This is a genomic window from Neisseria iguanae, from assembly GCF_003013245.1.
GTDB classification, from domain to species: domain Bacteria; phylum Pseudomonadota; class Gammaproteobacteria; order Burkholderiales; family Neisseriaceae; genus Neisseria; species Neisseria iguanae.
Genome location: NZ_PXYY01000003.1, coordinates 1 through 56399, shown reverse-complemented (window position 1 = coordinate 56399; position 56399 = coordinate 1). Strand labels below are relative to the sequence as shown.

Sequence of the window (56399 nt, the reverse complement as noted above, 5' to 3'; positions counted from 1 at the left end):
ATTTTTGGGCAACCAACGCTGCTGCGGCCTGTTTGGCGGTATCGGTTATTTTTCGGGCGGTTGCTTTTGCCTTCTCTGCTTCGCTATGTTTCTGCACCTGCCGGCAGCAGTATGTTCCGTTGGCTGTCGATCCCGTGATATTTTCGCAGAACGCACTTTGCCTGATTCCAAAAGTTTTCAATACCGTTGGTATGATTTTTTCTGTCTGTAAAAAATTGCGGATGATTGATGCGGTCGTGGATAAGTTCACGCACATAAAACACATCACAGCACTTTTGGCCGTCCTTATAAACAATCAGACATTATTTTCCTTTTAATGGCAGGTAACAAAGTTTTTATTTGGTGTTTTCTACCACAACAGTATAACCCCTTCTTTGTCGTTTTAAGATACCAAACACAGTCACTTTTCCTGCGGCTCTGAGACCGCATTTGCCTTTATACTGATGGCCGGAATAACGCTCATCCAACCCGGCAGAACCGCTGAAAACCCCATCGGCTTGAAGTTCTAAATGGCAGGCTGTGACTTGGCGGATTTTGCGGCATAGTCGGATTGGCTTGGATGCCCGAAATACCGGCGGCGGAACGGGCAGTTCGTTCCAATACAGGAACTGAAGCCGTTTCTTTGGGATACGCTTTTTTAATTTGCAACGGCTTATCTTCATTTTTGCAGCCCATCATGACTGATAATCTACGTCAGCCCTAGTTTTATCGTAGACAACAGGCAGATAAAACAGCGCGGGTAATAAAGCTTACTACATCCGCTATAAACCACCTAAACCTCATTATGCATCAATAGAAGAATGCTCAAAAACTACCCATGAAACGGCTCATAATATAGTGGCCAGATGTTTAAAAGCTTCGTTTGCGGGATGAGGAAGACGTTTAACTTATTTTTATCTTTCAGAAGACCTTTTTGTAATTGGTTTGGCGTAAACTGTTGTGTCTCAATAGTGAGAATAAATCTTATGTATCAAGGTGAACGTTTTAATGCTTATAGCCATTTAGTGGGCGCGTTGCTGGCGTTGACCGGAATGGTATTATTGATTGTGAAGGCGGTTGGGAATTTTGATCCTTATAAACTTGCCAGCGCGATTACTTACGGTGTATGTTTGCTGCTCTTATATTTGGGTTCGACGCTGTACCACAGTATTCCGCAGCCGAAAGCGAAGGCAGTATTGCAGAAGGTGGATCATTGTATGATTTACCTGTTGATTGCGGGCAGCTATACACCGTTTACGCTGGTGACGCTTAAGGGCGGCTGGGGTTGGTCGCTGTTCGCTGTGTCATGGGGGTTGGCTTTATTCGGGATTACTCAGGAACTGACGATTGGGCGTAAGAGTGAGAAACGGTTGTTGTCGCTAGTGATTTATGTGGTGATGGGCTGGTTGATTTTGGTGGCAATGTATCCGCTGGCAATGAGTCTGTCTGCGGCCGGACTGTTTTGGCTGGCTTTGGGCGGCGTGTTGTACAGCGTCGGGATTTACTGGTTTGTCAACGACACTAAAATCAAATACGGCCACGGCATTTGGCATTTGTTTGTGATGGCCGGCAGTTTGGCGCAGTTTATCTGTATTTATTTTTATGTGTTATAGTTTTCAGACGGCCTGTATGAAAAACCTCTCCGCTTATCGGAGAGGTTTTTGTTTGGCGGCTATTGCTGATCGTGGAATTCGTATTGATAAGACAGCGCTTGGCCGGATTTTGTTTGTGCCAAATAATCATCGTACACCGCGCGGATTTCTTTACGCAGCAGGAACAAGGCGATTAAGTTGGGAATAACCATAAAGCCGTTGAACATATCCGACAAATCCCACACTAAATCGACTTTGCCCAAAGTACCCAACACAATCGCAATCAATACGAGTGTGCGGTAGAAGCCCAGATGTTTGCCGCGGAACAAAAAGCGGATGTTGGACTCACCAAAATAATACCAGCCGATGATGGTGGTAAACGCGAAGAAAGTTAGACACACGGCCAGCAGTTGGCCGCCGAAATCGCCGAAGGCGATAATAAATGCCTGCTGTGTCACGGCTGCGCCTTTTAAGCCTAAGGTATTGGCATCGGTGAGCAGGATAATCAGCGCAGTGGCGGTGCAGACCAATAAAGTATCGATAAACACGCCGACAAAAGCCGCCATGCCTTGCTGAACAGGATGTTTTACGTTGGCTGTGGCATGGGCATGCGGAGTCGAACCCATACCGGCTTCATTGGAAAACAGGCCACGGGCCACCCCGTAGCGGATGGCTTCGCGCATACCGATCCCGGCAGCACCACCCAAAACGGCACCGGGGTCGAAAGCCGCGACAAAAATATGCTGAATCATCGGGCTGATGTGTGCCGAGAATTGAAACAGAATCACCACCGCACACATAATGTAGATCACCGCCATAAAAGGTACGACAAACTGCGCGACATTGGCAATACGGTTCACCCCGCCAATGACAATCAAACCGGCCAATACCGCCAATGCAATACCGACGGCCAAAGCCGGAATGTCAAACGCCACGGTTACTGCCGAAGCAATCGAATTGGCCTGTGTGGCATTGCCGATAAAGCCTAAGGCAATGATGATGGCGATGGAGAAAAAGCCCGACAAAAAGTGCGCGGCAGGACGGCCGATTTTCGGCGTTAAGCCGTGGGTGATGTAAAACGCCGGGCCGCCTATGTATTTGCCGTGGTTGATAACACGGTATTTTTGAGCCAACACTGCTTCAGAGAAAACCGTCGACATGCCGAACAAGGCCGAGAGCCACATCCAGAAAATTGCGCCCGGCCCGCCGGCTGTAATCGCAGTAGCGACTCCGGCGACGTTACCGGTACCGATTTGGGCGGAAATCGCCACGGCCAAAGCCTGAAATTGAGAAAGGGATTTTTGGTCTTTGCCGGCACTATTCTTTTTGCTGAACAAACCGCCGAAAACCGATTTAAATCCCGCGCCGAGTTTGGTAATCTGTGGCACACCTAAATAAACCGTGAAAAACAAGCCGATGCCGATTAAAGCGTACATCAGCAGGTAATCCCACAGCACCTTATTGACCGCGCCCACCAACGCAGACAATGCTGCTTCCATAATAAACCTCGAAAAATAAAAAGTTAATCAACGTGCGGCACACAGCGGCAACTACTCCGCTTCAATCCCTGTGTATTACCGCAGGCGAGCAGGCCGTTGGCAGGACAGGGAGCCGAATGCTCTTTATACAATTTTTTAATAAAGAAACATTTTCGGCATCATACGCCAAGTTCGGATGTCAGAAAATACACATCCTGAATGGATATAACTAAATTTAACATTAAATTGATATATGCCAAGCATGGGGATAGGCCGTCTGAAAGTTTTTGGCAGTAAAAAACTTATGATAAAATGTACGTTTGCAGAATAAAATGAATCTTGTGTTTCCGTGGTTGATTAAAATAAGAATGAGTTGGGCCACCCTTATTTTAACCGGCTAGTATGTGGAATCAAATAAAGAATTGGTACAGGGCGGCCTGCTGCAGGCGGTACAGAAGATAAGAACGGCAAGGTAGGCTGCTGACCGTACCGGTTTTATTTTTATAGTGATTTCACGATAAACGCAAAAAATCGAAAGGAATTCCACATGGCAGGCCATAGTAAGTGGGCGAATATCCAGCACAAAAAAGCGCGTGTTGATGCGCAGCGCGGAAAAATTTTTACCAAACTGATTAAAGAAATCACCGTTGCGGCCAAATTAGGTGGCGGCGATCCGGCAGCCAATCCGCGTTTGCGTTTGGCGATGGACAAAGCATGGGATGCCAACATGCCGAAAGACAACGTGCAACGGGCGGTTGACAAAGGCACAGGCAATTTGGAAGGCGTGGAATACATCGAATTGCGCTACGAAGGCTACGGCATCGGCGGCGCGGCCTTGATGGTTGACTGCATGACTGACAATAAAACCCGCACGGTGGCTGATGTGCGCCATGCATTCACCAAAAACGGCGGCAACCTCGGCACCGACGGCTGCGTGGCATTTAACTTTGAGCACCAAGGTTATTTGGTATTTTCCGATACCGACGAAGATGCTTTGATGGAGGCGGCTTTGGAAGCAGGCGCGGAAGACGTGGTTGTCGATGAAGAAGGCATGATTGAAGTGATTACTGCACCAAACGACTGGGCGGGCGTGAAAGCCGCATTGGAAGAAGCCGGTTTCAAATCGGTTGACGGCGACGTGACCATGCGCGCGCAAAACGAAACCGTGCTAACCGGTGAAGATGCGGTCAAAATGCAAAAGCTGCTTGACGCGCTGGAAAGCCTGGACGATGTGCAAAACGTTTATACTTCGGCCGTGTTGGATTTGGAATAACCCCATTCTCCAATGATAAAAATGATAAAAGCAGACTGATTTCAGTCTGCTTTTTTGGTTGGCCATGAGAAGGCTGTCTGAAAATATTCAGACAGCCTCGTATAATTATTTAATCGCGGTCATGGCGGCTTTTAAACCACATGAACCACACCAATAATATGACAAACCCAAAATACAAAACACTCCACACCGGCAGGGTAACGCCGAATACGTAATCCGGTTCGGCGCAATTGCCGAAGCCGCGCACAATAGGTTCATACCATTCAAACAGCGGCCAGTCGCGTAAGCGGAATGTCCACGGTGCGCCACAGGCAGGTGCGGTGCCTGCGGGCAGGCTTTGAATCCAGATTTGATAGATGGCCACGCCCATGCCGTAAAGCGCCGGAATGCTGACCAATAATGCGCTGATGGTACGGGTGGTTACAGAAAGCTGGCGGTTGAATGCAGTCAGCAAAGCAACGATGCCGACGGCCAAAACCATCAAACGCTGTACGATACACAACACGCAGGGGTTCATGCCAACCATGTATTGCAAAATAAACGAGCCACAGGCAGAGGCGGCGGACATCGCAACGATGCCCCATAAAGTTGAGCGGAATAAGTTCATAATCTTAAAGCCGTTTCAGACGGCCTGTTTAAATAGTTAACCGTGTTTTTATTATAATGCTTCGTGTGTGATAATGAAATCGAATATCCAATCATCAAGCCGTCTGAAAGTAAAGCGGTGGGTTTGAAATACAGCTTTCCAGACAGTCTTTATTATTTTCGTTTAGGCATCAACCAGTTCCATTGCTCGCGCAAGGTGTTTTCCAAGGCTTGCTGTTTTTCTTGCGGTGTTTCCAAGCCGTCGGTTAATTGGGTGTAATCCAAGGTAATCGAAGGGTTGTGTACCGGGCCTTTGATTTTCAGCGGAACAGGGCGTGAGTCGGGATTGCGGGCATTGTAGATTAAGAGTTCTTCTGACAATTCCTGTTTTTCCAAATTGGTGAAACCGCTGCTGATGACGCGTACGCTGTCGGACAGTAATTCGGTGTTGATGTGGTGGCTTACGCCTTTTTCAATCACGCTGTTCAGCGAAAAGCGGTGAAACGGCGTTTGCAGCTTGTTTTCCATGTCTTTTTTAATGTTACCGTTTTGCAGGATATTGTTTATGTCGATGCCATGCCATGCGCCGTCTGAAACATTCAGGCTGAGCGTGCCGTCTAAAGACTGCAATATGCGGCGGCGGTCTTGGCCTTTGAAAGTCAGGTTAATCACCGTATCGCCTGTGCCGCTGAAACTGTGAAAGCCGAACAAATCCTGCAGCAAAGGGCGGATTTGCACGCTTTGTACGTTTTGCTGAAAATGATAGGAAATCGGCGTAGTGTTGGCCATGCTGATGCTGCCTTCAGTGTGGCCGCCATACAATCCGGCCTTGAAATTGGTGAAGACGATGTGTTGGCGGTTGGCCGAAATCAGCGTTTCGACATTATCCAACTGCAAACCGGGAAAGCTCATGTTACCGATTCTGACCTGCGCTTCGATGTTGGGCAGATTGTCGTCATTGAGAAATTCGGGGTAAATATTGCCCGATTGCGCTTCCAAATCTTCCCAGTAGGGCGAGAGGGAGAGTTTCTGTAAGGCGAGACCGGCTTCAAGCAGCGGCACTTGTCCGGCTTCATTGCTGTATTTAATGGTGAGTGCGGCCGGCTGGCGGTCTAAATAGCCGTTGAATTTTCCTTGCCAATGCCTCCAATCGGTCATGCTGAAGCTGCCGTCCAACAAGCTGATGTAGCGCGGACGTAGTGCATGGTTGACCATATCCTGCATGCTGGCGATGTGGATGGCATCGGATTTCAACCCATCGGCTTTTTGCCAAACCAAGGGACCGGAAACCGAAATATTCGTCTGCAACCGTCCAATCCTATGATTGGCATTGAGTTTGAAACCTGCCAAAGAAGCTTTGCCGTTAAGTAGTTTGGCTTTATCCAGCTTCAACGAGCCACTCCATTGGTCGGCTTCATTGCCTGCAGTAAATGCGCTGTGGAAAGTATCGACGTACACGTGATCGGTGTTGAACGTGAGCTGGGGCACTTGTGCGGTGAGGTGGAAACTGCGGTAGGAACTGTCGGCACGCAAAGTGAACTTGCTTGCTTGCAGCAGGCCTTGTTTTGTTTGCCAAGCCAGTGCGCTGTCGGCCACGACTTTGATGGTTTCATCGTTCAGACGGCTTTCTGCGGTTAGGCGGAATGCCGGAATTTTCCAGTCGTTGGCCGCCGCTTCCAATAAGCCCGTGCCTTTCCAAGAAATAGGCATTCTGCCGGAGTTGAAATTACCGGTCACGCTGAATTCGCGCTTTCCCGAGTCAGACTCTTTGGTATTGAGGCCGAGTTGCTCAATCAGGTATTCGCCGCTAATCAGGCGCAAACGCAGCGTGCTGTTTTCAATAATCAGGCGGTTGAAGTTGGTATGGCGCCTTTGCTGCCAAATATCCTGTAAGCTCCATTTGCCGTCACTTGTGCGCTGTAAAGTGGCATTGGCCCCGGAAACCACCCATTTTTCAATCACAGGGTCATCGGTCCACAGGCTTTGCCAGCCCAGTCCGATACGCATTTCTTTGATATGGATGGCGGCGGCGGTGCTGTGCGGTTGGCTGATGATGAGATTTTTTAAGGTGATGGTCGGGCGGGGAAACAGATTGCGCTTGATGCTTTCGTCGAAACGGATAGTGCGTTCGGTTTGCCCCAAATTTTCTTGGGTGAATTGGTGAATGCGTTCGGCGCTGAGAAAATGGTAAACTGATGCATACAGGCTGACAAACATCAAGAACGATACCAGCAGACCGAAAAATGCGATTTTCAGCCAAAATTTTCCTGAATTCAGCAAGCGGTTTATCATGATGATGAAAGCGTAGAGTCAAGCGTAAAGTATAACACACGGTGAATGCAGGATAATGAGAGACAGATAATTTATCGGTTTTTAACAATATATATGTTTTGTTTACCTAGGTATAAGAAATAACCGGGTTGTTTACAACCGTTTGAGAAATGATGCCTGCCAGATTTCAAACGGCGTATTACCTTTCAAGCGCTTATGCGGCTTAACCAGATGATAAAGATTGACAAAGCGGCACAACGCTTCCTGTGCTCCTTATTCCGGAACGTACATTTGTGCAGCGGTACGGTTGGGTAAAACAGCCGCATAAAGTTCCCGGGAACAATTATCAATGGTGGCAAGCAGATAATCTTCCGGGTCGGTTGCTTTTTGGTTTTGCCGCAAAGGCAGCCGTTTGGTATCGAAATGAACCATTTTGCCGAGATAAGATTTATTGTGGCGTTTGGCTGGTTTGAAACGTGGTACTTTTTTGAAGCGTAAGCAGCGGCAGGTAGGCGGCTTTAAGCATACGGTAGATGGGTACCTACTGACGTTGTATTGTCCGGCAAGGGAGGTAACGGGTATACGCCCTCCGGATGACTTGACGGCTATGCGGGGTAGGACGGGTGTTTTTATGGATGCCCATATCAGTATTGTCTTCATAAATACTTAAAATAACGCCAGCTTTGCTTACGACAATGTAATTTAAGAAATAGATTTAACTGCTTCTGGCACAGCCGGATTAACGGCAGCCAGTGTCCGAAGTGCCAACAACCCGTTCCCCAAACTGCGGCACCGTATTTGCTGACGAATGTGGGAAGCAAACCCCGTTTTCAGATATCACCGAACCGGATGGGCCTTATTCCGGTGCCAGACGCATCCGTGGCAAACGGGCTCGGGGAGCCGGTGGAAAAACCACCGTATTGGGCATATTGGAGCGTGATGACAAGGTCCGTACCGGAACCGTACCCGGTGCTTCAAAAGTCATGCTGCAAAAGGTTATCCGGGGCCATCTCCCTATCAAAGGCGTTACCAATACCGGTGGCCGGCGTGGTTCTGGTTGATATGGGCTGTGAAAAACACTTCCGTGTCCGTCACGCAGGTAACGGGCTTGCCGGAGGGGTTCGGCATATCAGCGGAATGGGGTCATTTTGGGCTTATGCAAAAAACAGGATGGTTGAATTTAACGGCGTATCCGGACGGACGTTTTATTGGCACCTGAAAGAAACGGAATTCCGCTTTAATCACAGACATGATAACCTGTATGCAATTTTGTTGGAAATGTCACGGAATATGCCTTTGGATTAGATTTTCTTCCTGAGCCCCTATGATTTTAAGCTTCAACAGAATTATTTTGAAAAACGTTTGCCACCCTTTAGCTGCTGTTCATATTGGCTGACATAATCAGCTTTAGGCAAACCGGCCAACACATGGATATGTGCTGCTGCCGATTTGGCCAACGGCTCGAGTGTGTAGCCGCCTTCCAATACTGAGACAATTTTTCCGTTGCAGCTTGAGGCCGTCTGAACGATTTTATCGGTCAGCCAGGCAAAATCTGCCTCATGCAGATTCAGACGGCTTGTTTCCTCGCGTTTGTGCGCATCGAATCCGGCGGAAATCAACACTAATTCTGGTTTAAATTCTGCCAGCTTGGGCAGCCATGCTTCTCTGATCACAGAGCGGAAGGCGCGGCTGCAGGTGCCTGTGGGGAAAGGTGTATGAATCATATGCGGATTGCGCCCTTGCCGGCTTTCAGGAAGCACAAACGGGAACAAATCTTTTCCAAACAAGTTGAGAAACATGACGCGTGGATCGTCTTTGAAAATTTCCGCCGTGCCGTCGCCGAAATGGATGTCGAAATCAATCACCGCTACCCGTTGCAGGCGGTATTCGGCAATCGCGTGCATTACGCCTACGGCGACATTGTTGATTAAGCAGAACCCGCCGGCTTTGTCGGAGTGCGCGTGATGGCCGGGCGGCCGCACCGCACAAAAAGCGTGACAGGCTTTTTTGTTCATGACCATATTGACTGCCTGCACTACTGCGCCCGCCGCAAAACGGATGGCCTGCAGGGAGCCGTGGCTCATTATGGTATCGTCGTCAATGCGGTAGATTTTGCCCTTTTGCGGCTGATGGTTTTCCAAAAAGCGCAGATATTTGCGCGGATGTACCAAGGCCAACTGTTTGTCGCTGATTTCCTGTGCTTGCGCGGTTTGCAGCTTCGGCCAAATATTTTGGTTTTTTAGTTCGGCTTCGATGGCAACGATGCGTGCAGGGGATTCAGGATGGTATAGGCCCGGCTCGTGTTTGGCAAAAATAGAATGCGATATCCACAGGGTGCGGGCGTTTTTTCCCATGAGTCTTCGGATAAACGTGCGTAAGCGGCTGATGAGTTTCTTCATATGCGGGCGGGTTTGCAATAAAGTGGGCTTCAGGCCGTCTGAAATTTCAGACGGCCTGTCTGATAAATATGGTTAATAAGTACGGAAATACTTGGAAAATTTGCAGACGGCCTTTAGAATAGAGCAATTTTGGGGCTGACCCAACTGAAATTTCAGTCCTGCTTTTCAATTGACAACGATTATAGAACGGAAAAACTATGGAACAAAGTATGTTGGTTCAATTTGCACCACTCGTCCTCATTATGGTGGTGTTTTATTTCCTGATTATGCGTCCGCAACAAAAGAAATTCAAAGCCCATCAACAAATGCTGTCTGAATTGAAAGTCGGTGATAAAGTGGTATTGGCTGCCGGTTTCAAAGGCCGCGTGACGCGTGTTGGCGAGCAGTTTTACAGTGTGGAAATCGGTCGTGGCGTGGACGTGGAAGTTGACCGCAGTGCCATTGCCAGTAAAGCCGAATAAGATTGATTGCTGCACATTGATTGCTGCACAAGCCGCCTCATTGTGAGCGCGGCTGTTTGTCTTTAAGAAAAACTGAAGGTTTCTCATGAACCGTTATCCTTTGTGGAAATACCTGCTGATTGCGTTCACGATTATCTTGGCGGTGGTTTACGCACTGCCCAATTTATTCGGCGAAACGCCTGCGGTGCAGGTATCAACCAACCGACAATCTATTGTCATCAACGAACAAACCCAAAACAGGGTCGAATCTGCTTTGAAGGCGGCCAATATTCCGACAGACGGCATGTTCATTGCCGATAATTCGCTGAAAGTGCGCTTTAAAGATGCCGAAACGCAGCTGAAAGCACGCGATGTCATCGAAAATACCTTGGGCGAGGGCTATATTACTGCGCTCAACCTGCTGGCTGACAGCCCGGAGTGGATGGCGAAAATGAACGCCAATCCTATGTTCTTAGGTTTGGACCTGCGCGGCGGTGTGCATTTTACGATGCAGGTGGACATGCAGGCGGCGCTGCAGAAGACATTTGAGCGTTACGCAGGCGACATCCGCCGTGATTTGCGCCGTCAGAAAATCCGCATCGGTACCATCCGACACACGGACAGCAGTCTGACCGTGCCTTTCCAAGATGCTGCGGATGTGCAAAAAGCTTTGCCGCAATTACAGAACCTGTTGCCTGAAACCACGCTCACGCCTGAAGGCAATCATGTGGTGTTGACGCTGTCTGAAGCGGCAGTAACCAAAATCCGTACCGATGCGGTAAAGCAAAACATCACCACACTGCACAACCGTGTGAACGAATTGGGCGTGGCTGAGCCGGTGATTCAGCAATCTGGTGCCGAGCGTATTGTGGTTCAGTTGCCGGGTGTGCAGGATACGGCGAAAGCAAAAGACATTATCGGCCGTACTGCGACTTTGGAGGTACGCATGGTGGAGGACGATCCGGTGATGGTCAATGCGGCTCTAAACGGCAATGTGCCGAGCGGCTACGAATTACTGTATAGCGCAGGCGAGCATCCGCAGGCAACTTTGGTGAGCAAGCAGGTTGAACTGACCGGCGATAATATTAACGACGCCCAACCAAGCTTCGACGAAATGGGCGCACCGGCCGTGAGCATTAACTTAGACGGTACAGGCGGCACAATTTTTGCCGAACTGACTTCGCAAAACGTCGGCAAACGCATGGCCATGGTATTGATTGACCAAGGTAAGGCTGAAGTGGTGACTGCGCCGGTTATCCGCTCTGCCATTACCGGCGGCCGCGTGCAGATTTCAGGCAGCATGAGCAGCGCAGAAGCCAACGATACTTCATTGCTGCTGCGCGCCGGTTCGTTAGCGGCGCCTATGCAAATTGTGGAAGAGCGCACCATCGGCCCGTCTTTGGGTAAGGAAAACATCGAAAAAGGCTTTAATTCGACGTTGTGGGGCTTTGCCGCTGTTGCCATATTTATGGTGATTTATTACCGCCTGATGGGTGTGTTCTCTACTATTGCTTTGAGTGCCAATATTCTGTTTTTGATTGCGATTCTGTCTGCCTTGCAAGCAACATTGACTTTGCCGGGCATTGCTGCCTTGGCCTTGACTTTGGGTATGGCGATCGACTCAAACGTATTGATTAACGAACGTATCCGCGAAGAATTACGCGCTGGTGTGCCGCCGCAGCAGGCGATTAATCTGGGTTACCAACACGCTTGGTCAACGATTGTCGATTCCAACCTGACCTCGCTGATTGCCGGTATTGCTTTGCTGGTGTTCGGTTCAGGTCCGGTACGCGGTTTTGCAGTGGTGCACTGTTTGGGTATTGTGACTTCGATGTATTCGTCTGTGGTGGTATCGCGTGCGCTGGTGAATTTGTGGTATGGCCGAAAACGGAAACTGCAAAGCATTTCCATTGGTTCGGTTTGGAAACCGGAGCCGGTTGCCTCGAATACCGTGGCAGATAAGGAGTAAAACATGGAATTATTCAGAATCAAACGCGATATTCCATTCATGAGTTACGGTAAACTGACTACGTTTGTTTCGTTGGTCACGTTTGTTGCAGCAGTATTTTTCTTGGTCACCAAAGGCTTGAATTTTTCGGTGGAATTTACCGGCGGTACCGTGATGGAAGTGCAGTATCAGCAAGGCGCCGATGTCAATCGGACGCGTGAAAAACTCAATACCCTGAATTTGGGTGAGGTGCAGGTACAAGCCTTGGGAACCACCAAACACATCATGATCCGCCTGCCGAACAAAGAAGGCGTGCCTTCGGCGCAGTTATCGAATCAAGTGATGGATTTGTTGAAGCAAAGTAGTCCCGATGTGACTTTGCGCCAAGTGGAGTTTATCGGTCCGCAAGTCGGTGAAGAGTTGGTGACCAACGGTTTGCTGGCTTTGGGTATGGTGGTGATCGGTATCATTATTTATCTGTCGATGCGCTTCGAATGGCGTTTTGCCGTGGCGGCGATTATCGCCAATCTGCACGATATTGTGATTATTCTCGGCTGTTTTGCGCTGTTTCAATGGGAATTTTCATTGACCGTATTGGCCGGTATTTTGGCGGTATTGGGTTATTCGGTGAACGAATCGGTGGTGGTGTTTGACCGTATCCGTGAAAACTTCCGCAAACCGGCTATGCGCAACCATACCGTGTCTCAGGTGATTGACAACGCGATTACCGCGACTATGAGCCGTACCATCATTACCCACGGCTCGACTGAAGCGATGGTGTTGTCGATGCTGATTTTCGGCGGTGCTGCGTTGTACGGTTTTGCCTTGGCTTTGACCATCGGCATTGTGTTCGGTATTTATTCGTCGGTTTTGGTGGCCAGCCCACTGTTGCTGATGTTCGGCCTCAACCGCGAAAATATTTCGAAAACACCGAAGAAAAAAGAAGAAGTGGTGGTGTAAACGCCGTCATGTTTTCAGACGGCCTTGTTTGATAATAAAGCCGTCTGAACGAAAACGCGCTGATTTTCAGCGTGTTTTTTTGTGTGTTCAGTCTGCATGATTATTTGGACACGGTTATACCGGGTTTTATAACTGATTATAATAATGGCTACATTGGGTAGGTCGGATTCTTGAATCCGGCATTTGCTTAAAAAAATAAGGAAATCGTTTAAATTCAGGGTAAAGTTTGCAGATGTCGGATACAGGGTATCCGACTTACCCCGAGTGTTCATCTTTAAGCTAATCAGCTATATTTGAATTTCATTTTTGAGGTTGGGAATATGGTATGCGGGTTTGGAAAGTGTGAAAGAAAAATAAAAAAACTGTGCAATTAAAATGTGTATTTGCATGGATTTTGCGGTGTATCAAATTTATATTACTGATTCATAAAGGATTGCTTGCCAGCGTAAGGGTTTTTAAACATAATACCTCGGATGTCAAGCTTATTGCAGTTTGTGCGTTACGAAAGATAACATGATTTTAAACGAACCAAACTCCCATTTCTAACACAGATTTCAACCCGAAAGTTTAACCGACAGGCCGTCTGAATACAGGTGGCATCGGCTGTAAATGTAAATAAAATAGCAAACATACTTTTTCAATTTTTATACTTATACTTAGAGTGAGGACTTTTTATGAATCAATCCAAGCTTCTTTATTGGTCTGTGACTGTCGCATTAGCAGGTTTTCTGTTTGGTTTCGACACGGTGGTGATTTCCGGTGCCGACCAATCATTGCAGAGTATGTGGGGCAGCCCGCCTTTATTTCACGGCCTGGTGGTGATGTCGTCTGCCTTGTGGGGTACGGTTATCGGTGCGCTTTTCGGCGGCATTCCAACCGATAAATTCGGCCGTAAGAAAACGCTGATTGTTATCGGTATTTTGTATGTGGCCAGCGCCTTGGGTTCGGCCTTGGTATCCGATCCTTATCTGTTTGCCTTCTTCCGCTTTATCGGTGGTTTGGGCGTGGGTGCTTCGACCATTGCAGCGCCGGCTTATGTGACCGAAATCGCACCGGCTGAAAAACGCGGCCGTTTGGTGGCGATGTATCAGTTCAACATCGTATTTGGTATTTTGATGGCGTATTTGTCCAACTTCATTATCAGCAACATGGATTTTGGTGAACAGACTTGGCGCTGGATGCTGGGTATCGAAGTGATTCCGGCCTTGATTTATACTTTGATGGTGTTCGGTGTACCGATGTCACCGCGTTGGTTGGCCATGCAAGGCCGTTTGAAAGAAGCGGAAGCAGTGTTGGAGCAAATCAATCCGAATGCCGATGTAAAAACCTTATTGGAAGCCAATCAGGAGGAAGGTCGCAAACACGAAAGTATATGGCTGAAAAAATACCGTTATCCAGTGATTTTGGCCTTTTTGATTGCCTTTTTTAATCAAATGTCAGGCATTAACGCCTTTCTGTATTACGCGCCGCGTATTTTTGAAATCGCCGGTTTGGAGCAAAATGCCGCCATGTTGAGCAGTGTGGGTATTGGTATTATCAATCTGCTGTTTACCTTTATCGGTTTGTCACTGATTGATAAATTTGGCCGCCGTCAATTGATGTATATCTGTTCATTCGGCTATATTGTATCGTTGGGCTTGGTATCGATGGCATTCTTTATGGGTTGGAAAGGTATGGCGGTACCACTGTTCTTCTTCCTGTTTATCGCCGCACATGCTATTGGCCAAGGTACCGTGATTTGGGTGTTTATTTCTGAAATTTTCCCGGGTCATCTGCGTGCGCAAGGCCAATCTTTGGGCAGTTCGACCCACTGGGTATTGGCTGCTGCGATTCCGGCTGCCATTCCGTTCTTATTCGGCAGCGTCGGTGCGGCATGGGTGTTCGTATGCTTCACGCTGATGATGGTATTGCAACTGCTGTTTGTGATGTTTATGATGCCGGAAAGCAAAGGCGTTCCGCTGGAAGAATTGGCTAAATCGTTAATTAAGGAAGATTGAGAATGAAAGTAACCAGTTTCGGTGAAGTACTGTGGGACGATTTCCCTGGCGGAAAAGTATTGGGTGGTGCGCCGTTGAATGTAGTGGTCCGTCTGAAAGCCTTGGGTGTGGATGCCAGCATCATCAGCTGCCGAGGCGACGATGAAGCTGGGGAAGAATTACTACATCAGATTCTGAGTAAACACGTCAATACCGACTTGGTGCAGATTTGTTCTGATCAGGCGACCAGTTTGGTGAAGGTATCGCTAGACAAAAGCGGCAGTGCTTCATACGAAATTGTTTACCCTTGTGCTTGGGACCGTATTCAAATGAAGCCCGAAGCTTTGCAGCGTGTGGCCGAATCCGATGCCTTTATTTTCGGCAGTCTCGCCGCGCGTGACGAAGTTTCCCGCACAACACTGGAACAGTTGCTGGAACAAGCAAAATTTAAGATTTTCGATGTCAATTTGCGCAAACCGCATTACGATACCGACCGTCTGTTGGCGACCATGAAGAAAGTAGACATGGTAAAATTGAATGATGACGAATTATATGAATTGGCCGGCGTGTACGGTTCGCCTTATCATTCTATCGAACAGAACATCGTTTATCTCGCCAAACTCACTGGTGTGGAAATTTTGGTGGTTACTCTGGGCAGCCATGGTGCGGCACTGTATCGCGACGGGCAGCTTTACCGCCACAGTGGCTTTCGTGTCAAGGTGGCTGATACCGTCGGCTCGGGCGACAGCTTTCTGGCCGGATTGACATACAAACTTTTGAACAATGCCGATCCGCAGGAAGCCGTCACCTTTGCGTGTGCATTGGGTGCCTTAGTGGCTTCCCACCATGGTGCGACACCTGAAATTTCTTTGCAGGAAATCGAAACCTTTATGAATCCGGCGTGATTTTCCAGTATCAAATAAAAGGCCGTCTGATTTCAGACGGCCTTTTATTATGGATTTACCAATATGTTACAAACGAATCCAAGTCAGTATTTTTCGGACCACCGGTTTCTCCGTCGGACGTGCCGACCATAATCAGACCGACGATTTTGTCTTTTTCGCCGCAATGGAAAGCTTCGCGCAAAAACGGGCTGTTGGTCCACAGGCCGGTAATCCAAACGTTGTCAAAGCCTTGAGCGGTGGCGGCCAGTTGCAAAGCATAGGCCGAACATGCTGCGCTGAGCATTTGTTCCCATTCCGGTTTGGGTTTCGGCACATTTTGATTCGGTGCAAAAGTGACGCCAATCACCATCGGCGCCATATGGCCGACTTTTTCTGCTTTTTGCATGGATTCTTCAGAAAAATTCAATTCGGTCACGGTTTGGCGTAAGAGTCCTCGGAATCGGGTTAGTCCGGTTTCGCTTTGAATTACGGTAAATTTAAACGGACGCATATTGCCATGATCCGGCACTTGGGTTGCGGCCTGCAGCATGATTTTCAATTGTCCGGCATTAGGGGCGGGGGCGGCCAATTTTTTAGATGAGCGTCGGGTGGTCAATAATTCTAGGGCATTCATGAAGGGTTCCTGTATTTTGACGGTAAATGGTTCTTTATAGCACAAAATATTTTCCGAAGCGAATACGTGGTTTGACATGAAAACATAAAGAAAGCCGTCTGAATATTTCAGACGGCTTTCTTTATGATGAAATCAACCGTAGCGGCGTTGGAAATCCTGCATGAATTCTACCAAGGCTTCGACACCGGCCAACGGCATGGCGTTATAAAGGCTGGCGCGCATACCGCCGACGGTTTTGTAACCTTTGAGCAAGCGTAGGCCGCGCAAATCAGCTTCTTGTACAAACAATTTATCCAGTTTGCCGCTGTCTGTTTTAAACACCACGTTCATTTTGGAGCGGGCGTTGGCGGTAATTGGATTGATATAGAAACCGCCGCTTCCGTCGATGGCATCGTAAAGCGTTTCCGCCTTGATGTTGTTGACTGCTTCGATAGCTTTCACGCCGCCCTGCGTTTGCAGCCAGCGGAACACCAGGCCGGAAATGTAAATCGGGTAGGTTGGCGGCGTGTTATACATGCCGTCCTTTTCGATGTGGGTACGGTAGTTGAACACGCTCGGGATGTTTTTCGGGCAACGGTCGAGTAAGTCTTCGCGGATAATTACCACGGTTACGCCCGCCGGGCCGATATTTTTCTGCGCACCTGCATAAATCAGGCCGTAATCGGCCACATTGAATTCACGCGACAAAAGCTCGCTTGACATATCGCACACCAAAGGCGGCATGCCGTCTGAAAGCTTAGGCACGTTTTGATACTGCAAGCCGTTGACGGTTTCGTTAATGGCAAAGTGAACGAAAGCCGAGTGGTTAGAAATTTCCCAATTATCGGCATCCGGCAAATCTTTGTAGTCAAATAACTCGCCGCCGTGTGCCGCAATATGTACCTTGACATCGGTTAAAAGCGGCATTTGCTCTGCAGCCAAACGGCTCCAATTGCCCGTTACCACGGCATCGATGCGTTCGAAACCGTGTGCCAGATTCATTGCCGTCATATTAAACTGTGTGGTTGCGCCGCCTTGTAAAAATAGCACTTTATAATTATTAGGAATGTTTAAAAGCCGGCGCAAATCTTGTTCGGCATGATGCAAAATCGACATGAACATATCGGAGCGGTGGCTCATTGCCATCACGGGAAAACCGGTACCGCAATAATCCAGCATTTCCTGCTGGGCGGTACGCAAAACGGCTTCAGGCAAAACAGCAGGGCCGGCGGAGAAATTATAAATTGGCTGGGCAGACATGGCGTGTTCTTCGTAAGAATAAGGAATGATAAGGCATTTGATTTTAGAGTTTGCCATCAGGGTTAGCAAGCATTTCGGTAGCAGATAAACGCATGCTGAGGCCGTCTGAAAAATAATCTTTATTTTAAATGATTGTTTATGATAATATTTTTGAAAAATTTTATTAGGCCGTCTGAAAAATAATTTGTGGGGTGTTGATGGCAATCAAAGCAGATGAGTAAAGGCGGCGAGCCTGAAATGAAAAAAGGCAAGTGAAATCAATGCTTTTATTTTGCCTTCAAATGCGTTATAATACGGCAATTTTTCGAATTGATAGAAAAATGGCCGGGCGGCCATTTTTTTGTTTTTATACTTTGGAGTCGCATGGATATTCAGAATATTCTTGATAAAACCCTGCCCGGCTTAGGCTGCGAGCTGGTGGATTTCGAGCTGACTGCGCAAGGCGATTTGCGTGTGTTTATTGATAAACCCGACGGTATTACCGTGGAAGACTGTGCCACGGTCAGCAACCATTTGAGCCGAGTGTTTATGGTGGAAGACGTGGATTACAAACGCTTGGAAATTTCCAGCCCGGGTTTGGATCGTCCGCTGAAAAAAGCTGCCGATTTCGTCCGCTTTGCCGGTGAAAAGGCCAAAATCAAAACCCGTTTGCCGATTGACGGACAGAAAAACTTTATCGGCCGTATCGAAAAATGTGAAAATGATGTGGTGACTCTTGCTTTCGACGGTAAAACCGCTGACATTGAAATCAGTAATATCGACAAAGCCCGTCTGCGTCCTGAATTTAAATTTTAAACATAATACATAACGGAGATTCTGAAGATGAGTCGTGAGATGTTACAACTTGCCGAAGCCTTGGCAAGTGAGAAAAACGTAGAAGCGGAAGTGGTATTTCAGGCTTTGGAGTTCGCATTGTCAACTGCCGCCAAAAAGAAAGCCAACCGCGAACATATGGATGTACGCGTGGAAATCGACCGGGGTACCGGCGAATACCGCACTTTCCGCCGTTGGTTGATTGTGGCCGATGAAGATTACACTTATCCGGACGTGGAAAAAACCATTGAAGAAATTCAAGAAGAAATTCCGGATACCGATATCCAAATCGGCGAATACTATGAAGAGCAGTTGGAAAACGAAGGTTTCGGCCGCCAAGCCGCCCAAACAGCCAAACAGATTATTCTTCAACGCATCCGCGATGCCGAGCGCGAGCAAATCCTGAATGAATTCTTGCAACAAAAAGAAGACATCGTTATGGGTACGGTGAAGCGGGTTGAAGGCCACGGCATCATCGTTGAATTGATTGCTGGTAAATTAGATGCCTTGATTCCGCGCGATCAAATGATTCCGCGTGAAAACTTTCGCAGTGGTGACCGCATCCGCGCGCTTTTTGTGCGTGTGGAAGAAATCGGCAATACCGGCCGCAAACAAGTGGTTCTAAGCCGTACTTCCGGTGAGTTCTTGGCAAAGCTGTATGAGCAGGAGGTACCTGAAATTGCCGACGGTTTATTGGAAATCCGCGAAGTTGCCCGCGATCCGGGGCAACGTGCGAAAGTGGCGGTTAAAGCCAATGACCAACGTATTGACCCGCAAGGAACCTGTATTGGTGTGCGCGGTTCCCGTGTGAATGCCGTAAGCAACGAATTGTCGGGCGAGCGTATTGATGTGGTGTTGTGGTCGTCTGAAACCGCACAATTTGTCATTAACGCCTTGTCACCTGCCGAAGTCAGCCGAATTTTGATTGACGAAGACAAACACGCTGTCGATGTGATTGTGGCAGAAGACCAATTGGCATTAGCCATCGGACGCAGCGGTCAGAATGTGCGCTTGGCATCGGATTTGACCGGCTGGCAGCTCAACATTATGACCGTAAAAGAAGCAGACGAGCGTAACGAAGCAGAAGATACCGCTATCCGCGAACTGTTTATCAGCCACATGAGCATCGATGCCGAAACGGCAGATGTTTTGGTGCAAGAAGGCTTTCAAACTCTAGAAGAGGTGGCTTACGTGCCTGCAGCCGAGTTGCTGGAAATCGAAGGCTTTGACGAAGAAATCGTCGAAGTTCTGCGTAACCGTGCACGCGACGCCATTCTGACCTTGGCGATCGTATCTGAAGAGAAACTGGCTGATGTGTCGGAAGACATGCGCAATTTGGACGGTTTGGATTCGGATATGCTGCGTGATCTGGCGCAAGCCGGTATCATCACGCGTGACGATTTGGCCGAATTGTCTGTGGATGAATTGATTGAAATTACCGGTGTCACCGAAGAGGAAGCTAAAAAAGTGATTATGGCTGCGCGTGAACATTGGTTTACCGAAGAAAGTAACTGAAGGGGGTAATAGATGAGTAACACAACCGTAGAACAATTTGCCGCCGAAATGAATAAACCCGTCGACGTATTATTGAAACAATTGCACAGTGCCGGTGTCAACAAAAGCAACGGCAGCGACTCCTTGACTTTGGAAGATAAGCAGCTATTGGCTCAATATCTGAAAAAGCAAAACGGTAGCGACAATGCGACAATCAGCATTACCCGCACCAAAAAAGAAGTCAGCACCGTTGACGGCGTTAAAGTAGAAACACGCCGCCGCAGCCGTGCAGTCAGTATTCCTTCTGCTGAAGAAATTGCCGCTGAAGCCAAAGCCAAGATGGAGGCGCAAAAAGCAGCAGATGCTGAAGAAGCCAGAAAAGTGCAAGCTGAAAAAGAAACTGCCGAAAAGGCCGTTGCCGAACGTCCAAAAGCCGAAGCCGAAGCCGAAGCAGCACGCTTGAAAGCGGCGCAACAAGCCAAAGCGGGAGAGAAAAAAGCCGTTGGGCAAGCCGTGAGGCCGTCTGAAAGCAATGTGGGCGAAAAGGCTAAACCTGCGGCGAAACCAAAACAAGACAAGTCTCAGAGTAAAGTTAAGGAAGCACCGAAAAAGGCAGCACCGGTGCCTGAAGCGCCTAAGCCTGTGGTGAGTGCTGCCGAGCAGGCCGCGCGTGATGAAGAAGCCGAGCGGGCAGCCAAATTGCGTGCGGCCCAAGAAGCCTTGTTGCGTGAAAAACAAGAGCGTCAGGCGCGCCGTGAGGCCGTGAAGCAGCAGGCCGCTCAAGAAGCCAAAGCCGCCAAAGAAAACAAATCTGCCGGATTGCGTACGGCCAAACCGTCCAAACCGGCTGAAAAGGCCGATACTGGAGACAAAGCGGTTAATCCGGCTCGAGCCAAAAAAGACGAACGCCGCACTCGCGATGATGCGGATGCCCGTCCGCGCGGTGGTAAAAATGCCAAAGGCGGCCGCAATCAAAGCGGCGGACAAGACGAACGCGTCCGAGGCGGAAAAAAAGGCAAAAAACAACTGAAATTGGAACCGAACCAACATGCATTCCAAGCACCGACCGAACCGGTTGTGCATGAAGTATTGATTCCGGAAACCATTACCGTGGCCGATTTGGCGCACAAAATGGCAGTCAAAGGTGTGGAAGTGGTGAAAGCCTTGATGAAAATGGGCATGATGGTGACCATCAACCAATCCATTGACCAAGATACGGCGCTGATTGTGGTGGAAGAACTCGGCCACATCGGCAAGCCGGCCGCAGCCGACGATCCGGAAGCATTCTTGGATGAAAATACCGAAGTGGCGGTAGCAGAATTGCTGCCGCGTCCTCCGGTAGTGACTGTGATGGGTCACGTGGACCACGGTAAAACCTCGTTGCTTGACTATATCCGTCGTGCAAAAGTGGTGCAGGGCGAGGCTGGTGGTATTACCCAGCACATCGGTGCCTATCATGTGGAAACCCCGCGCGGTGTGATTACCTTCTTAGATACTCCCGGTCACGAAGCATTTACTGCCATGCGCGCGCGTGGTGCCAAAGCAACCGATATCGTGATTTTGGTAGTGGCAGCCGATGACGGCGTGATGCCGCAAACCATCGAAGCCATTGCCCATGCGAAAGCAGCCGGTGTGCCGATAGTGGTTGCTGTGAACAAAATCGATAAAGAAGCAGCCAATCCCGAGCGTATCCGTCAAGAATTGACTGCGCATGAAGTCGTGCCGGACGAATGGGGCGGTGATGTTCAGTTTGTTGATGTTTCTGCGAAAAAAGGTCTGCACATTGATGCGTTGCTTGAAGCCGTCTTGCTGGAAGCCGAGGTGTTGGAACTGACCGCACCGGTAGATGCACCAGCCAAAGGTATCATTGTCGAAGCCCGTTTGGACAAAGGCCGCGGCGCGGTTGCAACCCTATTGGTACAAAGCGGTACACTGCGCAAAGGCGACATGCTGCTGGCCGGTACGGCCTTCGGTAAAATCCGTGCTATGAGCGATGAAAACGGCAAAGCGATTAACGAAGCAGGTCCGTCGATTCCGGTGGAAATTTTGGGTTTGTCTGACGTGCCTAATGCCGGCGAAGATGCCATGGTATTGGCCGACGAGAAAAAAGCGCGTGAAATCGCCTTGTTCCGTCAAGGCAAATACCGCGACGTCCGCTTGGCGAAGCAACAGGCAGCGAAGCTGGAAAACATGTTCAACAATATGGGCGAAAGCCAGGCGCAATCGTTGTCTGTCATTATCAAAGCCGATGTTCAAGGTTCTTACGAAGCCTTGTCAGGCAGTCTGAGAAAACTGTCGACCGACGAAGTAAAAGTCAATGTGTTGCACAGTGGTGTCGGCGGGATTACCGAGAGTGACGTCAACTTGGCCATCGCTTCCGGTGCCGTGATTATCGGCTTTAACGTACGTGCCGATGCGTCCGCACGTAAACTGGCTGAAAACGAAAGTGTGGAAATCCGCTACTACAACATCATCTATGATGCCATTGATGATGTGAAAGCCGCAATGATCGGTATGCTGGCGCCTGAAGAAAAAGAACAGGTCACCGGTACCGTGGAAATCCGTCAAGTCATCAGCGTATCCAAAGTCGGCAATATTGCAGGTTGTATGGTGACCGACGGTGTGGTAAAACGCGATTCGCACATCCGCCTGATCCGCAACAACGTGGTCATTCATACCGGCGAGTTGGCTTCGTTGAAACGCTACAAAGACGACGTCAAAGAAGTGCGTATGGGTTTTGAGTGTGGTTTGATGCTCAAAGGTTACAATGAAATCATGGAAGGGGACCAGCTCGAATGCTTCGACATTGTCGAAGTAGCGCGTTCGTTGTAATCGTTCGTTGTAATTTGTAATGATGAAGTAGCGAATATCAAAGACTCTTACATTTGCCTGACAAGTGTAACGTTCCACCAACAGAAAAAGGCAGTATGCGGTAGCATACTGCCTTTCCCGACAACAAAAATCGCAACATGGCCGACACGCAACTGACCGCAAGGCAACGACTGCATTTCCGGACACGACCGCAAGCAACCCCCCAGACAGACCGCACAAACCATCCTCCGCCGCCAGCCGCAAAATCAAAGCAGAACATACCGTTACCGACAGGCACAGCAACACAGCGGCGCCGGAAAGAAAAACAAAACCGCACGGGAAATGACCGCTGCCGCCAAACAGGCTGTTGCAGGGCCGATTACCCGGAAGTACTGCCCCGAACAGGTCTGCGCCGCCTCCAAACACAAAGGCATCAAACCGCAGCACCGTCATCCCGCCGAAGACCGTAAAACGGCGGCAGCCTTTACACCCGCCGGCGCGCCATCTCCGACCCCCTGGCAGGGAAAAACACGGGATTATGAGATACCGGCCGATTTGTTTTTAGTGGCTCCTGCAGCCGGCATTTGAGTGTTGCACTTGAAATGCGAATGTAAGAGGCTTTTGTTTTTTGATTTTGCCCGGCTTATTTTTTCAGACGGCCGTGCAGCTCCTGTACACTGTACACACCTAAGTGGTCGCGGCTTTTCGCGCCTTCGCTCATGGCTTCACCGCCGGCGATGGTGGTGTATTGCGGCACGCGTTGAGTCAATGAGGTGCGGCGAATGCTGTGGCTGTCGGCAACTGATTGCGCGTCGCCGGCCACAGTGTTGATCACCAAGGCAATTTCATCGTTTTTGATGGCATCGACGATGTGCGGACGGCCTTCCAAAACTTTATTTACTACGCCTACTTCGATGCCTTGCGCATTCAAGTAGGCTGCGGTGCCGCTGGTGGCGATGATTTCGTAGCCCAAGGCAAGGAAGTTTTTCGCGGTTTGCACCACCAGCGGCTTGTCTTCGTCGCGCACGGCCAAGAAGACTTTGCCGCTGTCCGGCAGGCGTTCGCCCGCGCCCAGTTGGGCTTTGTAGTAGGCTTCACCGAAGTTCGCACCCACACCCATCACTTCGCCGGTCGAGCGCATTTCGGGACCGAGAATGGTATCGACACCGGGGAATTTGATAAATGGGAACACGGCTTCTTTAACGGCGTAGAAATCAGGAATCACTTCTTTTTTAATGCCTTGTTCTTGCAGCGAAATGCCTGCCATCGCACGCGCGCCGACTTTAGCGAGTGGTACGGAAGTGGCTTTCGATACAAACGGTACGGTACGTGAAGCGCGTGGGTTCACTTCCAATACAAACACCATGCCGTCTTGTACGGCAAATTGTACGTTCATCAGGCCGATCACGTTGAGCGCGTAGGCCATCGCTTTGGTTTGGCGGCGGATTTCGTCTTGGATTTCCGCATTCAGCGAGTATGGCGGCAATGAGCAACCGGAGTCGCCCGAGTGGATACCGGCTTGTTCGACGTGTTGCATGATACCGCCGATCACTACATCTTTGCCGTCTGAAACGCAGTCGACATCGACTTCGATCGCATTGTTTAAGAAGAAATCAAGCAATACCGGGCTGTCTTCCGATGCTTGCACCGCTTCGCGCATATAGGTTTTCAGCTGCTCTTGGCTGTGAACCACCTGCATGGCGCGGCCGCCTAAAACGTACGACGGACGCACTACTAGGGGATAGCCGATTTCTTCGGCCAATACCAAGGCTTCTTCTTCGTTGCGGGCGGTGCGGTTTGGCGGTTGGCGCAGGCCTAAATCGTTCAACACTTTTTGGAAGCGTTCGCGGTCTTCGGCAGCGTCAATGCTGTCGGCTGATGTGCCGATGATGTTCACGCCATTTTCCACCAAGGCGTTGGCCAGTTTCAGCGGTGTTTGGCCGCCGTAATGCACAATTACGCCCCAAGGGTTTTCTTTTTTCACGATTTCCAACACGTCTTCCAAAGTCAGCGGCTCGAAATACAGGCGGTCGCTGGTGTCGAAGTCGGTGGACACGGTTTCCGGATTGCAGTTGACCATGATGGTTTCAAAGCCGGATTCGCGCAGCGCCAGCGCGGCGTGTACACAGCAGTAGTCAAACTCGATACCTTGGCCGATACGGTTGGGGCCGCCGCCGAGAATCATCACTTTTTTCTTGTTGCTCGGGCGCGCTTCACATTCCTCTTCGTAAGTCGAATAGAGATAGGCGGTATCGGTGGCAAATTCAGCCGCGCAGGTATCGACGCGCTTGTAAACCGGGTGCAGATTCAGGTCGTAGCGGTGTCCGCGTATTGCTTTTTCGCTTACGTTCAGCAGTTGCGACAAGCGTTTGTCGGAAAAGCCTTTGCGTTTCAGACGGCGTAAGGCGGTGTAATCCAAGTCTTGCAATGTGCCGTCTGAAACTTTTTGCTCTTCGGCAACCAAGTCTTCGATTTGCGCCAAGAACCAAGGATCAATGGCGCAGATGTCGAAAATCTCCTCTTTGCTGAAACCGGCACGGAAAGCGTCGGCCACAAACAGCATACGCTCAGGGCCAGGGTTGGCCAGCTCGCGGCGGATTACTGATTTGTCAGACGAGCGCGGATTAAAGCCGCACAAGCCGGTTTCCAAACCGCGCAAGGCTTTTTGGAACGATTCCTGAATGGTGCGGCCGATCGCCATCACTTCGCCTACCGATTTCATTTGCGTGGTTAAGCGGTCGTCGGCTGCCGGGAATTTTTCAAAGGCAAAGCGCGGGATTTTGGTAATCACATAGTCGATTGAAGGCTCAAACGACGCAGGCGTGCGGCCGCCGGTAATGTCGTTTTGCAATTCGTCTAAAGTAAAGCCTACTGCCAGTTTGGCAGCCACTTTGGCAATCGGGAAACCGGTGGCTTTGGAAGCCAGCGCGGAAGAACGGCTCACGCGCGGGTTCATCTCAATCACAATCATCTCGCCGTTGGCCGGATTGATGGCAAACTGCACGTTCGAGCCGCCGGTATCCACGCCGATTTCGCGCAATACCGCCAACGAAGCATTACGCATGATTTGGTATTCTTTGTCGGTCAGTGTTTGAGCCGGTGCAACGGTAATCGAATCGCCGGTATGCACGCCCATCGGGTCGAAGTTTTCAATCGAGCAGATGATGATGCAGTTGTCGTTTTTATCGCGAACCACTTCCATCTCGTACTCTTTCCAGCCGAGTACAGATTGCTCGATCAGCAATTCATGGGTAGGCGACGCATCGAAACCGCGTTCGCAAATCGTCAAAAACTCATCCCGGTTGTAGGCAATACCGCCGCCCGAACCACCCATGGTAAACGACGGACGGATCAGCGTCGGGAAACCGACCTGCTCTTGCGCTGCCAACGCTTCGTTCATGGTGTGGCAGACAAAAGATTTCGGGCAATGCAGACCGATTTTCGCCATCGCTTCTTTAAAGCGGCCGCGGTCTTCAGCTTTGTCGATGACATCTTCGGTCGCGCCGATCAGCTCGACATTGTATTTCGCCAACACACCGTTGCGCGCCAAATCCAGCGCACAGTTCAACGCCGTTTGTCCACCCATGGTCGGCAACACCGCATCAGGGCGCTCTTTGGCAATGATTTTCTCCACCGTCTGCCACATAATCGGCTCGATGTAGGTGGCATCGGCCATATCCGGGTCGGTCATGATGGTGGCAGGGTTGGAGTTGACCAGAATGACTTTATAGCCTTCCTCACGCAACGCTTTACACGCCTGCGCGCCGGAATAGTCAAATTCGCAAGCTTGGCCGATAATGATGGGGCCTGCGCCGATGATGAGGATGGATTTTAGGTCGGTACGTTTGGGCATGTTTATTTACTCTTTTGGATAAGTTCTTCGAAACAAATTTTTGGTTACATTATTTGAATTGTTTGCGTTCATTAGTATCTTTTAATTTAATTCTTGTTCTGTTGGCGGACACAGGTTGTACCAATCGTATTTATAAACTCTTTCACGCAAACTGTTTAAATCTTGAGAAACGGGAATCTCTCCGCCGGATAAGCCGGTTGTTCCATTCGCGACTAAAGTTATTAATGGAAGAAGGTCGTTTTCATTAAATCCGACGGTTTCGTTGGGTTTGGCAATCCAACCTACCTCGGTTTGCCGAATTTGCCGTCGCTTTCACCTCCTGTCCAATTTTCGGGCAATATTTCTTTTTCGACATAAAGGTGAAATGACGAATACGGCCAATCTTTTTCCCGCACTACATAACCGTGTTTTACCGGATTGATGTGGATGTAATTGATATGGGCGTTTAAATCCTGTTGGTTGCGGATTTCATGTTCCCAATACTGCCGCTGCCAGATTCCGCGCTCGTTTTTGCGTTGGCGCGATACAGATATGTGGTTTCGGTTTTCGGGATTACTTGCGCAAACCAGGCCTTAATCATCCTTAACCGCATGGGGTAATTACTGTCGTTTTCGGGCAGTTCTATCAAAATATGCAAATGGTCGGGCAATACGCAAACAGCAATAATTTCAAAAGGGTGTCGGTGTTTTACCGCAGTAAATGCCTGCCGCAAGCTGTCAATATATCTGACCAGCAAATCTTGTGTTCTGTCCTGCAGGGTCAGGGTAAAGAAATAGCTGCTGTCTGGTGTGAAGGCGCGGCGGTATTTCATTGCATATTCTTTTTATTTGGGTTTTGTTGGATTTGGCAACCCAACCTACGGGTTGCTGCCATCTTTCAATGCCGTCTGAAACTTTGCGGTAGGTTGGGTCGGAAACCCGGCATTCACATTCAATCCGACGGTTTCGTTCGGTTTGTACCACAACCTGCCTGTTTCAGCCGGCATTCAATTCTTCAGTTTCAAATCCCCGTCTTTTATCCACCCCATTTTCTGCAGCGGCCACGCAATCAATAAGGTCAATGTGGCGGGTAATACGAAGTGCAGCAAACCGATGGCGAACCAGACAGTTGGGGCGTTGCCCATAGCGTTGATGGTGGCGACTTGGCCGACCAGGCCGCTGGTACCCATACCGGCGCCGCTGGGAATATTGGCCATCTGAAAGCCGATTGTCGCTAAGGGTGCAAGCAGCGCACCGGCCAGGGTCGGCGGTATCCAGATGCGTGGGTTTTTCACGATATTGGGCATTTGCAGCATGCTGGTCCCCAAACCCTGACTGAGCAGGCCGCCGATGCGGTTTTCTTTGTAGCTCATCACGGCGAAGCCGACCATTTGGGCGCAGCAGCCGACGGTGGCTGCGCCTGCCGCCAAGCCGCCGAGTGAGAGTGAGATGGCGACGGCGGCGCTGGAAACCGGCAGGGTCAGCATCATGCCCATTACCACGGCGACGACAATGCTCATGGCAAACGGCTGCAATTCGACCGCCCACATAATCAACGCGCCGATTTCGTTCATGGCGGCGGCGATGACAGGGCCGAAAAATTGGGCGGCGGCCATACCGCTGATTAGTGTGGCGGCTGGCGTGGCGATGATGTCGATCGGTGTGGTTTTGCTGACCAATTTACCGGTTTCAGTGCCAATCGCCACGGCGATAAAGCAGCCGACTGGCCCGCCGAGTGCCGCACCGGCCGAGCCGGTGATGATGCCGGCGAATAAAACCAGCGGCGGTGCTTTCAAGGCATAGGCCACGCCGGCACCAATAGCTGCACCCATACCGGCTTGTGCTTGGCTGCCGATTCCGATCAGCCAAGGCAGGTCTGTCCAGCTGCCGATGGTTTTTAAAATCAGGCCGATAATCAGCGAGCCGAACAGACCGAGCGCCATAAAGTTCAGCGCGTCAATGCCGTAGCGGCGCAGGCTGAATTCGATGTCTTTTTGTGCGAGCAGGGTTTTGATGTTCATTTTTCCTCTTGATGAATATGCCGTCTGAAAGGATTGGGGTGTTTCGGACGGCCTTAGGGTACACGCGTGAGGCAGGTGGTTAAGCCTAATTGTTATCTGATCGAAGCCGAATCCGTAATGGATAGAAAACAGTTATCAGTAGTTAATATTTTGTTTTATTTTGGATTATTATTTTCATACGGCCTTTTTATCCCGTTGCAGATTGTCTGAAAATCCCATTATGCTTTAGCGGTTTTCAGGCTGCCGATAAACTTATCAAACAGATAAGCCACATCGTGCGGCCCTGGGCCAGCTTCCGGGTGACCTTGGAAGCTGAACGCCGCTTGGTCGGTCAACTCAATGCCTTGCAGCGAGCCGTCAAATAATGAGCGGTGGGTTACGTTCACATTTTCAGGCAAAGTATCCGCATCCACTTCAAAGCCGTGGTTTTGGCTGGTAATCATCACGCGGCCGCTTTGCAAGTTTTGTACAGGGTGGTTGGCACCATGATGACCGAACGGCATTTTGCGGGTTTTGCCGCCCACCGCCAAGCCCAATAATTGGTGACCCAAGCAAATGCCGAATATCGGTTTCTTAGTTGCCAAAATTTCCTGAATCGCGTTGATGGCGTAAGCGCAAGGCTCGGGGTCGCCGGGGCCGTTGGATAAGAATACGCCGTCCGGATTCATCGCCAACACATCTGCCGCAGGCGTTTGCGCAGGAACCACAGTCAGGCGGCAGCCGCGTTCGGCCAGCATGCGCAGGATATTGGTTTTCACGCCGAAATCGTATGCGACGACATGGTAAGGCTGTTTCTCAGGCGTGGAGAAACCTTGACCCGGTTTCCATTCGCCTTCCGTCCATTCATAAATTTCCGCGCAGGTTACTTCCCGGGCCAAATCCTTGCCGACCATGCTGCCGAAGGCCGCAATCAATTCTTGCGCTTTTTCTACGGTCGCGTCCGCACCGGTCAAAATCGCACCGGCCTGCGCACCTTTGTCGCGCAAAATTCGGGTCAGGCGGCGGGTGTCGATGTCGGCAATGGCCACAGTTTGATTGCGCACCAGATATTCCTGCAGGCTTTCGGCTGCTCGGAAATTGCTGTGCAGCGGCGGCAAATCGCGAATAATCAAACCGGCAGCATACACATTGCGGCTTTCCGCGTCTTCAGGGTTGGTGCCGGTGTTGCCTATGTGCGGATAAGTCAGCGTGACGATTTGTTTGCAGTATGACGGGTCGGTCAGGATTTCCTGATGGCCGGTCATCGAAGTGTTGAAGACCACTTCGCCGGAAGCCGTGCCGTGATAACCGGCCGATGTGCCGTGAAACATGCTGCCGTCGGCGAGAACCAGAAGTGCTGGGGTTGTCATAATGAATTCCTGTCTTGCTGAATTGAAATGTTTGATAGAGGCTGTCTGAGCAAACGAGGAAAAAGAAAGGGCGTTTTCAGACAGCCTTCAAGAATATGGTCGAAAAAAAGCACGTCACCCCAATATCGGAAATATTGTGTTACGTGCTTTTTCAGGCATTTCGGTCTATGCCGTAGAAGCACTGCATTTTAAGCGAAAACGCCGTTTGGTTCAAGTCGGAAAACGGGCGAGTGGCGGAAAAAGGATAAATGGCTGTTTCATTTTTGTCATCAATTTGCCGTGTGTGCGGCTAAATTGGTATAAATGCTACCTGTTATGCAATAGAAATGATAAAATCAGATTTCGTCAACAATAACAAACGGTTTGTATTTCTATGAAATCGAAATCTGAAAAACATATTGCCGGGAACCGCGCCGCGCGGAAAAACAACGTCCGCCCGATTATCTTGAGCGTGGTTTCGGCATTGTCGCTGGTGGCTTCCGTTCATGCAAGTGCGGCGGCGCAAAAATTTGCCTCTGTGCCGTTTTATTTGCAAAATCAATCGGTAACAGGTGAGGTTAAGGTCAAGCCGAATGTGATGCTGTTTATCGATGATTCGGGCAGTATGAAGTGGGTGCCGGGAGAAAGTAGGGTTCCTTATCTTATTGGTCAAAAATCCCGCATGGAAATTACCAAAGAGGCGCTTAAGGAAGTAGTTGGGCAATATAAAGATTTGATTAATTGGGGCTTTCAAACGCTAAATAATGCCGGCGGGGGCAATGCATCAGCCTACACCAGTGACCATGCTGATATTTTAAAGAGAATTAATGGCATGCGTCCTGCAGGAAATACGCCGACCACCCGGCGTTATTATGAACTGTCGAGTATTGTCCGTAACCAACCATCTTATCGCTGCCAAAAAAACTATATCGTCTTAATGTCGGATGGTGATGCGAACAACAGCTGGTTCTATCCTAGAGGGACGCATAGGATTTTCCCAGCAGATGGCAGCGATACTTTCCGGGATGGATATTTTGGGGTGCGTCGCGGAGGAAGGAAGGTTGATGGTATTAATGGTATTACCGATAGTGTTTTTGACCGCGAGGATGGCTTGGGCTGGTTCAGCCAAACTTTGGCCACAAAAGACTTTAAAACGGGAGGAACTGATAAAACAGGTAAAAGCTGGGATGGCGATCCTGCCGACCCGAAAGATGCTAAAGGAGTCAGCATCTATAAAGATCAAACAGCCGAAACCTTCACAGTCGGCTTTGGCAGCGGCATTAGCGCGGAAGGTAAAAAATACTTGGAACGCGGCGCCTCTCCAAAAGGCGGCTACTTTGCCGCGGATGATGCCGACAGCCTGGTGGCCGCCTTCAAAAGCATCTTCAACAATATCAACGCCTCCAGCACCAGCGTCCCTATCATTTCTCACGGCACGGTTGCGCCGGCTGCAACCAGCAGCAACGGCGTGCCTGATATGGCGGCTGCGGTTGAGTTAGATAGTGGTTCGTGGAGCAGCCGTCTCAAATTCTTCAAACTGAATCCGGACGGTACGGTCAATAATAATGTGGTGACGGAGCCTTCATTCACCAATCGAAAAACCATGATTAATAATGGTAAAACAGTGGCATGGGTGCAGAACCTGGCTGATCGTCAAATGTCCAATGCAGACTTTGGCATCAGTGGCGGAACACCTGCTGATCAATTGGAATGGAAAAATGTTTTGCTGCCTTGGACGGCGCGCCAAAGCACAGATACGCTATTGAATCAAACAGCTAAAAACCGTCGATACAGCCAGGCTTACCGCATCCGTGAAGACGGCAAACGTGATTTGGGCGATATTCTTGGCAGCTCATTGAATACGATTGGCAATAATGTCAAAGGCCGTCAGGAATTTATGGTGACGGCTGCAAATGACGGTATGGTGCATATGTTTCAGCGCGCAAGTGGTGCGCATCCCTACGATTTGAAGCTCAGCTATATCCCTGCGGCAATGGAGCGTGAAGATGATGCCGGTAATGCTTCCACTATGGGCAAATTCTTAAAAGATGTGGCACATGAGCAATATGGTTCGGTCGTGCCACACCGTTATCTGGTTAACGGCGGCATGACTTTGCGCCGTACGCCAAATGGCGCGAAATCAAAAGGCCAGCAAATGTTCATGTTTGGCGCCATGGGGCAAGGCGGCCGTGGTGCGTATGCATTAAACATTGGCGGCGTAAACCGTCATAATGGTTCTCCTCTGGCCTTGAATGCCGGTGAATCGAAATGGCTGTCGGATGTTCCGTTGTTTGAAACCGAAAAAGGCAAGAATAACAAGCTTGGCTATACCATCGGTACGCCGCAAATCGGTCGTATTTCTGTGAAACGCAACGGCGATAGAGTCAGCATAACCGAGAATGTACGCTATGCCGGTTTCTTATCCAGCGGTTATCGTAATATGACTGATAAAGACGGCAAAGATTTAAGTGAAACCGCACTTTATGTTTATGAAATGCTCGGTCAGGAAGCCGGTAGCGGTGAAGTAAAAGGCGATAGTAAAGGGACATTGATTAAGAAAATCGAAGTGTCAAACGGTGTTGGCGGTTTATCATCGCCTACCTTGGTTGATACCGATTTTGACGGCATTGTCGATGTGGCTTATGCAGGCGACTATGGCGGCAATATGTACCGTTTCGATTTGCGTGGCGAAACACCGTCTGCTTGGAAGGCGACCCGTATCTTTGAAGGCCAATCCAGCCAGCCGGTTACTTCCGCACCTGCGGTTTCTCGCCGTAGTAATGGCAGCTATGTGGTGATTTTCGGCACCGGTAGCGATATTTACGAAAGCGATTTGGAAAATAAAAATCAGCAGGCAGTATATGGTATTTTCGACAAGTTGCCGGATACGCCCGATGCTAATCCGGTGAGTGAAAAAGTTGCTAAGCAGGCTGATTTACGGCAACAAACCATGAGCGTTAGCGCTAAAGGCCAGGTGTTTCTAACCAATAATCCTGTTGGTAAAGAACAAAAAGGCTGGTTTTTCAATTTAGAAAACAATGGCGAGCGCGTGGTAGTGAAGCCGACCATGATTCTTCAGACGGCCATATTGTCTACGCGCAGCTATAATAAGGTTACGAATAAGACGAAATCGAATGGTGACGTTTGTATTCCGGACAAAACCGAAACCAAAACCAGCAGCGCCAGCAAGATTTTTGGTGTAAGTGCTGAAAACGGTGGTGCGCTCAATCAGCGTAGTGCGCGTTTGAAATTGCCTATTAACGATGCCGGATTATACGTCAATGGTATCAGCATTCAAGGCATCACCAGCTTTACCTATGTTGATCATACTAAGCTGAATGATTCGCCGGTTACGCGTGACGGCGACAGCGGTGGAACCGGTACGGACCAACCGTTAAAACCAGCCAATAGCGAAATTCCAAACAACAAATGTTTCAGCCGTAAAGCTGTTCGTAAACTGTTGCTGTCTAATTCGACGGATAGCCAGTTGGCGGATATTGATATTGAAGGCCGAATCTGCGGTATCCGTCGTTTGTCTTGGCGTGAAATCTTCTTCTAATTGAAGCCGTAAGATTAAAGGCCGTCTGAAAGGTTTGAACCTTTCAGACGGCCTTTTGTTATGATGAAAAGTTTATTGAAAGAAGCCTTTGTAAAACCTTGGATTTGAGTGTAGTTTGAGTTAGTGCAGCACAGAAAGCGAAGACATATCATAAAGATAAGCAAGCTTTTGAGCAAGGCATAATGAAGAAATGTGCCAAAGATGGGGATTTTGCAAAGGTCTCAACTTTTAATCATGTAATCGTGCGGCATGTAAGGTGTTTTCCAGAAGGGTGGCAATCGTCATCGGGCCTACGCCACCGGGCACGGGGGTAATCATGGCAGCACGTTCTTTGGCGGCATCAAATTCCACATCGCCGCACAAGCTGCCGTCTTCCAAACGGTTGATGCCGACGTCGATGACCACGGCACCCGGTTTCACCCATTCGCCTTTGACAAAATTCGGAATCCCGACACCGACTACCAAGATATCGGCTTGGGCGACTTCTTCCGCTAAGTTTTCAGTGGCGCTGTGGCAGATTGTTACGGTGGCGCGGGAAAGCAGTAATTCCAATGCCTGAGGGCGGCCGACAATATTTGATGCGCCGACGATGACGGCTTTTTTGCCCTTGGGGTCAATGCCGTAGGCTTCGAGGAGGGTCATCACGCCTTTGGGTGTGCAAGGCCGCATGAGCGGCATTTTCACAACCAAGCGGCCGACGTTGTAAGGGTGAAAGCCGTCCACGTCTTTGTGCGGTAAAATGCGTTCCAAAACGGCTTGGCTGTCGATGTGTTTCGGCAAAGGCAGTTGCACCAAAATACCGTCCACTTCGGGATTGGCGTTTAATTCGTCCACCAGCTCCAGCAATTCGTCTTGTGTGGTTTCGGCAGGCAGTTCGTAAGATAAAGAAGCAATGCCTGATTTTTGACAGGCGGTTTTTTTGTTTCGGACATAAACGGCGCTGGCCGGGTCTCCGCCAACCAAAACCACCGCCAGACAAGGTGTATGCAAGCCGGCTGCCGTACGTTTTTCGACTGCTTGGGCGACTGCCGCCAAGCGTTGTTGTGAAATTTTTTTACCGTTGATTAATTGAGCAGTCATGTTTATTCTCTTGTTGCAAGGGGAAGGATGCGGAAATGGGAAAAATCAGGTAATTATCTCATTTTTAAGCTGCTTTTTGCAGTATTTGTCTGTTATTTGTCTGTTGCTTTACGCAGATTTATTTTCAGGCAGCCTGATGGGGTAATAAGGATAAATAGCTGAATATGAATTAAATTCTAAATAAAAATAATCAGATAAATCATATTTTAACAAAATGTTAAATATAAAGGTTGACGTTTTTTTCGAAAATAAGTATAGTTTTACTCTTCAAGTCGGGGCGTAGCGCAGCCTGGTTAGCGCATCTGCTTTGGGAGCAGAGGGTCGTGAGTTCGAATCCCACCGCCCCGACCACACCAGTTTTAGCACGTAACGGCATGAGCGCCCGTAGCTCAACCGGATAGAGCACCGACCTTCTAAGTCGGGGGTTACAGGTTCGATTCCTGTCGGGCGTGCCAAAGGTTTACGGTGGCTATAGCTCAGTTGGTAGAGCCCCGGATTGTGATTCCGGTTGTCGTGGGTTCGAGCCCCATTAGCCACCCCACCTATATCGGGGCGTAGCGCAGCCTGGTTAGCGCATCTGCTTTGGGAGCAGAGGGTCGTGAGTTCGAATCCCACCGCCCCGACCAAAATAAAAAGCCTGCTTCTTCAAAAGCAGGTTTTTTTATTTTGTCACATTAAATTCACACATTTACACGCTAAGGCCGTCTGAAATCTGTTCAGACGGCCTTTTGCTTTGCCTTTTGACTGCGCTTCGGTATTATAGCCGTTAATATATAAGTTTAATGAATGATGGAATGTATTATGTCCGAGTGGCCTTTGCCTGATTTTGAACAAAAAATCTGCCCGCCTGGCCGGCTTGCCGAACGCTTGGCCGCTTTGCCGCGCCCGCTGGTATTTACCAACGGTTGTTTCGATATTTTGCATCGCGGTCATGTAACTTATTTGGCGCAGGCGCGGGCGACTGGGGCAGCGATGATTCTGGCTTTGAATACCGATGATTCGGTCCGCAGCCAAGGGAAGGGTGATGACCGTCCGATTAATCCTTTGGAAAACCGCGCTGCGGTAGCGGCGGCTTTGGTGAGCGTGGATTTGGTAACGTGGTTCGATGAGGACACGCCGGCGGCTTTAATTGAATTGGTGCGGCCGGATGTTTTGGTTAAAGGCGGCGATTGGCCGGCAGATAAGATTGTCGGTTCGCAAGAAACGTTGATGCGCGGCGGCCGGGTGTATTCGATTCCATTTCTGTACCAAACTTCGACCACGCAAACGCTGGCAAAAATCCGCGCAACAGTGGCGGCGGAAAAATGAGCGGCATGAAGCCCCCGCATTGGCAGGTTTTGGCGGCACTTTCAGACGGCCTGCCGCAGCATGTTTCGCAACTGAGCCGTTTGGCCGGTGTGAAGCCGCAGCAACTCAACGGGTTTTGGCACCAAATGCCGCCGCATATCCGTGGCTTGTTGCGCCAGCACGACGGTCAATGGCGTTTGGTGCGGCGTTTGGCGGTATTTGAGGCCGAAGCCTTGCAGTGTTTGGCGAAGGAACACGGTTTTCAGACGGCCTTAAAACACGAATGTGTTTCCAGCAACGATGAGATTTTGGCGTTGGCGCGCGAATCGGCTCAAAAAGCGCACAAAGCCTTGTGTGTGGCGCATGTTCAAAGCAAAGGGCGCGGGCGGCAGGGACGCAGTTGGCAGCACCGTTTGGGTGAATGTTTGATGTTCAGCTTCGGTTGGGCATTTGATAAACCGCAGCACGAATTAAGCGCGCTGGCTTTGGTGGCGGCACTGGCCTGCAACCGTGCCTTGGCAAAACTGGGTTTGAACACGCAGATTAAGTGGCCGAACGATTTGGTGGTCGGGCGCGACAAACTCGGCGGCATTCTCATAGAAACCGTGCGTAATGGCGGTAAAACTGTGGCAGTGGTCGGTATCGGTGTGAATTTTGTGCTACCTAAAGAAGTGGAAAACGCCGCTTCGGTGCAGGCTTTGTTTCAGACAACCTCACAACGCGGTGCCACGGCCAACCAATTAATGAGTATTTTGTTGGCTGAATTAAACGGCGCGTTTGAAGCCTTTACGCACAGCGGTTTTGGTGTGATGTCGGGTGAATATCAGACGGCCAACCGCGATCACAACCGCGCGGTGATATTGCTGCAAGACGGTGTGGTAATTCATGAAGGTACGGTATCGGGCGTGAACGAACAAGGTGCGTTACGTTTGGCAACAGCGGCGGGCGGGAAAACCATTGTCAGCGGCGAAATCAGTTTGCGCCCGAACGACCATCCCGCGCCGCAAACCATCGTGCGCAACGAACGTTATTTGTTGCTTGATGGCGGTAACAGCCAATTGAAATGGGCGTGGGTGGAAAACGGTGCATTCGGCGAAGTCAGCCGTGCGCCTTACCGCGATTTGAGCCGCTTAGGCGAAGCGTGGCGCGAACGTTCGGACGGCCTGCTGAAAATCGTCGGTTGCGCCGTGTGCGGAGAAGCCAAAAAAGCCTTGGTGGCCGAACAATTGCAGCAGCCGGTCAAATGGCTGCCGTCAATGGCGCAAGGTTTGGGTGTACGCAATCATTACCGCTATCCGGCCGAACACGGTTCCGACCGTTGGTTCAATGCCTTGGGCAGCCGTCGTTTCAGCCAAAATGCCTGCGTGGTAGTAAGTTGCGGTACGGCAGTTACCATTGATGCGCTGACTGACGATAATCATTATCTCGGCGGCACCATCATGCCCGGCTTCCATCTGATGAAAGAAGCCATGGCCTTGAAAACCGCCAATCTCAACCGCCCCGTCGGCAAGGTATATCCTTTTCCGACGACTACGTCTAACGCTTTAGCCAGCGGCATGATGGACGCGGTGTGCGGTGCGCTGGTGATGATGCATGGACGTCTGAAACAAAAAATCGGTGTGGAAAAAGCAGTTGACATCATCATCACCGGCGGTGGTGCGGCTAAAGTGGTGCAGGCCTTGCCGGAAGCATTTGTTTTGGACAACACAGTCAAAATTGTCGATAATCTCGTCATTTACGGCTTACTCAACTGGATAGAACAAAAATGAAATGGTTATTCGCTGTGTTGGTTGCGCTTAATATCATCGTATTCGGGGGAATGGTAGCGCACCGCATGACAGAAAAGCAGCCTGAAGCAGCCAATGCGCTGCTTGAAGGCGGAACGCACGAATTGGCTCGGCCGGCTTCTTTGGAGCCGAAGCCTGCCATGCCGTCTGAAAATGCCGGGCCGGATTGGATTGTGGTACCGGAAAACAATGCCGATATTCCGGAGCCGGAATCGGAAGAGGCCATCGCCGCACGCAAGCAGAAAGAGCGTGAGGAAAAACTGGCGAAAGAGAAAAAGGCGCGTGAGGAAAAAGCCAGGCGTGAAAAAGAAGCGCAGCAAAATGGTGTGGAAGCGCGCCAAGTCCATGTTGAACAGGCCGATGCCCGGACGCGTCAATGTGTATCCGCCGCCACGGTTTCCATGGATGAAGACGATTACCACCGCATCAAAGGTTTGCTGACCCGTTGGCCGCATGCTGCCAGTCGCAGCGTAGAAAAACGCTCGGCGCAAAAAGGTGAAAATGCAGTGAACAAAACATTCCGCGTGTTGCTGCCGTCTGGCGGTGATGCCATGGCGCAGCTGGAAGCCTTAAATAACAAAGGTTTTACCGGCGTGGTATACAACGGTGAAATCAGTATGGGCGTGACACGCAGCCGTTCTGCCGCCCAAATCCTAATTTCACGTCTGTCCGGTGCCGGTTTCGGCGGTGCGCGCATTTTGGAACAGGAAGAAAAAGGCAGCACGCCCGACGGTACCTTGAGCGTATCGCGCATGACCGTCACCTTTATGGCGGTTGGTGAACATGAAGCGCAGGATATCCGCAACGTGGTGGGGCGTTACGGTCATTTGAATGTCCGATCCTGCCGTTGATAAAAGTATGACTGATTAAATGAATCATAACGGCATGGGGTAGGTCGGATTCTTGAATCCGATACTTGCTTAAAAAGCAGGGAAACCGTTTCAATTCAAGGTAGATCTGCCCTTGCGGGCAAATGTCGGATATGGGGTATCCGACTTGGCCTATGCGTTCGTTTTTAAGTGAATCAGCTATATGGCTAATGTCGTCTGAAAAGGGTTTGGCACGTTCAGACGTCCTTTTGTATGAAACCAGACCAACAAAAACACCTGACCCGCTGCAGTCACAACGGGTCAGGTGTTTTTCGGTTTTGAGTATCTGATAAAGGGAACAGTCAATATGTCGTATACGCACACTCCGATAAAGATGCCGGGCAAAATCAATCATTTGCCGACGAACCAAAGTTAAGGAAAAATAAAAGGGTTCATTCTGTTGTTTAATGGCTCGGTGCAGGACGCTGCCGAGTAAGGCTCATTATACGCTAATAATAACTATTATCAATAATAAAGTGGGCTTGTCAGGAAAATATTTAATAACTAATTGAATTTAATATAAATAAAATTTTAAATGTCAGATATTCAAATGCAAAAAACCGAATAACCGTAAACAATCAACGTAACCTAATCCTTTACAAATGCCGTATAATGCCATACCAATCTTTCCCCTGTTATCTTAAAAAGGCCGTCTGAAAACAATGCAGCAAACCTATTCTCATGTACAACGTGATTTGCTTGAAGCTAATCAACTCTCACCGGAATTGTTGGTCAAAAGCCTGAGCCTGATTGGCGCGTACCATGTCGATTATGCTGATATTTACTGCCAGCGCACGGCCTATGAAAGCTGGCATTTGGAAGAAGGCATGGTGAAGTCGGGCAGTTTTCAAATTGACCAAGGCGTCGGCGTGCGTGCCGTATCGGGTGACAAGACCGCCTTTGCCTATGCTGACAGCCTCAACATCGATTCGATTAACCGATCCGGCCAAGCCGTGCGCATGATTGGTGCGGCGGGGCGCGAACAGAGTATTCAAGTGCCGGGTGTAGTGTACGGCAAACCTGTGCATGCTGTTACCGACCCGATTGCCAGCTTGGATTCCGCAGCCAAAGTTGCCCTGCTTAATAAAATAGAAGCTTTGGCTAAAGCCGCCGACCCGCGCATTGTGCAAGTGATGGCCGGTTTGACCTGCGAACACGACATGATTTACATCGCCCGTTTGGACGGCAAACATGCCGCCGACATCCGTCCGATGGTACGCCTCAATATCAGCGTGATCGCCAAGCAGGGTGACCGCCGCGAGCAGGGCAGTTCGGGCGGTGGCGGCCGTTATGATTTGGGCTATTTCGATGAACAACGGGTGCGGAAATTTGTCGATTCTGCCGTCAGACAAGCCCTAACCAATCTCGAATCGCGTCCTGCGCCTGCCGGCGAAATGACCGTGGTATTGGGTAACGGCTGGCCGGGCGTATTGCTGCACGAAGCTGTCGGACACGGTTTGGAAGGCGATTTCAACCGCAAAGAAACCAGCGTGTTCAGCGGCCGCATCGGCGACCAAGTAGCCGCCAAAGGCGTGACTGTGGTGGACCAAGGCGACATCGCCGGCCGCCGCGGGTCGCTCAATATTGATGACGAAGGCAATGAAACCCGCAGCACCGTGTTGATTGAAGACGGTATTTTGGTCGGCTACATGCAAGACGAAACCAACGCGCGCCTGATGGGTGTGCCGGTCACAGGCAACGGCCGCCGTGAAAGCTACGCCGCCGCCCCTATGCCGCGTATGACCAATACCTTTATGGAAAACGGCGCATATGATCCTGAAGAAATCATCGCATCGGTCGATAAAGGGATTTACGCCGTCAATTTCGGCGGCGGTCAAGTCGACATCACCAGCGGCAAATTTGTATTTTCCGCATCGGAAGCGTGGTGGATTGAAAACGGCAAACTGCAATATCCGGTCAAAGGTGCTACCATCATCGGCAGCGGTTCGGAAGTATTGAAACATGTCTCCATGGCCGGTGATGACACCGCACTCGACAGTGGCGTGGGCGTGTGCGGCAAAGACGGCCAAAGCGTGCCTGTCGGCGTGGGGCAGCCAACCTTACGCATTGATGCAGGTTTGACCGTCGGCGGTAGCGAGATTTGAGGGTGAGGCCGTCTGAAGCGAATTGATTGAGATTTGATCGCGTGGCATTCCATGCCGGTTTGGGCGCAGCACTTTCGCCGGTATCGAATTTGAACATAAATCTGCAAACAGAAGAAGGGAAAGACTGCCTACGTCTGATTGCAGTCGAAGTGTGCAGCTATCGTTACCGGCGGTAAGCAGCGAAATCCTTTGGCTGAAACGGATGGTTTTTCTGTTACGATAAATGCGCGTTTGAAAATATTTGAATTCGAATAAGGGGAAAACCATAAACCCGAATATCCCGACCAGCAATCAAAATACCGCCAACCAAGAGCGCAACATTTGACCTATCCTTTGCTGCCGAAGTGGAAGCATTGGAGCGTGAACCGGTGATTGGGGATTCGGTTCACAACGTGGTGCGTTATGCTGATGGGCTGTTGTCAGACGCCAGAATCGAAGCGCGTACATTGGATGAAAAAAGACTGTACCGGATTCCAGTCCGATCGGCGGATTGGAAACCGAGATTGACGAATAAATCAAAGAATTTACAAAGGCTGTCTGAAACCAACGTTTCAGACAGCCTTTTTTTGGACTTCATGTTAAAATGCCGTCTGAATGAATAACTGTTGAAGAAATAATAAATGAACCAACAAATCCAACACGCATTACAACAGCTTAACCGGCTGATTTTAGGGAAAGAACAGGTTTTACAGCAATTACTCGCAGGCATTCTGGCAGGCGGGCATATTTTATTGGAAGATGTGCCGGGTGTGGGCAAAACCACGTTGTCGCAAGGCGTGGCGACAGTTTTGGGTTTGCGTTACCAGCGTGTGCAGTTTACCAACGACATGCTGCCGTCGGATTTGTTGGGTGTGAATATTTTCCGGCCAAACGAAGGTAAATTCGAGTTTCACCCCGGGCCGGTGTTTCATGAATTTTTGCTGGCTGACGAAATCAACCGTGCATCGCCGAAGCTGCAATCTGCCTTATTGGAGGCAATGGAGGAGCGGCAAGTATCGGTGGATGGCAAAACCTACGCATTGCCCAAGCCGTTTATCGTGATGGCAACGCAAAACCCGACCGAGCAGCTCGGTACGTTCCCTTTGCCTGAATCACAACTTGACCGCTTTATGATGCGCCTGAGCATCGGCTATCCGACAGTGGAAGCGGAAAAACAGCTTTATTTTCAAGGAAGCAGCCGTCATCTGATGACGCAGTTGCAGGCTGTATGCGATGCGAAGGCCTTGCACCAATGGCAGCAGCAGGCGGCGCAAGTGCGGTTTTCTCAGGCGGCTGCGGATTATGTGTTCCGCTTGGTACAGGCCACGCGCCAATCGGGGCGGTTTGTGATGGGCTTGAGCCCGCGTGCCGGTTTGGCGGTAGCGGACGCGGCTAAGGCGTGGGCGTTTATCCAGGGAAGAAACCATGTGTTGCCCGATGACATCAAGGCAGTGTGGGTGGCGATAGCGAACCACCGCGTCAAATCAGTGCAGCAGGGATTGGCTTCTTCCCAAATCTTAAGCGATTTGCTCAATCATGTGGCCGTCTGAAAGACATATGCCGCCGGTGTTGCCCGATGAAGCGGCAGCTTGGCGTAAGCTGCGTATCCGACCTACGCGCTTGGGTCTGGGTTTGGCTGTGATGGTGGCGCTGCTGTGGCTGGTGGGCTTGAATTATCAGGCGAACTTGGCTTATGTAGCGGCGTTTTGGCTGCTCGGCTTCATCATCATCGGCACCATGCAGAATGTGAACCAGTTGCTCGGTTTGCGGCTGGTGTGGCTGATGCCCGCTGAAATTTTTGTTGGTGTGCCGACTGTCTTGACCTTGCAGACAGAAGGCAAACTGCGCCGCCGTTGGCTGTGGGTGAAAGCAGACAATCAGGATAGTTGGCAGGAATGGCGTGTTTCAGACAGCCGTTCTTCCGTCGAATTGCCGTTGGAAGCGCATTTGCGCGGCTATGTTCGTTTGCCTGAGTGGCGGATTGCCAGCACTGCGCCTTTTGGAATTTGCACGGTAGAAGCCGTGTGGCAGGGGCAGAGCGACAAAGTGGCGTTTCCTGCCCCGGTGGCGCATGACGCGCCATACGCTTTTCATGCCGATGAAATCTGCGAAGCCTGTGCCGTGTTTGCCCGAAGCAGCGATGATTTGTCGCATTTGCAGCTGCATACCGACGGCACATCTTGGCAGCACATTGCATGGAAAGCTTACGCCAAAACCGGTCAAATGCTGGACAAACGCTTTGAAGCACAGGATCAGGGCAGCAGCCACATTATTTCTTACCGCGATTATCCGCAAGGAGCGGGGGTGGATGCATTGGCCGGCTGGCTGTGTTTCCGCGTGTTGGAAGCCGAACGCAGCGGTGCGCGCTATGAATTGGAATTGCCCAATCAGAATATCGTGCCGCAAAAAGGCCAGCGCGAGATGAGTTTGACTGCTTTGGCACTGTGGTAAGCAAACAAAAGGCCGTCTGAAAAGTGAATTCACTTTTCAGACGGCCTTGAGACCTTTTAAAATCCTTGTCTTTAGTATATTTTTTCGCGCTGCGTTTCTCGGGCGCTTGACTCTGTATCGTTGATTAAATGAATCATGACGACCTGCCACGTGTGTTCATTTTCTAAGTGAATCAGCTATATGCGATATGTTTGCGCGTTATGGATGCTATCGGTTGAACCGCACCCAAATCCGGGGTTTTGCAAAGGTCTCCGCTTTTTAATCAAACATTAAAACACGAATTTATTCAAAACTACCGCCAAACAAAACAGCGCGGAAACTGCCATACCTACTTTTAAAAACAACCAAGTACGCGATACGGTTTCATCGGTGACGGACGCTTCGATTCCGTCTTCTAACACGATTTCAGGATAGCGCACATCATTGCTGCTGACATACCAGCCGCCGTCGTCGCCGATGACTTTTGCCGACGGAAAGGCTTGGGCGATTTTAATCATCCGTTCTAAAAAAGCATTGCTCGGATTTTTTACGCGCAACTCACCGCCGCTGTATTCCATGATGCTTTCCTTAAAATCACAATGGTAGAAAAAATCGAAAATACCGTGGCGGTCGTGGCGGATTTTAAAGCCGAATTGTTCGGTTAAGACTTGGCTGACTTTGTCGAAATTCTGCAAATCTGAACAAGCTGCAGCCACATCGGCCTTATCACTGATAAACACCAGTTGGTTCATGTTTTCATTCCCGTAATGATTTAAAATTATTTATGGCAACATTATAACATAGTTTATGACACCAATAAACCGAATATCTTATATTTAATACCGTCTGTCAAGATCTAACGCTGATATAATGGCAAAAATCGAATGAAAAGGCCGTCTGAAATGACTTTAGAGCAATGGTTGCGCCAATCGGCGCTGCCGAAAAACGAAGCGCGTATGTTGCTGCAATACATCAGTGGTTATTCGCGTGTGCAGTTGATTACGCAAGGCGATGCTGAGATGCCGTCTGAAATGGCGGCTAAATTGGCTGTAGTGGCACAACGCCGTCTGAACGGCGAGCCGATGGCCTATATTTTGGGCGAACGCGAATTTTATGGACGGATGTTTGCCGTCAACCGGAATGTCTTGATTCCGCGTCCAGAAACCGAACATTTGGTCGAAGCGGCAATGGCGCGTTTGCCACAAGGCGGCCGGGTTTGGGATTTGGGTACGGGCAGCGGCGCGATTGCCGCGACCATTGCACTCGAGCGGCCGGATGCGCAGGTGCGGGCTTCCGACATCAGCAGCGGTGCCTTGGTTATTGCAAAAATGAATGCACAAAATTTGAACGCGTCTGTAGAATTTGCTTCAGGCCCGTGGTTTGATGTCGACAGGCCGTCTGAACCGTACAACTATGATGTGATTGTATCGAATCCGCCGTATATCGAAGCCGATGACGAACATTTGTTGCAGGGTGATTTGCGTTTTGAACCGCAAAGAGCACTCACCGATTTTTCAGACGGCCTGAGCGGCATCCGCGAATTGGCCGCCGGTGCACCAAAGTATTTGAAATCCGGCGGCTGGCTGCTGCTGGAACACGGCTGCAATCAAGGCGAAGCAGCGCGCAGGATTTTGACGGCAAACGGATTCGCCCAAGTGGAAACGTTGCCGGATTTGGCCGGGCTCGACCGCATTACTTTAGGCCAACGGCTTGCATGATTTCAGACGGCCTGCAATCAGACAGGCCGTCTGAAAGTTATCTGTGGTAAATATTTCTGTTTGCCGGTTTGTCGGGGGCCTTCTTTTGCTGAATCCATGGGAACGAATTACATGGAAACAGTCATAATACGCATACGTTTAGTATCGCATGTATCGTGAAAACGACCTGGCAGAAGGAGGACTGACATGACTTCATACAAAAAATATTGTGCCGTGGCGTTGATGTCGGCGGCGTTGGTGTTGCCAAGTACCGCCGTACACGCGCGTGGCACATCGGATCAAACCAAAGCCGCGTTGGTCGGCGCGTTGGTCGGCGACGGCAAAAGTATGTTGCTCGGTGCAGCGGCAGGCAGCTTGGCCGGTAATGCGTATGCTTAATACAATAAAAAAACATGGATCAAAAAGACCATCGTGGCTACCGTTATGCCAAAGTGTCCAACAAAAAGTACAAGAAATACAAAAAATATTCGAAATCCCGCCGTCATCATTATGATTGGGACGGATAAATCTGCAACCATGTCTGTATGAATAAATATACGGTTGGGTTTGGTTCTAAACCTGAGACCTTCGCAAAACCTTTCCCAACGGATAAAAGGTTACTATGATTACCAAATAACCCAACCTTTTCCCAAACCCCTAAAATCCCCTAAATTCCTTTGAAACCGGATTTTAGAGGATTCTCCCCATGGGCCGCTTTTTCAAACAAACCGCCGAAGCTGTGATTGCCAAGCATACCGGCCACTTTCCATTGCTTAAAGCCCACATCATTACCGGTTTTCGGCAACCGTTATCCCGAACAGCAAAAAGCCGTTATGCCCGTCACAACGGCAGCCGTCCCCCTTGTTCATGACTGTCCGTGTCCAACGCCGTTTTACCCGGCCGATGGCACAGCCTATCCGACCCCGGACACAGCACCGTTACCCGTAGGCTTTTAACGCTGCCGCGGTTTTGACGAACCCCCACAGCACACTCTGCCGCTACCGTAACCGGCTGGCGCAAAACAATACCCTTTCCGAACTGTTGGATTCGATTAACCGCCAACTGGCCGGGAAAAGGCTTAAAAATCCAAAGTACCAAAGCTGCCGTTATTATCCAAACCGCCGACCGACGATAAGCAGTGACGAGGGATTGAAACCGATGAAAACGGCGTATCTTCAGAAAGCACACCCGGTAAAGATAAGATGCCCGCCGGGTAAAGAAAGATGGTAAGTTCTCCTTCGGCTGCAAACAACACACCCGTACCGACGATAAAGGTTATCTCGAAAAGCGGCACATCAGTCCTGCAGACGGACACGGGTGCAACCACTTCGAACTGCGGTTTAGCGATATTGCCCGAGGTGTCAGGGTTAATACAGCGTGTCTTCAGAAAACACACCCAGTAAAGACAAAGCCGACGATAAAGGTTATGGCGGCAAAGCCGACCGGGCGCTGTTTCACAGCAAAAAACTTTCAGACGGCATGATACGTAAAACGTACAGAGGCCGTCCGTTAACCGAAGAAGATAAGAAATAAGCCGTTGCCGAAAACGCGTTATGTCATGGAACAGCGTTTCGGGACGCTGCGCCGTACATTCCATCCAACCGTGCTTCTTATTTCGGATTGCTGAAAGTCGCAGCGCAAAGGTATTTGAAAGCAATTTGTGCCAACCTAACTAAAGTCTGCCAGCAGGCTCCGTGTGCCTGCTGCGGCCTGAAAGGGTAAATACGCCCTGAAGACAGGGAATACGGGGGCGGTAGGGCGTTGGACATGAGAAAAAGCCTACTTAATGACCTAAGTCAGCTTTTTTGATTAAGGCTTTGCAAAGGGTTTGGGGGTATGGGCATTCCACAGAAAGTTGGTTGGCGTCAGGCTTCTTGATCGCTGTTCATGTGCGTCATTACCGTTTTAAAACGGTAATGACGCAGCTTACATATGCCAAGATTTCGTAAATATAGTGCTACGGCAAAAAATAGTGCTACGGCAAACCAGTAATCAATATCAAGGCCATTGATTGTATGTTTCATACTAAATCAGGCTGAACCAATAAAACAGTGTCCGTCATAATCGGATACCGGCCCGATAATCCGGCCATTGAGATTCAGCCATATTGTATTGAAATTCGAAACTTATATTTCATCAACAGTCAGCCGATTGCATATCATGGCTGAAAATCACTAAGCCGAATGACTGGGTTATCGGGTCGGGACCTGATTATGACGATATGAGGTTGATTCGATTTTTTAAAGGCCTCAAGCTTTCAATGCGGCCGCTTTTTTTGCCAAACGGGTAATGGTGGCCCAATCTTGGTTTTTCACGGCATCTTTCGGGGTCAGCCATGAGCCGCCGACACACAAGACGTTCGGTAATGCCAAGTATTCCGGTGCGCTTTCCAAAGTAATGCCACCAGTCGGGCAGAAGCGGATGTCGGGATACGGACCGTAAAGTGCTTTGAGCATGGCTTTGCCGCCGACTACTTCGGCAGGGAACAGTTTCAATGTGTCGATGCCGTGTTCCAGTGCCAATTGTACTTCGCCCGGTGTGGCCACGCCCGGAATCAATGGAATGCTGCTTTGTTGGCTGGCTTTGGCCAAGGCTCCGTGCAAACCCGGGCTGATGGCGAATACCGCACCGGCATCTTCCACGGCTTTGAGTTGTTCGGGGTTGGTAACCGTACCTGCGCCGACGATGGCATTAGGTACTTCTCTGGCAATCAGGCGGATGGCGTCAACGCCGACCGGCGTGCGCAAGGTAATTTCCAGCGTCGGAATGCCGCCTTCAACCAAGGCATGTGCCAAGTCAACGGTAGTGGATAAATCGTCGATCGCCATCACAGGGATAACCGCACCTGCACTTAAGATTCCGCGTGGGCTGAATGTTGCAGACATGTTTTTTCCTTGAAAGTAAGTTTACTTCGTTAATGGGTTTCAGACGGCCTTGAATATAAATCAACAGGCCGTCTGAAAGGTATTCAGGCGAATTCACCGCCAAAACTCATGGCGCCGGTTTCTGCCGAGCTGGTCATGCTGCGGAAGTTGGCAAACAGTTCGCGGCCGCAGCCTTGTTGGTTGTCACTCAAATCAATTTGCCCGACTTCGCGTGCCGCCCATTCGGTTTCGTTGATTAAAACGTTTAATTCGCCTGTAATCGAATCAAAGCGGATTAAATCGCCGGTGCGGATTTTGCCAATGCCGCCACCCATCAGGGCTTCAGGGGTCATATGGATGGCTGCCGGTACTTTACCTGAAGCGCCTGACATGCGGCCGTCGGTCAAGAGCGCAACTTGGAAGCCGCGGTCTTGCAAAATACCCAAAGGCGGGGTAAGTTTATGCAATTCAGGCATGCCGTTTGCGCGTGGGCCTTGATAGCGCACCACACATACGAAATCGCGCTCAAGTTCACCACGGTCAAAGGCTTCCAATACTTCCCGTTGGTCGTTGAACACGATGGCAGGTGCTTCAATTACGCGGCATCCTTCGCGGATGGCGGATACTTTGATCACACCTCGACCGATGTTGCCTTGCATCAGGCGCAAACCGCCGTCAGGCGAGAACGGATTGTCGATTTTACGCAGAATGTCGCTGTTGCCGCTTTCAGTCGGAGCTTCACGCCATTCCAGTTTGCCGTCAATCAAGAACGGCTCTTGAGTGTAGTGGCGCATGCCGCGGCCGACTACGGTGTCGACATCGTCATGGAGCAAGCCTGCGTCCAACAGTTCGCGAATCACAAACGGCAGGCCGCCGGCTGCGGCGAAGTGGTTCACGTCGGCTTTGCCGTTCGGGTACACGCGAATCAGCAATGGAATGATGGAGGAGATTTCGTCAAAATCATCCCAGTTAAGAATCACACCGGCCGCACGCGCCATGGCCACTAAGTGCATGGTGTGGTTGGTCGATCCGCCGGTGGCCATCAGGCCGATCAGTGCATTGATGAATGATTTTTCAGTGAGCATTTCACCCAAAGGCATGGCGGTGCCGTTGCGGATGCCTTGTGCCAAGTGGGCGGCACCGTAGCGGGTAAGCGCTTCGCGCAAATCGGTATAAGGATACACGAACGCGGCAGCCGGTAAATGTACGCCCATCATTTCCATCATCATTTGGTTGGAATTGGCAGTGCCGTAGAAGGTACAGGTGCCCGGGCTGTGGTAAGAGCCCATTTCGCTTTCGAGCAAGGCATCGCGGCCGACTTTACCTTCGGCAAACAATTGGCGGGTACGCGCTTTGTCTTTATTGCTGATGCCGCTGGCCATCGGGCCGGCCGGCAGGAAAACCGCCGGAACATGGCCGAACGCCAAGGCACCAATCATCAGTCCGGGTACGATTTTGTCGCACACGCCCAAATACAGGCCGCCGTCGAACATTTGGTGCGACATGCCCACAGCCGTGCTCATGGCAATTACGTCGCGTGAGAACAAAGACAATTCCATGCCGGCATAACCTTGGGTAATGCCGTCACACATGGCCGGTGTACCGCCGGCTACTTGCGCGGTGGCATCGTTTTTCCGGACTTCGTTCTTAATCCAATCGGGGAAATCTTTGAAAGGTTGATGCGCCGAAACCATGTCGTTGTAAGCGGTGATGATGCCTAAATTCGGCACGGTTTCCTGCAGCATTTCGATTTTGATGCTTTTGGGCATGGAAGCATAGCCGTGCGCGAGATTGCTGCAACCCAATTGATTGCGCTCCAAGCGGCCTTGTTGTTTGGCCGCATGGATTTTGGCTAAATATTTGGCGCGCGTTTTTTGGCTGCGGTCGATAATACGCTGGGTAATTTCCGAGAGTTTGGGGTGGGTAGGAGTGTGGCTCATGTATGGCTCCTTTTTTGGTCGTCCTGTACGACTCGATTTTAGATTTTATGTGGGCGGCTGAGAGGCCGCCTGAAAAGAATTGAAGCTGATTTGCCTGATATTATAATACAAATATTGTAATATTGTTACATTTAATCTGATTTGGCGGCATGGAAATTTGATGCAAGTCTTGGTTTTGGTTGTTTGTAAGAAATTGTAATTACGAATGTGTTAAAACCTTAAACTGGGTCAAATAATTTCTGAAAATGGAGATAGACAAAATCTGTAGCGGTGTGTAGTATTACTACTAAATTTACTGGTTTCGCTGGATTATCAATGGGCAAAACCCGGCCGGGTCTTCAATATGATTTGGTATGCATCTGATTTTACGCGGATTTTCACGTTAAGGTTTGTGGGTTTTATAAAAATTTTTAAATGGCATTAAGCCTCTTCTTGATGAAAGATGAAACAATGAGTATTCAAACAAATTTTGATTTGGTGTTGTTCGGTGCGACAGGCGACTTGGCCATGCGCAAATTGCTGCCTTGTCTGTACCAGGCGCATGTTGCCGGATTGTTGCATCCGCAAGGGCGCATTTTAGGTGTGAGCCGCAGCGAAATGGACACCGAAAGCTTTTTGGCTAAAGTTGAAACCAACTCGAAAATCCATGTAAAACAGAATTTCTCCGATGAGCAATGGGCATCTTTCATCAAGCGTATCGAATATCTCACAGTTAACGTGACCTGCCCTGAAGACTTTGCCGCTTTGGGTAAAAAAGTCAAATCCCGCGTTGAAACCGAAAGCGTGGTGGTTTACCTGTCTACTGCGCCGAAATTCTTTGCCCAAGCCTGTGAAAATCTGGCTTCAGTGGGCTTGAATGCCGACAATGTGCGCGTGGTACTGGAAAAACCGCTGGGCACTGATTTGGTATCTTCGCAACAAATCAACAACGATGTCGGCGAATACTTTAAAGAAGAGCAAATCTACCGCATCGACCATTATCTGGGCAAAGAAAGCCTGCAAAACGTTTTGGCATTGCGCTTTGCCAACGTGATGTTTGAATCGATGTGGAACAACAAATACATCAAGAGCGTACAGCTGACGATTGCCGAACAATTGGGCGTGGAAGAGCGTGGTGAGTTTTACGACATCACCGGCGCATTGCGCGACATGGTGCAAAACCACTTGATGCAAATGCTGTGTATGACTGCGATGGAACCGCCGAAAAGCTTGGATGCCGATGATGTGCGTGATGAAAAAGTGAAAGTCATCAAAGCGTTGAAGCCGCTGACCATTGAATCGGTTAATGATAACGTAGTGCGCGGCCAATATGCGGCTGCCGGTGAGATGAAAGGCTATTTGCAGGAATTGAACGTCCCGGCTGAAAGCTTCACTGAAACTTATGTCGCCATCAAAGCCGAGATTGAGAACGAACGTTGGCAAGGCGTGCCGTTTTATCTGCGTACCGGCAAACGCATGGCTGACAAAGTGGCTGAAATCGTATTGAATTTCCATGATTTGGACAACCATATTTTTCCAAACAGCAAACCGCTGGCCAACCGCTTGGTGATTGAGTTGCAGCCGTTTGATTCCGTGCGCTTGTGTGTGCAAGTGAAAACACCGGGTACGGGCAATCATGTTGAAGTCACGCCGATGACCATTGATTTGGATAAACAATTGGAAGGCCGCCGTCCGGAAGCATACGAGCGCCTGTTGCTGGATGTGATTAACGGCAATTTGGCCTTGTTCAACCGCCGTGACGAATTGGAAGCCGCATGGGAATATGTGATGCCGATTCTGGACAATTGGGCGCAAAACACCCAGGCACCACACCGCTATGCCGCCCATTCGTGGGGGCCTGACGCGGCACGCGAGTTGTTGGCGCGTGAGGGCGACAAATGGCATGAAGATCAGTAATTGCGTTTCAGACGGCCTTGATTGATTAAGCCGTTGGAAAAGGCCGGATTGTAGGCACTTTTTATACGGAACCGCTTTTGTCTTTTTTTTGCCGAAATAATTATTTTTGGATTTTCAGGTATCGTCAAAAGCTATTCGGCTTTGCCGTGCTGCCCGGCTTCTTTGCAAGATGCAAAAATCCCCAAACGGGTCTTCAGGCAAAAACAAAAAGGGCAAACAATGCCGGAATTTCCTACAATTTAAGGCCGTCTGAAAATGCGTGATCGGTTTGAAGTAAAATACTTCAGATGGCCGGATGATCAAATCATCAGGCAGGCCGTCTGAAACCACCACAAAGGGTGACGGCCCGTCTTGATTCGGTCAGGATTTCAGACGGCCTATCGAAATTAAAAGCCGTCCGAAAAAAAGGAGCGCACTATGTTTACTTGGCACGAATATGAAAATGCAGCGTTTACTGCCCGCGCGCAAGCCGATGCGGTGGCCATCAGGCTGCAAAATGTTTTGGATGAAAAAGGCAATGCGGTGTTGGCGGTATCCGGCGGCCGCTCGCCGATTGCTTTTTTTGAAGCCTTGTCGCAAAAAGACTTGGATTGGGCGAATGTGAGTGTCGGTTTGGCAGACGAGCGGATTGTGCCGACCAATCATTCCGACAGCAACACGCGCCTGGTGCGCGGACATTTGTTGCAAAACAAAGCAGCGGCAGCCCAATGGATTCCGATGGTGGAGGACGGGAAAGCCGAAATTGAATTACAGCCGAAAGCTGTAGTAGATTATGCGCTGAAACAATACAAACATCCTGACGTGCTGGTGCTGGGTATGGGCGGTGACGGTCATACGGCTTCTCTGTTCCCGTACGCGCCGCAATTGCCGGAGGCAATTAATCTGGAAAACAACCTGACCCTGATTCACACCACACCGGTCACTGCAGCGCACGAGCGTGTAAGCATGACTTTGGATGCGATTTTGAACACGCCGAATGTGTTTTTGGCCATTCAGGGCACGGATAAAAAAGCCGTGTTTGACAAAGCGGCGGAAAAGCCGAATGCCGATTATCCTATCAGCCTGATTTTGAATAACGAAAGAGTGGATTGCCATGTCTTCTACACCAACTGATTTCCCACGTCTGGTCGCCGACATCGGCGGCACCAACGCCCGTTTTGCGCTTGAAGTTTCGCCGCAGCAAATTGAACAGGCGCATGTGCTGCCGTGTAGGGATTACGACACCATCATCGATGCCGCACGCGAATATTTCCGCTTGACCGGCCATCCGAATGTCGCCCATGCTGCGGTGGCGATTGCCAATCCGATTGTGGGCGACTGGGTTCAGATGACCAATCACCATTGGGCGTTTTCCATCGAAACCACCCGTCAGGCATTGGGTTTGGAAACCTTGATTTTTCTGAATGACTTTACCGCGCAAGCCTTGGCAGTGACGCAGACCGAAGATAAAGATTTGGTACAAATCGGCGGCCAATGTCCGGCCGAGCATCAACCCAAAGCAGTCATCGGCCCCGGCACAGGTTTGGGTGTGAGCGGCTTGGTACACAGTCCGGCCGGTTGGGTGGCTTTGGCGGGCGAGGGCGGTCATACCAGTTTTCCACCGTTTGACGATATGGAAGTGAACATCTGGCAATACGCCAAAAACAAATACGGCCATGTCTCTGCCGAGCGTTTCTTGAGCGGTGCGGGTTTGAGCTTGATTTACGAAGCCTTGGCCGTCAAAGAAAAAGCCAAACCGAGCAAGCTGACGCCGTCTGAAATCACTAATCGTGCTTTAAGCGGCACATCGCCTTTGTGCCGTCAAACCTTGGATATCTTTTGTGCCATGTTGGGCACGGTGGCATCCAATCTTGCGCTGACCTTGGGTGCGCGTGGCGGCGTGTATTTGTGCGGCGGCATCATTCCGCGCGTATTGGAATACTTTAAAAACTCGTCATTCCGCAGCCGTTTTGAAAACAAAGGCCGCTTTGAGGCTTATCTGGCCGCCATTCCGGTATTTGTCGTTTTGAGTGAATTCCCCGGCATTACCGGTGCGGCCGCGGCCTTGGACAATCATTTGAAAAACGTTTTAAGCAAATAAATCGGCAATGCGGAAAAACAGTCTGCCACATTTTCGATAACAGATAGGAATTACCATTATGTTAAGTAAAATTAGTGAGTCATTGCCGAATTTGTCCGGCGCGGAACGTAAAGTTGCCGAATCTGCATTGGCTGAACCGAAATGGTTTGTGCATGCGGCTGTAGCCGAAATCGCCGAGCGCGCTTCAGTCAGCCAGCCGACAGTAATCCGTTTCTGCCGCAGCTTGGGTTATAAAGGTCTGCCGGAATTCAAATTGGCTCTGTCGGCCAGCATCGGTCATGAAGGCATGCCTTATGTGCATGAAGAACTGAATGCCGACGACGACATGAACAACGTGGTGGAAAAGGTATTGGGCAATGCCGCTGCTTCTTTATTGGGCGAGCGTCGTTACCTGAAAGAGGCGGAGTTGGAAAATGCCATCGCTACCTTGATGCATGCCCGCCGCGTTGAGTTTTACGGCGTCGGTAATTCTGGCATTGTGGCTCAGGATGCGCAGCATAAATTTTTCCGTTTCGGCATTTCAACCGTCGCCTACGTGGACACCCACACCCAACTGATGGCGGCATCAGTGTTGACCGATAAAGACGTTTTGGTGGCGATTTCCAATACCGGTTCATCGATTGAATTGCTGGATGCGGTCAGCATTGCCAAGCAAAACGGTGCCGCCGTGATTGCGGTGACCCGTGCCGAATCGCCGCTGGCACAATTGGCCGATTGCGTTTTGAGCGTGGCCACGCAGGAAAACGCCGAGCTTTACACGCCGATGGTGTCGCGTTTGCTGCAATTGGCCGTGATTGACATTTTGGCTATCGGCTTGGCTTTGCGCTTGGGCGATCAAGCCAGCCTGCAACTGCAAAAAAGCAAAAGAAGTATTCACAATAAACACGTTGAATATGGTAGGGACTAAAAATCATGAAATACCTTCACGACTTACCAAGCTGGTCGAAATTGTGGAAACATTTTGATCAAACCAAAACCGACCACATGCGCGCCATGTTTGAGCAAGACCCAAAACGTGCCGAACGTTACTGGTTGCAGGTGGGCGGTTTGACCCTTGATTATTCCAAAAACCGCATCAATGACGAAACTGTGTCGTTACTGCTCGATTTGGCACGCGAAGCCGGTGTGCCCGAGCGTATTAAACAAATGTTTCACGGTGAAAAAATCAACTTAACTGAAGACCGCGCAGTGTTGCACATTGCTTTGCGTAACCGTACCAACTCCCCGATTGTCGTAGATGGCGAAGACGTTATGCCGAAAGTCAACCATGTGTTGCGCCGCATGGGCGAATTTGCGCATGAAGTGCGCAGTGGTAACTGGTTGGGCTATACCAATCAAGTGATTACCGATGTGGTCAATATCGGCATCGGCGGTTCGGATTTAGGCCCTTTGATGATGTGTACTGCGCTGAAACAATACGGTCATCCGCGCATGCGCATGCATTTTGTATCTAACGTTGACGGCTCGCAATTGCGCGATGTGTTGGAAAAAGTGCATCCTGAGACCACGCTGTTTATCATTGCTTCCAAAACCTTCACCACCCAAGAAACCCTGACCAACGCCTTAACCGCACGCGAATGGTTCTTGGCGCATGCAGGAGACGAAAGCGTGGTGGCAAAACACTTTGTGGCTGTATCGAGCAATAAAAAAGCCGTGTCTGAGTTCGGTATCGATACTGCCAATATGTTTGAATTTTGGGATTGGGTTGGCGGCCGTTACAGCCTTTGGTCGGCGATCGGCTTGCCGATTATGCTGTTTTTGGGTGAAGAAAATTTCATCGAAATGCTCAACGGCGCACACCTGATGGATCAGCATTTCTACAACACACCACTGGAACGCAACATGCCGGTGATTCTGGCTTTAATCGGTATTTGGTACATCAACTATTATGGTGGCGGCAGCCATGTGATTGCGCCGTATGACCAACATCTGCACCGCCTGCCGAAGTTTATCCAACAGCTTGACATGGAAAGCAACGGCAAACAGGTAACACTTGACGGTCAAGCCGTGAAGTATGAGACCTCGCCGGTTATTTGGGGTGAAACCGGTATCAACGGCCAGCATGCCTTTTTCCAATTGCTGCACCAAGGCACGCACATCACGCCGATTGACCTGATTGCCTCCTTGGAAAAACGCAGCAACTTACGTGGCCACCATGAAATCCTGTTGGCTAACGTATTTGCCCAAGCCGAAGCCTTTATGCGCGGTAAAACACCGGAAGAAGCGCGTGCCGAATTGCAGGCACAAGGCTTAGACGAAGCGCGCATTGAAGAATTAGTGCCGCACAAAACCTTCTCTGGCAACCGCCCGGCCAACTTAATCCTGATGGATAAAGTCAACCCGCGCAACATGGGCAGTCTGATTGCTTTGTATGAACACAAAACCTTCGTGCAAGGCACCATTTGGGGGATCAACAGCTTCGACCAATGGGGCGTGGAATTGGGCAAGCAATTAGCCAAAACTATTTTGGCGGAATTGACCGGCGAAAGCGAACTGCAAAAACACGACAGCTCTACCGAGCGTTTGATTCATCTGTATTTGAATACCAATAAGTAATTCAGTATCGATTAAAGCAAGGCCGTCTGAACAATATTGTTCAGACGGCCTGTTTTGATTGAAGTAAGACATTGGAAAAAATGGCTGTTTGAATAAAAACAGCGGATTAACTTAGGGTTTAAGAAGCAAACTCATAAAACTTTATGGTAAGCTTCTGATATCTATATTAAAAACAAGTACCCAAAGTCCGGTAAACTTTCTGAGCAGAAATTCCGGCAAATATTACACCTTTCTGCCTCAGGTTTGACTGCTTCCGACACAGCCGGATTAACGGCTGCCAGTGTCCGAAGTGCCAACAACCCGTTCCCCAAACT

44 protein-coding genes, 4 tRNA genes and 2 pseudogenes are annotated in these 56399 nt (G+C 49.9%); 32 read left to right on the top strand and 18 right to left on the bottom strand.

Annotated elements, in window-relative coordinates; genetic code table 11:
- Positions 1-125 precede the first annotated feature (125 nt).
- Positions 126-662: pseudogene (locus tag C7N83_RS16870) on the bottom strand (transposase); the annotation flags it as partial.
- A gap of 303 nt (positions 663-965) precedes the next feature.
- On the opposite strand from C7N83_RS16870, the gene trhA reads away from it, so the two are divergent.
- On the top strand, positions 966-1592 hold the full coding sequence (gene trhA / locus C7N83_RS01000; protein WP_106739964.1) for a PAQR family membrane homeostasis protein TrhA: 627 nt from the start codon (positions 966-968) through the stop codon (positions 1590-1592).
- Between the two features lie 59 nt (positions 1593-1651).
- On the opposite strand, the gene C7N83_RS00995 is transcribed toward trhA, so the two are convergent.
- Entirely contained in the window at positions 1652-3070 is a 1419-nt protein-coding gene (locus C7N83_RS00995) for an alanine/glycine:cation symporter family protein (protein WP_106739962.1), read from the bottom strand.
- Positions 3071-3596: 526 nt separating this feature from the next.
- Here C7N83_RS00995 and C7N83_RS00990 point away from each other — a divergent pair.
- Entirely contained in the window at positions 3597-4322 is a 726-nt protein-coding gene (locus C7N83_RS00990) for a YebC/PmpR family DNA-binding transcriptional regulator (RefSeq protein WP_106739961.1), read from the top strand.
- 109 nt (positions 4323-4431) lie between these two features.
- On the opposite strand, the gene C7N83_RS00985 is transcribed toward C7N83_RS00990, so the two are convergent.
- The 3 genes from C7N83_RS00985 to C7N83_RS00975 all read right to left on the bottom strand — a co-directional run bounded on the left by C7N83_RS00985 (position 4432) and on the right by C7N83_RS00975 (position 7838).
- Complete coding sequence (locus C7N83_RS00985; RefSeq protein ID WP_106739959.1) at positions 4432-4929, bottom strand: disulfide bond formation protein B; 498 nt, start codon at positions 4927-4929, stop codon at positions 4432-4434.
- Between the two features lie 152 nt (positions 4930-5081).
- Positions 5082-7187, bottom strand: coding sequence for an AsmA family protein (locus C7N83_RS00980; protein WP_245911079.1), 2106 nt, complete (start codon positions 7185-7187; stop codon positions 5082-5084).
- A gap of 264 nt (positions 7188-7451) precedes the next feature.
- Positions 7452-7838, bottom strand: coding sequence for a hypothetical protein (locus tag C7N83_RS00975; protein WP_245911078.1), 387 nt, complete (start codon positions 7836-7838; stop codon positions 7452-7454).
- A gap of 92 nt (positions 7839-7930) precedes the next feature.
- On the opposite strand from C7N83_RS00975, the gene C7N83_RS00970 reads away from it, so the two are divergent.
- Positions 7931-8239 (top strand): hypothetical protein, encoded by a 309-nt coding sequence (locus C7N83_RS00970; RefSeq protein WP_106739957.1) that lies wholly within the window; start codon positions 7931-7933, stop codon positions 8237-8239.
- Between the two features lie 285 nt (positions 8240-8524).
- Here the strand turns inward: C7N83_RS00970 and C7N83_RS00960 are convergent, their stop codons facing one another.
- Complete coding sequence (locus C7N83_RS00960) at positions 8525-9577, bottom strand: histone deacetylase family protein (protein WP_106739954.1); 1053 nt, start codon at positions 9575-9577, stop codon at positions 8525-8527.
- Between the two features lie 197 nt (positions 9578-9774).
- Here C7N83_RS00960 and yajC point away from each other — a divergent pair, with 197 nt between their 5' ends.
- The 5 genes from yajC to C7N83_RS00930 all read left to right on the top strand — a co-directional run bounded on the left by yajC (position 9775) and on the right by C7N83_RS00930 (position 15806).
- Positions 9775-10038, top strand: a complete 264-nt coding sequence (gene yajC / locus C7N83_RS00955; protein WP_106739952.1) for a preprotein translocase subunit YajC — start codon at positions 9775-9777, stop codon at positions 10036-10038.
- A gap of 85 nt (positions 10039-10123) precedes the next feature.
- Positions 10124-11986, top strand: coding sequence for a protein translocase subunit SecD (gene secD / locus C7N83_RS00950; protein ID WP_106739951.1), 1863 nt, complete (start codon positions 10124-10126; stop codon positions 11984-11986).
- A gap of 3 nt (positions 11987-11989) precedes the next feature.
- Positions 11990-12925 carry a protein translocase subunit SecF gene (gene secF / locus C7N83_RS00945; RefSeq protein WP_106739949.1) on the top strand — a complete coding sequence of 312 codons (936 nt, stop codon included), beginning with the start codon at positions 11990-11992 and terminating at the stop codon, positions 12923-12925.
- Positions 12926-13599: 674 nt separating this feature from the next.
- Positions 13600-14922, top strand: coding sequence for a sugar porter family MFS transporter (locus tag C7N83_RS00935; RefSeq protein ID WP_106739945.1), 1323 nt, complete (start codon positions 13600-13602; stop codon positions 14920-14922).
- Between the two features lie 2 nt (positions 14923-14924).
- Positions 14925-15806 (top strand): carbohydrate kinase family protein, encoded by an 882-nt coding sequence (locus C7N83_RS00930; RefSeq protein WP_106739943.1) that lies wholly within the window; start codon positions 14925-14927, stop codon positions 15804-15806.
- 55 nt (positions 15807-15861) lie between these two features.
- On the opposite strand, the gene C7N83_RS00925 is transcribed toward C7N83_RS00930, so the two are convergent.
- On the bottom strand, positions 15862-16419 hold the full coding sequence (locus C7N83_RS00925) for a nitroreductase family protein (protein ID WP_106739971.1): 558 nt from the start codon (positions 16417-16419) through the stop codon (positions 15862-15864).
- Positions 16420-16551: 132 nt separating this feature from the next.
- Positions 16552-17658 carry a phosphoserine transaminase gene (serC, locus tag C7N83_RS00920; protein WP_106739969.1) on the bottom strand — a complete coding sequence of 369 codons (1107 nt, stop codon included), beginning with the start codon at positions 17656-17658 and terminating at the stop codon, positions 16552-16554.
- Between the two features lie 363 nt (positions 17659-18021).
- On the opposite strand from serC, the gene rimP reads away from it, so the two are divergent.
- The 4 genes from rimP (at position 18022) to C7N83_RS00900 (ending at position 23364) form a co-directional block, all read left to right on the top strand.
- A complete protein-coding gene (gene rimP / locus C7N83_RS00915) occupies positions 18022-18453 on the top strand; it encodes a ribosome maturation factor RimP (protein WP_106739941.1) in 432 nt (143 codons plus the stop codon).
- Positions 18454-18480: 27 nt separating this feature from the next.
- Positions 18481-19986 carry a transcription termination factor NusA gene (gene nusA, locus C7N83_RS00910; protein ID WP_106739938.1) on the top strand — a complete coding sequence of 502 codons (1506 nt, stop codon included), beginning with the start codon at positions 18481-18483 and terminating at the stop codon, positions 19984-19986.
- Positions 19987-19998: 12 nt separating this feature from the next.
- The gene (infB, locus tag C7N83_RS00905; protein ID WP_106739936.1) at positions 19999-22797 is read left to right on the top strand and encodes a translation initiation factor IF-2; all 2799 of its coding nucleotides are present in this window, start codon (positions 19999-20001) and stop codon (positions 22795-22797) included.
- 321 nt (positions 22798-23118) lie between these two features.
- Entirely contained in the window at positions 23119-23364 is a 246-nt protein-coding gene (locus tag C7N83_RS00900) for a hypothetical protein (protein WP_106739934.1), read from the top strand.
- A gap of 55 nt (positions 23365-23419) precedes the next feature.
- Here C7N83_RS00900 and carB read toward each other — a convergent pair whose 3' ends face one another.
- From carB to carA, 6 genes are all read right to left on the bottom strand, one after another.
- On the bottom strand, positions 23420-26629 hold the full coding sequence (gene carB, locus C7N83_RS00895; protein ID WP_106739933.1) for a carbamoyl-phosphate synthase large subunit: 3210 nt from the start codon (positions 26627-26629) through the stop codon (positions 23420-23422).
- Between the two features lie 281 nt (positions 26630-26910).
- Complete coding sequence (locus C7N83_RS16865; protein ID WP_425437481.1) at positions 26911-27126, bottom strand: transposase; 216 nt, start codon at positions 27124-27126, stop codon at positions 26911-26913.
- Positions 27075-27440 carry an REP-associated tyrosine transposase gene (locus C7N83_RS00890; RefSeq protein WP_245911077.1) on the bottom strand — a complete coding sequence of 122 codons (366 nt, stop codon included), beginning with the start codon at positions 27438-27440 and terminating at the stop codon, positions 27075-27077. The genes C7N83_RS16865 and C7N83_RS00890 overlap by 52 nt, the downstream gene beginning before the upstream one ends.
- A 45-nt stretch (positions 27441-27485) precedes the next feature.
- On the bottom strand, positions 27486-27614 hold the full coding sequence (locus tag C7N83_RS16490; RefSeq protein ID WP_281256715.1) for a hypothetical protein: 129 nt from the start codon (positions 27612-27614) through the stop codon (positions 27486-27488).
- Positions 27615-28628 carry a PTS sugar transporter subunit IIC gene (locus tag C7N83_RS00885; protein WP_106739931.1) on the bottom strand — a complete coding sequence of 338 codons (1014 nt, stop codon included), beginning with the start codon at positions 28626-28628 and terminating at the stop codon, positions 27615-27617.
- 218 nt (positions 28629-28846) lie between these two features.
- Positions 28847-29977, bottom strand: coding sequence for a glutamine-hydrolyzing carbamoyl-phosphate synthase small subunit (carA, locus tag C7N83_RS00880; RefSeq protein WP_106739929.1), 1131 nt, complete (start codon positions 29975-29977; stop codon positions 28847-28849).
- Positions 29978-30350: 373 nt separating this feature from the next.
- Between carA and pilC the strand changes: the two genes are divergently transcribed.
- Positions 30351-33515 carry a PilC family type IV pilus tip adhesin gene (gene pilC / locus C7N83_RS00875; RefSeq protein ID WP_106739927.1) on the top strand — a complete coding sequence of 1055 codons (3165 nt, stop codon included), beginning with the start codon at positions 30351-30353 and terminating at the stop codon, positions 33513-33515.
- A 228-nt stretch (positions 33516-33743) separates the two neighbouring features.
- On the opposite strand, the gene folD is transcribed toward pilC, so the two are convergent.
- Positions 33744-34595, bottom strand: coding sequence for a bifunctional methylenetetrahydrofolate dehydrogenase/methenyltetrahydrofolate cyclohydrolase FolD (gene folD / locus C7N83_RS00870; RefSeq protein ID WP_106739925.1), 852 nt, complete (start codon positions 34593-34595; stop codon positions 33744-33746).
- Positions 34596-34868: 273 nt separating this feature from the next.
- Here folD and C7N83_RS00865 point away from each other — a divergent pair.
- The 11 genes from C7N83_RS00865 (at position 34869) to C7N83_RS00815 (ending at position 43073) form a co-directional block, all read left to right on the top strand.
- Positions 34869-34946 (top strand) — tRNA-Pro (locus tag C7N83_RS00865).
- A 27-nt stretch (positions 34947-34973) separates the two neighbouring features.
- A tRNA-Arg gene (locus tag C7N83_RS00860) sits at positions 34974-35050 on the top strand.
- A 10-nt stretch (positions 35051-35060) separates the two neighbouring features.
- Positions 35061-35136, top strand: a tRNA-His gene (locus C7N83_RS00855).
- Between the two features lie 7 nt (positions 35137-35143).
- Positions 35144-35221: transfer RNA gene (locus C7N83_RS00850), tRNA-Pro, on the top strand.
- Positions 35222-35396: 175 nt separating this feature from the next.
- Positions 35397-35903, top strand: coding sequence for an adenylyltransferase/cytidyltransferase family protein (locus C7N83_RS00845; RefSeq protein ID WP_106739968.1), 507 nt, complete (start codon positions 35397-35399; stop codon positions 35901-35903).
- Positions 35900-37651 (top strand): bifunctional biotin--[acetyl-CoA-carboxylase] ligase/type III pantothenate kinase, encoded by a 1752-nt coding sequence (locus C7N83_RS00840; RefSeq protein ID WP_106739924.1) that lies wholly within the window; start codon positions 35900-35902, stop codon positions 37649-37651. Before C7N83_RS00845 ends, C7N83_RS00840 begins: the two co-directional genes overlap by 4 nt.
- Complete coding sequence (locus C7N83_RS00835; protein WP_106739922.1) at positions 37648-38520, top strand: cell division protein; 873 nt, start codon at positions 37648-37650, stop codon at positions 38518-38520. Before C7N83_RS00840 ends, C7N83_RS00835 begins: the two co-directional genes overlap by 4 nt.
- 680 nt (positions 38521-39200) lie before the next feature.
- Entirely contained in the window at positions 39201-40643 is a 1443-nt protein-coding gene (gene tldD, locus C7N83_RS00830; RefSeq protein WP_106739920.1) for a metalloprotease TldD, read from the top strand.
- A 26-nt stretch (positions 40644-40669) separates the two neighbouring features.
- The gene (locus C7N83_RS14425) at positions 40670-40819 is read left to right on the top strand and encodes a hypothetical protein (protein WP_170064750.1); all 150 of its coding nucleotides are present in this window, start codon (positions 40670-40672) and stop codon (positions 40817-40819) included.
- Between the two features lie 444 nt (positions 40820-41263).
- On the top strand, positions 41264-42172 hold the full coding sequence (locus tag C7N83_RS00820; RefSeq protein ID WP_106739917.1) for an AAA family ATPase: 909 nt from the start codon (positions 41264-41266) through the stop codon (positions 42170-42172).
- Between the two features lie 7 nt (positions 42173-42179).
- A complete protein-coding gene (locus C7N83_RS00815; protein ID WP_245911076.1) occupies positions 42180-43073 on the top strand; it encodes a DUF58 domain-containing protein in 894 nt (297 codons plus the stop codon).
- A 269-nt stretch (positions 43074-43342) separates the two neighbouring features.
- Here the strand turns inward: C7N83_RS00815 and C7N83_RS00810 are convergent, their stop codons facing one another.
- Positions 43343-43804, bottom strand: coding sequence for a hypothetical protein (locus C7N83_RS00810; RefSeq protein ID WP_106739914.1), 462 nt, complete (start codon positions 43802-43804; stop codon positions 43343-43345).
- A 150-nt stretch (positions 43805-43954) separates the two neighbouring features.
- Between C7N83_RS00810 and prmC the strand changes: the two genes are divergently transcribed.
- From prmC to C7N83_RS00795, 3 genes and pseudogenes are all read left to right on the top strand, one after another.
- A complete protein-coding gene (prmC, locus tag C7N83_RS00805) occupies positions 43955-44770 on the top strand; it encodes a peptide chain release factor N(5)-glutamine methyltransferase (protein ID WP_106739912.1) in 816 nt (271 codons plus the stop codon).
- Between the two features lie 186 nt (positions 44771-44956).
- The gene (locus C7N83_RS00800; RefSeq protein ID WP_106739910.1) at positions 44957-45148 is read left to right on the top strand and encodes a hypothetical protein; all 192 of its coding nucleotides are present in this window, start codon (positions 44957-44959) and stop codon (positions 45146-45148) included.
- Between the two features lie 307 nt (positions 45149-45455).
- Positions 45456-46463 (top strand): annotated as a pseudogene (locus C7N83_RS00795) (transposase).
- Positions 46464-46998: 535 nt separating this feature from the next.
- Here C7N83_RS00795 and C7N83_RS00790 read toward each other — a convergent pair.
- Entirely contained in the window at positions 46999-47634 is a 636-nt protein-coding gene (locus C7N83_RS00790; RefSeq protein WP_106739908.1) for a bifunctional 4-hydroxy-2-oxoglutarate aldolase/2-dehydro-3-deoxy-phosphogluconate aldolase, read from the bottom strand.
- Positions 47635-47717: 83 nt separating this feature from the next.
- The gene (gene edd / locus C7N83_RS00785) at positions 47718-49553 is read right to left on the bottom strand and encodes a phosphogluconate dehydratase (protein WP_106739906.1); all 1836 of its coding nucleotides are present in this window, start codon (positions 49551-49553) and stop codon (positions 47718-47720) included.
- Positions 49554-50003: 450 nt separating this feature from the next.
- Between edd and zwf the strand changes: the two genes are divergently transcribed.
- The 5 genes from zwf to pgi all read left to right on the top strand — a co-directional run bounded on the left by zwf (position 50004) and on the right by pgi (position 56085).
- Complete coding sequence (zwf, locus tag C7N83_RS00780; RefSeq protein ID WP_106739905.1) at positions 50004-51449, top strand: glucose-6-phosphate dehydrogenase; 1446 nt, start codon at positions 50004-50006, stop codon at positions 51447-51449.
- A 417-nt stretch (positions 51450-51866) separates the two neighbouring features.
- Positions 51867-52562: a 6-phosphogluconolactonase gene (pgl, locus tag C7N83_RS00775; protein ID WP_106739903.1), complete on the top strand. Its 696-nt coding sequence runs from the start codon at positions 51867-51869 to the stop codon at positions 52560-52562.
- Positions 52543-53529, top strand: a complete 987-nt coding sequence (locus C7N83_RS00770; RefSeq protein ID WP_106739902.1) for a glucokinase — start codon at positions 52543-52545, stop codon at positions 53527-53529. The genes pgl and C7N83_RS00770 overlap by 20 nt, the downstream gene beginning before the upstream one ends.
- A gap of 58 nt (positions 53530-53587) precedes the next feature.
- Positions 53588-54436 carry a MurR/RpiR family transcriptional regulator gene (locus C7N83_RS00765; RefSeq protein ID WP_106739900.1) on the top strand — a complete coding sequence of 283 codons (849 nt, stop codon included), beginning with the start codon at positions 53588-53590 and terminating at the stop codon, positions 54434-54436.
- 5 nt (positions 54437-54441) lie between these two features.
- Positions 54442-56085 (top strand): glucose-6-phosphate isomerase, encoded by a 1644-nt coding sequence (pgi, locus tag C7N83_RS00760; protein WP_106739899.1) that lies wholly within the window; start codon positions 54442-54444, stop codon positions 56083-56085.
- Positions 56086-56399: the final 314 nt, after the last annotated feature.

Bases quoted from the DNA above. Each gene is read 5' to 3' on its own strand.
- trhA (WP_106739964.1), top strand. From the start codon at position 966: ATGTATCAAGGTGAACGTTTTAATGCTTATAGCCATTTAGTGGGCGCG.
- C7N83_RS00995 (WP_106739962.1), bottom strand. From the start codon at position 3,070: ATGGAAGCAGCATTGTCTGCGTTGGTGGGCGCGGTCAATAAGGTGCTG.
- C7N83_RS00990 (WP_106739961.1), top strand. From the start codon at position 3,597: ATGGCAGGCCATAGTAAGTGGGCGAATATCCAGCACAAAAAAGCGCGT.
- C7N83_RS00985 (WP_106739959.1), bottom strand. From the start codon at position 4,929: ATGAACTTATTCCGCTCAACTTTATGGGGCATCGTTGCGATGTCCGCC.
- C7N83_RS00975 (WP_245911078.1), bottom strand. From the start codon at position 7,838: ATGAAGACAATACTGATATGGGCATCCATAAAAACACCCGTCCTACCC.
- C7N83_RS00960 (WP_106739954.1), bottom strand. From the start codon at position 9,577: ATGAAGAAACTCATCAGCCGCTTACGCACGTTTATCCGAAGACTCATG.
- yajC (WP_106739952.1), top strand. From the start codon at position 9,775: ATGGAACAAAGTATGTTGGTTCAATTTGCACCACTCGTCCTCATTATG.
- secD (WP_106739951.1), top strand. From the start codon at position 10,124: ATGAACCGTTATCCTTTGTGGAAATACCTGCTGATTGCGTTCACGATT.
- secF (WP_106739949.1), top strand. From the start codon at position 11,990: ATGGAATTATTCAGAATCAAACGCGATATTCCATTCATGAGTTACGGT.
- C7N83_RS00935 (WP_106739945.1), top strand. From the start codon at position 13,600: ATGAATCAATCCAAGCTTCTTTATTGGTCTGTGACTGTCGCATTAGCA.
- C7N83_RS00930 (WP_106739943.1), top strand. From the start codon at position 14,925: ATGAAAGTAACCAGTTTCGGTGAAGTACTGTGGGACGATTTCCCTGGC.
- C7N83_RS00925 (WP_106739971.1), bottom strand. From the start codon at position 16,419: ATGAATGCCCTAGAATTATTGACCACCCGACGCTCATCTAAAAAATTG.
- serC (WP_106739969.1), bottom strand. From the start codon at position 17,658: ATGTCTGCCCAGCCAATTTATAATTTCTCCGCCGGCCCTGCTGTTTTG.
- rimP (WP_106739941.1), top strand. From the start codon at position 18,022: ATGGATATTCAGAATATTCTTGATAAAACCCTGCCCGGCTTAGGCTGC.
- nusA (WP_106739938.1), top strand. From the start codon at position 18,481: ATGAGTCGTGAGATGTTACAACTTGCCGAAGCCTTGGCAAGTGAGAAA.
- infB (WP_106739936.1), top strand. From the start codon at position 19,999: ATGAGTAACACAACCGTAGAACAATTTGCCGCCGAAATGAATAAACCC.
- C7N83_RS00900 (WP_106739934.1), top strand. From the start codon at position 23,119: ATGACCGCTGCCGCCAAACAGGCTGTTGCAGGGCCGATTACCCGGAAG.
- carB (WP_106739933.1), bottom strand. From the start codon at position 26,629: ATGCCCAAACGTACCGACCTAAAATCCATCCTCATCATCGGCGCAGGC.
- C7N83_RS00890 (WP_245911077.1), bottom strand. From the start codon at position 27,440: ATGAAATACCGCCGCGCCTTCACACCAGACAGCAGCTATTTCTTTACC.
- C7N83_RS16490 (WP_281256715.1), bottom strand. From the start codon at position 27,614: ATGCCGGCTGAAACAGGCAGGTTGTGGTACAAACCGAACGAAACCGTC.
- C7N83_RS00885 (WP_106739931.1), bottom strand. From the start codon at position 28,628: ATGAACATCAAAACCCTGCTCGCACAAAAAGACATCGAATTCAGCCTG.
- carA (WP_106739929.1), bottom strand. From the start codon at position 29,977: ATGACAACCCCAGCACTTCTGGTTCTCGCCGACGGCAGCATGTTTCAC.
- pilC (WP_106739927.1), top strand. From the start codon at position 30,351: ATGAAATCGAAATCTGAAAAACATATTGCCGGGAACCGCGCCGCGCGG.
- folD (WP_106739925.1), bottom strand. From the start codon at position 34,595: ATGACTGCTCAATTAATCAACGGTAAAAAAATTTCACAACAACGCTTG.
- C7N83_RS00845 (WP_106739968.1), top strand. From the start codon at position 35,397: ATGTCCGAGTGGCCTTTGCCTGATTTTGAACAAAAAATCTGCCCGCCT.
- C7N83_RS00840 (WP_106739924.1), top strand. From the start codon at position 35,900: ATGAGCGGCATGAAGCCCCCGCATTGGCAGGTTTTGGCGGCACTTTCA.
- C7N83_RS00835 (WP_106739922.1), top strand. From the start codon at position 37,648: ATGAAATGGTTATTCGCTGTGTTGGTTGCGCTTAATATCATCGTATTC.
- tldD (WP_106739920.1), top strand. From the start codon at position 39,201: ATGCAGCAAACCTATTCTCATGTACAACGTGATTTGCTTGAAGCTAAT.
- C7N83_RS00820 (WP_106739917.1), top strand. From the start codon at position 41,264: ATGAACCAACAAATCCAACACGCATTACAACAGCTTAACCGGCTGATT.
- C7N83_RS00815 (WP_245911076.1), top strand. From the start codon at position 42,180: ATGCCGCCGGTGTTGCCCGATGAAGCGGCAGCTTGGCGTAAGCTGCGT.
- C7N83_RS00810 (WP_106739914.1), bottom strand. From the start codon at position 43,804: ATGAACCAACTGGTGTTTATCAGTGATAAGGCCGATGTGGCTGCAGCT.
- prmC (WP_106739912.1), top strand. From the start codon at position 43,955: ATGACTTTAGAGCAATGGTTGCGCCAATCGGCGCTGCCGAAAAACGAA.
- C7N83_RS00800 (WP_106739910.1), top strand. From the start codon at position 44,957: ATGACTTCATACAAAAAATATTGTGCCGTGGCGTTGATGTCGGCGGCG.
- C7N83_RS00790 (WP_106739908.1), bottom strand. From the start codon at position 47,634: ATGTCTGCAACATTCAGCCCACGCGGAATCTTAAGTGCAGGTGCGGTT.
- edd (WP_106739906.1), bottom strand. From the start codon at position 49,553: ATGAGCCACACTCCTACCCACCCCAAACTCTCGGAAATTACCCAGCGT.
- zwf (WP_106739905.1), top strand. From the start codon at position 50,004: ATGAGTATTCAAACAAATTTTGATTTGGTGTTGTTCGGTGCGACAGGC.
- pgl (WP_106739903.1), top strand. From the start codon at position 51,867: ATGTTTACTTGGCACGAATATGAAAATGCAGCGTTTACTGCCCGCGCG.
- C7N83_RS00770 (WP_106739902.1), top strand. From the start codon at position 52,543: ATGTCTTCTACACCAACTGATTTCCCACGTCTGGTCGCCGACATCGGC.
- C7N83_RS00765 (WP_106739900.1), top strand. From the start codon at position 53,588: ATGTTAAGTAAAATTAGTGAGTCATTGCCGAATTTGTCCGGCGCGGAA.
- pgi (WP_106739899.1), top strand. From the start codon at position 54,442: ATGAAATACCTTCACGACTTACCAAGCTGGTCGAAATTGTGGAAACAT.